The organism is Skermanella aerolata KACC 11604 (assembly GCF_000936425.1).
Taxonomy (GTDB): Bacteria; Pseudomonadota; Alphaproteobacteria; order Azospirillales; family Azospirillaceae; genus Skermanella; species Skermanella aerolata.
The window spans coordinates 1-55455 of record NZ_AVFK01000034.1; the positions used below are offsets into that span (position 1 = coordinate 1).

63 protein-coding genes and 2 pseudogenes (1 of these 65 only partly in view) are annotated in these 55455 nt (G+C 63.2%); 41 read left to right on the forward strand and 24 right to left on the reverse strand.

Annotated elements, in window-relative coordinates; genetic code table 11:
- A partial coding sequence (locus N826_RS29085) for an IS256 family transposase (RefSeq protein WP_044434683.1) occupies positions 1-817 on the reverse strand: 817 nt, incomplete at its 3' end.
- Positions 818-919: 102 nt separating this feature from the next.
- A pseudogene (locus N826_RS29090) lies at positions 920-1072 on the reverse strand (transposase); the annotation flags it as partial.
- Between the two features lie 734 nt (positions 1073-1806).
- Between N826_RS29090 and N826_RS29095 the strand changes: the two are divergent.
- Positions 1807-2706 (forward strand): hypothetical protein, encoded by a 900-nt coding sequence (locus N826_RS29095; RefSeq protein ID WP_147041046.1) that lies wholly within the window; start codon positions 1807-1809, stop codon positions 2704-2706.
- 94 nt (positions 2707-2800) lie between these two features.
- Here the strand turns inward: N826_RS29095 and N826_RS40625 are convergent, their stop codons facing one another.
- Together N826_RS40625 and N826_RS29105 are read right to left on the reverse strand one after the other, a co-directional pair.
- Positions 2801-3364, reverse strand: coding sequence for a dual specificity protein phosphatase family protein (locus N826_RS40625; RefSeq protein ID WP_052832245.1), 564 nt, complete (start codon positions 3362-3364; stop codon positions 2801-2803).
- A 674-nt stretch (positions 3365-4038) separates the two neighbouring features.
- Complete coding sequence (locus N826_RS29105) at positions 4039-4365, reverse strand: hypothetical protein (protein ID WP_044434689.1); 327 nt, start codon at positions 4363-4365, stop codon at positions 4039-4041.
- A 321-nt stretch (positions 4366-4686) separates the two neighbouring features.
- Here N826_RS29105 and N826_RS29110 point away from each other — a divergent pair, with 321 nt between their 5' ends.
- Positions 4687-5076, forward strand: a complete 390-nt coding sequence (locus tag N826_RS29110) for a hypothetical protein (protein ID WP_044434691.1) — start codon at positions 4687-4689, stop codon at positions 5074-5076.
- On the opposite strand, the gene N826_RS29115 is transcribed toward N826_RS29110, so the two are convergent.
- Positions 5073-5390, reverse strand: coding sequence for a hypothetical protein (locus tag N826_RS29115; protein WP_044434693.1), 318 nt, complete (start codon positions 5388-5390; stop codon positions 5073-5075). The two genes, N826_RS29110 and N826_RS29115, sit on opposite strands and share 4 nt — an antisense overlap.
- Positions 5391-5718: 328 nt before the next feature.
- On the opposite strand from N826_RS29115, the gene N826_RS29120 reads away from it, so the two are divergent.
- Complete coding sequence (locus N826_RS29120) at positions 5719-6258, forward strand: hypothetical protein (RefSeq protein WP_147041044.1); 540 nt, start codon at positions 5719-5721, stop codon at positions 6256-6258.
- Positions 6259-6282: 24 nt separating this feature from the next.
- Here the strand turns inward: N826_RS29120 and N826_RS29125 are convergent, their stop codons facing one another.
- Both N826_RS29125 and N826_RS29130 read right to left on the reverse strand, forming a co-directional pair.
- On the reverse strand, positions 6283-6534 hold the full coding sequence (locus N826_RS29125) for a hypothetical protein (RefSeq protein WP_044434697.1): 252 nt from the start codon (positions 6532-6534) through the stop codon (positions 6283-6285).
- The gene (locus tag N826_RS29130) at positions 6531-6806 is read right to left on the reverse strand and encodes a hypothetical protein (protein ID WP_044434699.1); all 276 of its coding nucleotides are present in this window, start codon (positions 6804-6806) and stop codon (positions 6531-6533) included. Before N826_RS29130 ends, N826_RS29125 begins: the two co-directional genes overlap by 4 nt.
- A 291-nt stretch (positions 6807-7097) precedes the next feature.
- Between N826_RS29130 and N826_RS40630 the strand changes: the two genes are divergently transcribed.
- The 8 genes from N826_RS40630 (at position 7098) to N826_RS29175 (ending at position 15302) form a co-directional block, all read left to right on the forward strand.
- Positions 7098-9548: an AAA family ATPase gene (locus tag N826_RS40630; RefSeq protein WP_169789431.1), complete on the forward strand. Its 2451-nt coding sequence runs from the start codon at positions 7098-7100 to the stop codon at positions 9546-9548.
- Between the two features lie 32 nt (positions 9549-9580).
- Positions 9581-10060 carry a hypothetical protein gene (locus tag N826_RS29140; RefSeq protein WP_044434701.1) on the forward strand — a complete coding sequence of 160 codons (480 nt, stop codon included), beginning with the start codon at positions 9581-9583 and terminating at the stop codon, positions 10058-10060.
- A 250-nt stretch (positions 10061-10310) separates the two neighbouring features.
- Positions 10311-10919: a hypothetical protein gene (locus N826_RS29145; RefSeq protein ID WP_147041040.1), complete on the forward strand. Its 609-nt coding sequence runs from the start codon at positions 10311-10313 to the stop codon at positions 10917-10919.
- Complete coding sequence (locus tag N826_RS29150) at positions 10912-11778, forward strand: hypothetical protein (RefSeq protein ID WP_044434705.1); 867 nt, start codon at positions 10912-10914, stop codon at positions 11776-11778. The genes N826_RS29145 and N826_RS29150 overlap by 8 nt, the downstream gene beginning before the upstream one ends.
- A gap of 354 nt (positions 11779-12132) precedes the next feature.
- Complete coding sequence (locus tag N826_RS29160) at positions 12133-12729, forward strand: hypothetical protein (RefSeq protein WP_044434709.1); 597 nt, start codon at positions 12133-12135, stop codon at positions 12727-12729.
- Between the two features lie 26 nt (positions 12730-12755).
- Positions 12756-13454, forward strand: a complete 699-nt coding sequence (locus tag N826_RS29165; RefSeq protein WP_147041038.1) for a hypothetical protein — start codon at positions 12756-12758, stop codon at positions 13452-13454.
- Positions 13455-14318: 864 nt separating this feature from the next.
- A complete protein-coding gene (locus tag N826_RS29170; protein WP_147041036.1) occupies positions 14319-14597 on the forward strand; it encodes a hypothetical protein in 279 nt (92 codons plus the stop codon).
- Between the two features lie 255 nt (positions 14598-14852).
- Entirely contained in the window at positions 14853-15302 is a 450-nt protein-coding gene (locus N826_RS29175; RefSeq protein WP_044434715.1) for a hypothetical protein, read from the forward strand.
- 49 nt (positions 15303-15351) lie between these two features.
- Here N826_RS29175 and N826_RS43455 read toward each other — a convergent pair whose 3' ends face one another.
- Positions 15352-15540 (reverse strand): hypothetical protein, encoded by a 189-nt coding sequence (locus N826_RS43455; protein ID WP_147041034.1) that lies wholly within the window; start codon positions 15538-15540, stop codon positions 15352-15354.
- Positions 15541-15639: 99 nt separating this feature from the next.
- On the opposite strand from N826_RS43455, the gene N826_RS29185 reads away from it, so the two are divergent.
- From N826_RS29185 to N826_RS29230, 9 genes and pseudogenes are all read left to right on the forward strand, one after another.
- The gene (locus N826_RS29185) at positions 15640-16080 is read left to right on the forward strand and encodes a hypothetical protein (RefSeq protein WP_044434719.1); all 441 of its coding nucleotides are present in this window, start codon (positions 15640-15642) and stop codon (positions 16078-16080) included.
- 153 nt (positions 16081-16233) lie between these two features.
- Positions 16234-16824 carry a hypothetical protein gene (locus tag N826_RS29190; RefSeq protein WP_044434721.1) on the forward strand — a complete coding sequence of 197 codons (591 nt, stop codon included), beginning with the start codon at positions 16234-16236 and terminating at the stop codon, positions 16822-16824.
- Positions 16821-17492, forward strand: a complete 672-nt coding sequence (locus N826_RS29195) for a hypothetical protein (RefSeq protein WP_044434723.1) — start codon at positions 16821-16823, stop codon at positions 17490-17492. Before N826_RS29190 ends, N826_RS29195 begins: the two co-directional genes overlap by 4 nt.
- A 443-nt stretch (positions 17493-17935) precedes the next feature.
- Positions 17936-19587: pseudogene (locus N826_RS41315) on the forward strand (ISL3 family transposase).
- A 246-nt stretch (positions 19588-19833) separates the two neighbouring features.
- Positions 19834-20127 carry a hypothetical protein gene (locus N826_RS29210; RefSeq protein ID WP_044434727.1) on the forward strand — a complete coding sequence of 98 codons (294 nt, stop codon included), beginning with the start codon at positions 19834-19836 and terminating at the stop codon, positions 20125-20127.
- A gap of 83 nt (positions 20128-20210) precedes the next feature.
- The gene (locus N826_RS29215; RefSeq protein WP_044434728.1) at positions 20211-20540 is read left to right on the forward strand and encodes a hypothetical protein; all 330 of its coding nucleotides are present in this window, start codon (positions 20211-20213) and stop codon (positions 20538-20540) included.
- Positions 20541-20644: 104 nt separating this feature from the next.
- Positions 20645-21166 (forward strand): nuclease-related domain-containing protein, encoded by a 522-nt coding sequence (locus tag N826_RS29220; RefSeq protein WP_044434730.1) that lies wholly within the window; start codon positions 20645-20647, stop codon positions 21164-21166.
- 69 nt (positions 21167-21235) lie between these two features.
- Positions 21236-21493, forward strand: coding sequence for a hypothetical protein (locus N826_RS29225; RefSeq protein ID WP_147041032.1), 258 nt, complete (start codon positions 21236-21238; stop codon positions 21491-21493).
- Between the two features lie 141 nt (positions 21494-21634).
- On the forward strand, positions 21635-22327 hold the full coding sequence (locus tag N826_RS29230; protein WP_044434735.1) for a hypothetical protein: 693 nt from the start codon (positions 21635-21637) through the stop codon (positions 22325-22327).
- A gap of 558 nt (positions 22328-22885) precedes the next feature.
- On the opposite strand, the gene N826_RS29235 is transcribed toward N826_RS29230, so the two are convergent.
- Positions 22886-23104 (reverse strand): hypothetical protein, encoded by a 219-nt coding sequence (locus tag N826_RS29235; protein ID WP_044434737.1) that lies wholly within the window; start codon positions 23102-23104, stop codon positions 22886-22888.
- Between the two features lie 33 nt (positions 23105-23137).
- Between N826_RS29235 and N826_RS29240 the strand changes: the two genes are divergently transcribed.
- The 3 genes from N826_RS29240 (at position 23138) to N826_RS29250 (ending at position 24754) form a co-directional block, all read left to right on the forward strand.
- Entirely contained in the window at positions 23138-23407 is a 270-nt protein-coding gene (locus N826_RS29240; RefSeq protein WP_044434740.1) for a hypothetical protein, read from the forward strand.
- A gap of 77 nt (positions 23408-23484) precedes the next feature.
- Entirely contained in the window at positions 23485-23874 is a 390-nt protein-coding gene (locus N826_RS29245; protein WP_044434742.1) for a hypothetical protein, read from the forward strand.
- A 211-nt stretch (positions 23875-24085) separates the two neighbouring features.
- Positions 24086-24754 (forward strand): hypothetical protein, encoded by a 669-nt coding sequence (locus N826_RS29250; protein ID WP_044434744.1) that lies wholly within the window; start codon positions 24086-24088, stop codon positions 24752-24754.
- Positions 24755-24763: 9 nt separating this feature from the next.
- On the opposite strand, the gene N826_RS44440 is transcribed toward N826_RS29250, so the two are convergent.
- Complete coding sequence (locus N826_RS44440) at positions 24764-24937, reverse strand: hypothetical protein (RefSeq protein ID WP_169789432.1); 174 nt, start codon at positions 24935-24937, stop codon at positions 24764-24766.
- Between the two features lie 138 nt (positions 24938-25075).
- Here N826_RS44440 and N826_RS29255 point away from each other — a divergent pair, with 138 nt between their 5' ends.
- From N826_RS29255 to N826_RS29275, 5 genes are all read left to right on the forward strand, one after another.
- Positions 25076-25774, forward strand: coding sequence for a UvrD-helicase domain-containing protein (locus tag N826_RS29255; protein ID WP_044434747.1), 699 nt, complete (start codon positions 25076-25078; stop codon positions 25772-25774).
- Between the two features lie 97 nt (positions 25775-25871).
- Complete coding sequence (locus N826_RS29260) at positions 25872-26519, forward strand: 3'-5' exonuclease (protein ID WP_147041026.1); 648 nt, start codon at positions 25872-25874, stop codon at positions 26517-26519.
- 286 nt (positions 26520-26805) lie between these two features.
- Positions 26806-27078, forward strand: a complete 273-nt coding sequence (locus tag N826_RS29265; protein WP_044434751.1) for a hypothetical protein — start codon at positions 26806-26808, stop codon at positions 27076-27078.
- 77 nt (positions 27079-27155) lie between these two features.
- Positions 27156-28118: a hypothetical protein gene (locus N826_RS40645; protein WP_147041025.1), complete on the forward strand. Its 963-nt coding sequence runs from the start codon at positions 27156-27158 to the stop codon at positions 28116-28118.
- Between the two features lie 3 nt (positions 28119-28121).
- The gene (locus N826_RS29275) at positions 28122-29300 is read left to right on the forward strand and encodes a hypothetical protein (RefSeq protein ID WP_044434753.1); all 1179 of its coding nucleotides are present in this window, start codon (positions 28122-28124) and stop codon (positions 29298-29300) included.
- Between the two features lie 156 nt (positions 29301-29456).
- Here the strand turns inward: N826_RS29275 and N826_RS43460 are convergent, their stop codons facing one another.
- The 4 genes from N826_RS43460 to N826_RS29290 all read right to left on the reverse strand — a co-directional run bounded on the left by N826_RS43460 (position 29457) and on the right by N826_RS29290 (position 31465).
- Positions 29457-29723: a hypothetical protein gene (locus N826_RS43460; RefSeq protein ID WP_147041023.1), complete on the reverse strand. Its 267-nt coding sequence runs from the start codon at positions 29721-29723 to the stop codon at positions 29457-29459.
- The gene (locus N826_RS29280) at positions 29723-30463 is read right to left on the reverse strand and encodes a hypothetical protein (protein ID WP_044434756.1); all 741 of its coding nucleotides are present in this window, start codon (positions 30461-30463) and stop codon (positions 29723-29725) included. The genes N826_RS43460 and N826_RS29280 overlap by 1 nt, the downstream gene beginning before the upstream one ends.
- A gap of 234 nt (positions 30464-30697) precedes the next feature.
- A complete protein-coding gene (locus N826_RS29285) occupies positions 30698-31003 on the reverse strand; it encodes a hypothetical protein (RefSeq protein WP_044434760.1) in 306 nt (101 codons plus the stop codon).
- A gap of 93 nt (positions 31004-31096) precedes the next feature.
- Positions 31097-31465 carry a hypothetical protein gene (locus N826_RS29290; RefSeq protein WP_044434762.1) on the reverse strand — a complete coding sequence of 123 codons (369 nt, stop codon included), beginning with the start codon at positions 31463-31465 and terminating at the stop codon, positions 31097-31099.
- A gap of 204 nt (positions 31466-31669) precedes the next feature.
- On the opposite strand from N826_RS29290, the gene N826_RS29295 reads away from it, so the two are divergent.
- Entirely contained in the window at positions 31670-31978 is a 309-nt protein-coding gene (locus tag N826_RS29295) for a hypothetical protein (RefSeq protein ID WP_044434764.1), read from the forward strand.
- Positions 31979-31983: 5 nt separating this feature from the next.
- Positions 31984-32445: a hypothetical protein gene (locus N826_RS29300; RefSeq protein ID WP_044434766.1), complete on the forward strand. Its 462-nt coding sequence runs from the start codon at positions 31984-31986 to the stop codon at positions 32443-32445.
- A 36-nt stretch (positions 32446-32481) separates the two neighbouring features.
- Here the strand turns inward: N826_RS29300 and N826_RS29305 are convergent, their stop codons facing one another.
- Positions 32482-34374, reverse strand: a complete 1893-nt coding sequence (locus tag N826_RS29305) for an ISL3 family transposase (protein WP_052832256.1) — start codon at positions 34372-34374, stop codon at positions 32482-32484.
- A gap of 54 nt (positions 34375-34428) precedes the next feature.
- The gene (locus tag N826_RS43465; protein WP_147041021.1) at positions 34429-34848 is read right to left on the reverse strand and encodes a hypothetical protein; all 420 of its coding nucleotides are present in this window, start codon (positions 34846-34848) and stop codon (positions 34429-34431) included.
- Between the two features lie 2998 nt (positions 34849-37846).
- Between N826_RS43465 and N826_RS29320 the strand changes: the two genes are divergently transcribed.
- From N826_RS29320 to N826_RS29340, 5 genes are all read left to right on the forward strand, one after another.
- Entirely contained in the window at positions 37847-38572 is a 726-nt protein-coding gene (locus N826_RS29320; RefSeq protein ID WP_044434772.1) for a ParA family protein, read from the forward strand.
- Between the two features lie 1040 nt (positions 38573-39612).
- Complete coding sequence (locus tag N826_RS29325) at positions 39613-39987, forward strand: hypothetical protein (RefSeq protein ID WP_044434774.1); 375 nt, start codon at positions 39613-39615, stop codon at positions 39985-39987.
- 149 nt (positions 39988-40136) lie between these two features.
- Complete coding sequence (locus N826_RS29330; protein ID WP_044434775.1) at positions 40137-40940, forward strand: PDDEXK family nuclease; 804 nt, start codon at positions 40137-40139, stop codon at positions 40938-40940.
- Positions 40941-42283: 1343 nt separating this feature from the next.
- On the forward strand, positions 42284-43306 hold the full coding sequence (locus N826_RS29335) for a replication initiator protein A (protein WP_052832258.1): 1023 nt from the start codon (positions 42284-42286) through the stop codon (positions 43304-43306).
- Between the two features lie 519 nt (positions 43307-43825).
- Entirely contained in the window at positions 43826-44740 is a 915-nt protein-coding gene (locus N826_RS29340) for a hypothetical protein (RefSeq protein WP_044434776.1), read from the forward strand.
- Here N826_RS29340 and N826_RS43470 read toward each other — a convergent pair.
- The 4 genes from N826_RS43470 to N826_RS29360 all read right to left on the reverse strand — a co-directional run bounded on the left by N826_RS43470 (position 44694) and on the right by N826_RS29360 (position 48773).
- Positions 44694-45113 carry a hypothetical protein gene (locus N826_RS43470; RefSeq protein ID WP_147041019.1) on the reverse strand — a complete coding sequence of 140 codons (420 nt, stop codon included), beginning with the start codon at positions 45111-45113 and terminating at the stop codon, positions 44694-44696. The genes N826_RS29340 and N826_RS43470 overlap by 47 nt on opposite strands.
- Before the next feature lie 108 nt (positions 45114-45221).
- Entirely contained in the window at positions 45222-46835 is a 1614-nt protein-coding gene (locus N826_RS29350) for a DUF4214 domain-containing protein (protein WP_044434779.1), read from the reverse strand.
- A gap of 21 nt (positions 46836-46856) precedes the next feature.
- The gene (locus N826_RS29355) at positions 46857-47393 is read right to left on the reverse strand and encodes a matrixin family metalloprotease (protein ID WP_044434781.1); all 537 of its coding nucleotides are present in this window, start codon (positions 47391-47393) and stop codon (positions 46857-46859) included.
- 207 nt (positions 47394-47600) lie between these two features.
- The gene (locus N826_RS29360) at positions 47601-48773 is read right to left on the reverse strand and encodes a DUF4214 domain-containing protein (RefSeq protein WP_044434782.1); all 1173 of its coding nucleotides are present in this window, start codon (positions 48771-48773) and stop codon (positions 47601-47603) included.
- A 96-nt stretch (positions 48774-48869) separates the two neighbouring features.
- Here N826_RS29360 and N826_RS43475 point away from each other — a divergent pair, with 96 nt between their 5' ends.
- Complete coding sequence (locus N826_RS43475) at positions 48870-49433, forward strand: hypothetical protein (RefSeq protein WP_147041017.1); 564 nt, start codon at positions 48870-48872, stop codon at positions 49431-49433.
- Between the two features lie 441 nt (positions 49434-49874).
- Here N826_RS43475 and N826_RS43480 read toward each other — a convergent pair whose 3' ends face one another.
- The gene (locus N826_RS43480; protein WP_147041015.1) at positions 49875-50057 is read right to left on the reverse strand and encodes a hypothetical protein; all 183 of its coding nucleotides are present in this window, start codon (positions 50055-50057) and stop codon (positions 49875-49877) included.
- A gap of 8 nt (positions 50058-50065) precedes the next feature.
- Here N826_RS43480 and N826_RS43485 point away from each other — a divergent pair, with 8 nt between their 5' ends.
- Both N826_RS43485 and N826_RS29370 read left to right on the forward strand, forming a co-directional pair.
- Positions 50066-50398 (forward strand): hypothetical protein, encoded by a 333-nt coding sequence (locus N826_RS43485; RefSeq protein WP_147041013.1) that lies wholly within the window; start codon positions 50066-50068, stop codon positions 50396-50398.
- A gap of 517 nt (positions 50399-50915) precedes the next feature.
- Positions 50916-51218 (forward strand): hypothetical protein, encoded by a 303-nt coding sequence (locus N826_RS29370; protein ID WP_044434785.1) that lies wholly within the window; start codon positions 50916-50918, stop codon positions 51216-51218.
- A 25-nt stretch (positions 51219-51243) separates the two neighbouring features.
- Here the strand turns inward: N826_RS29370 and N826_RS45800 are convergent, their stop codons facing one another.
- On the reverse strand, positions 51244-51366 hold the full coding sequence (locus N826_RS45800; RefSeq protein WP_280178494.1) for a hypothetical protein: 123 nt from the start codon (positions 51364-51366) through the stop codon (positions 51244-51246).
- A 433-nt stretch (positions 51367-51799) separates the two neighbouring features.
- On the opposite strand from N826_RS45800, the gene N826_RS29375 reads away from it, so the two are divergent.
- On the forward strand, positions 51800-51997 hold the full coding sequence (locus N826_RS29375) for a hypothetical protein (RefSeq protein WP_044434786.1): 198 nt from the start codon (positions 51800-51802) through the stop codon (positions 51995-51997).
- Positions 51998-52003: 6 nt separating this feature from the next.
- On the opposite strand, the gene N826_RS29380 is transcribed toward N826_RS29375, so the two are convergent.
- Both N826_RS29380 and N826_RS29385 read right to left on the reverse strand, forming a co-directional pair.
- Positions 52004-52207: a hypothetical protein gene (locus N826_RS29380; protein ID WP_044434788.1), complete on the reverse strand. Its 204-nt coding sequence runs from the start codon at positions 52205-52207 to the stop codon at positions 52004-52006.
- A 41-nt stretch (positions 52208-52248) separates the two neighbouring features.
- Entirely contained in the window at positions 52249-52920 is a 672-nt protein-coding gene (locus tag N826_RS29385; RefSeq protein ID WP_044434790.1) for a hypothetical protein, read from the reverse strand.
- 574 nt (positions 52921-53494) lie between these two features.
- Between N826_RS29385 and N826_RS29390 the strand changes: the two genes are divergently transcribed.
- Together N826_RS29390 and N826_RS29395 are read left to right on the forward strand one after the other, a co-directional pair.
- On the forward strand, positions 53495-54469 hold the full coding sequence (locus N826_RS29390) for a recombinase family protein (protein ID WP_063772339.1): 975 nt from the start codon (positions 53495-53497) through the stop codon (positions 54467-54469).
- Between the two features lie 222 nt (positions 54470-54691).
- Positions 54692-55455, forward strand: the 5' portion of a protein-coding gene (locus N826_RS29395) for a mandelate racemase/muconate lactonizing enzyme family protein (RefSeq protein ID WP_044434835.1). Its footprint extends 454 nt past the window's final position; 764 of the gene's 1218 nt are visible here — the first part of the coding sequence; the start codon lies at positions 54692-54694; the stop codon falls past the right edge of the window.

Below are 55455 nucleotides of genomic sequence, written 5' to 3' on the forward strand. Positions count from 1 at the left end.
TTCGGATGGTGTGAAACCAGCACCGCTGGTGCCGTGTTCCGGGAAAGACCTCGTCGAGCGCCTTCCAGAAGCCCAATGCACCATCGGCGACCGCCAGTTCAGGAGCGATCGTGAGCCCGCGCGCCTTCAGGTCGATCAGCAGTTCGCGCCAGCTCTGGGCGCTTTCACGGACACCGACCTGGAAGCCGAGCAGTTCCTTTTTGCCCTCCGGCGTGGCGCCGATCATCACCAGCATGCACTCGGCAGTGGGCTCCATACGGGCCTGGAGGTAGACGCCGTCGGCCCAGACATAAACATAGCGCCGGGCCGACAGGTCCCGCCGCTGCCAGCGCGTATAGTCTTCCGCCCAGCTCTCTTTCAGCCGCGCGATGACCGCGGGCGACAGGTTGGGCGCATCCTTGCCAAGCAGAACGCCTAGCGCCTCTTGGAAATTACCGGCCGAGACACCGCGCAGGTACAGGATCGGCAGCAAAGCATCCAAGCTCGTCGTCCGCCGTGCCCAGCGCGGCAGCAGCGCCGAACTGAACCGGATCCGCTCGGCAGCCGGACCGGGAGCCCGGTCACGGACCTTGATCCGCTGGACCTCGACCGGCCCGATCCCGGTCTGGATCACGCGCTCCGGTCCATGGCCATGCCGGACCAACCGGTCCCGGCCGTCGGCCAGCTTCAGGTCTTTGCTGGCAGCCAGGAATGCCGCCACCTCGGCTTCGATGGCCTGCTCCAACAATTGGCGTGCTCCCGATCGGAGAAGGGCCGTCAGCGGATCATCGATTTCTTCGGGCTGGCGAAGCCGGACAATGCTGGTATCTTCGTTCATGGCGTAGCGCTCCCTCGTGGAGGTTCTGGCAGGCGTCAAGCACCTACCTCGTTACGCCACCTTCCTCACCTCGTCATCACCCAGTTTCCGCCATAGCTCCCGGTCGAGAAGCTGCGCCTTCCACTGCGTGATCTGGTTGGGATGAATGTCGAATTGCTGAGCCAGCTCGGCCAGCGTCTTCTCGTCCTTGACGGCAGCTAAGGCCACCTTCGCCTTGAAGGCTGGCCTGTGATTCCGACGTGGTCGTCTTGTCATCGTTTCTCCTGTGCGGCACGCATACTGGCCGCTTTCAGGCAGAAACTCCACTTATCCCGTTGCCCAGAATTCCCGAGCCAGCTCAAACCTCTTGAGCAATTACAAGCCTGCCATAGCATCCGGCTAAACTTCGGAACGGCGCCGCCAAGCTCATGGACGCAAATAACCGTCATGCTGAAAGCTGACCGAAGATACCAGAAAAGCTATCGGCGAGGGATAACGTTACATGCTGCGTTACATTGACCGTTACATCCCAACAAGCCCCCTAAGCCCTTATTATACATAAATATCTATGAAAGAGATGTATTGTATGTAACGCCCTAACGCTCTCTCCTGAGTATCGTGATTCAAAAATCTGAAATTCAGAAATGATCTCCTGGGGGTTTGAGTCCGCCGCGATATTTTTTGTTTTTCTATGCATCCCGGAACAGCGTTAGGAGCGTTACACAGTTAGGTCCCAACAAAAACAAGGACTTGCCAGGCAGGGCGATGTTAGGTCGTGCGTTGGGTCCGCCCAGCCCGCGTTAGGTCTTGATCGCCGCCGTGTGCTTCATCCTTGCGCCCCAAGAAGACGGGGCGGACGGATGACAGGGGACCGATATGACGTATCGGCAGTCCAGGTATTTCATCGGACACTGCGCAATCTGGCTCGCTATGGGCCTGGCACTCTCGCCAGTGTCGGCATCAAGTGGGTAATCTTCTTCATGCCGTAGACCTCGGAGAACGGCTCGCTCATGGCGGCGATCATGTTTGTCTCGATCGGCCCGCATAATATCGAAAGTATCGGCTTATCGATAAATCCCACCCCAATTATTTGCACTTCCCACCGATGCGCGCCGCGTTCAGCATCTTATCCGGCCTTAATGTTTTGGGCTAATGGAGCAGAGCGACGTATGTCTTGGAAATCCCTGACGTCTGAGGAATTCAGATTCTGCCTTGAGGTCCGGGACTGGCTCGAGGATCTGCTGGGCATCGACATCCGCGGCGACATGCCGGCATCTGCCCTGCCTCCAGATGAGGAAATCATCTACGCCGAATTTCGGCTGGGCCGGCAGCTAACTGAGGCTGAAGAGCTGCTCGGATCGCGCATGTTGCGCTGGCTGCGGATCCGGCGCACTTGGGGCGGAGGTCGTGTTCCGCTGCTGCCGAACGAAGCAGACCTTCGTAAGTCCGCCCTGTTCGAGCGCCTTCGCAATGCGCTTGAGCCGTTGGACTATCCACCGCCGCTGGGACTGGATTGCCCATGGTACGCACTGGTCGAGGATCCAGGGCCCCACAGAGCCGATAGTTGGGAGATCGACTTCGGGGACGCTCCGGGCAAGCACTTCTGGGCCGGGCCTGGGGATGTCTGCTTCTTCAAGAACATCTATGAAATCCTAGAACGCACACCGGAGGAATCGGCAACACCGAAAAACCCGACCGATCAGGTGTTCATTGTGCGCAGCAAAGGGCTTCTCCGGGGGCGGCAATCGCCATACCGGTTCAGGCTGTGGTTCGAGGCGAAGGAGGATATCCGCCGCAGGCCGAACCCTCCCAGCCTGAACACAGGTGGCAACTCGATCATTCTGCCGGTCCCTTTCGATACCGGCTCATCGGCTTGGCTAGTCTGCAATGCAAAGTTTTGGAGGAGGTGAAACTGAATGGCCTTCAAGCCAAAAAGGTCATAGCCCAACCTTGGACGCCGACCCACACACCACAAGCCGGTAAGTCCCGCCTGCAAACAGCTTCTTAACGCAAACCGCTGTAAGGCTTGGGCGAGATCAGATCGTACAACTCCAACTCGGCTACGCGCTGCTGCGCGCGTTCAATTTCCTGTGATTTCCACCGGGCGATCGCTTGGTTGATTCTGCCCTGGCTCCCTAGGATGTCGTCGGCATATCTGAGGACCAGCGCGTTTGGCCACATCTCCTCACCACGCAGGGCAGACACACGCTCGACGCGGGCGATAGCCTCTACTGGAGCATCTCCATGCTGGACGAGCACAGCGATGGCCATGGCCGGGGAGCGGCTGACCCCTGCATGGCAATGGCACAGAAAACGATCTCCCTGCTTCAATCCGGCGGTAAACTCAAGCGCCGCGGCGATTTGGTCCCTCGTAGGAGCATCGGGCAGGACCTCATTCTCTAAATCGTCGAAGTAGACCACCTTGTTGTTGTTAACGCCCAACGGGAAGTTCCTATAGACTGAGATTCGGTCGATTAGAGACAGCGTGCTTGTCGCCCAGGCGTCATGCAGCCCAGGAGCCTCATCAATGGTGCAGATCTTCAGATCGAACACAGGCTTCTTCTCCATAGACTGAACTTCCGCAACTAACGCCATCCGGATGAAACATAGAGCGGAACGGTCCGGGTGTCACCTGACTGTCCGTTTTGAAAGTGCAGCCAGTGCCATTTGAGCGAGGGTGAACGGTCACGTCCGGGGCTATTTGGAGGGTCAGAAATGCCCTTGCTGGAGGCTTGGATGTGGACGCCCGAGCCGGTGCCGCCTGACGGCACCGGTGCGCTGTCGTACCACCCCTGGATCATGCCGATCATGTCGGCATAGCTGCGTGGCCCGCCCCTAGCGAAGAACAGGCGCCGGTTCTCCCACGCCGCCCTAGAATGGCTGCGAGCCGACGGCTCCACCGGATTCCGTACGATGGCGCAGATCTGTTCCGCGGTGAATGTCGGCGGCATCCCCGGACGCAGCGCATCGGCCAGCCGGTCAGCCAGCGCCAGATCGGGCTCGTCGTCCCAACGCCGTCGCCAGCACCGGACTGTCTGAACGTAAACCAGCGACGAAGGCACCTTTTCCGCCGGTCCGCCCCGGTGAGATGGCTCAGCGCATCCAGGCCGCAGGGGTCGAGCAGCCGGCAGTATTCGCCCATCGGGCCGTATCCGAGATTGACCGGGACCAGGGCCAGATGGTCGAGGTCGAGGGCGTCGCGGCCATCAGGTCCGGAGCCTTCGTTTCCTGTCGCGTCAAGATCATCCGTCCAGCGCATGTGCGTCTCCTTCCTGACGGCGTTCCAGTGAAGCCGAGGGTGTGGCCGTCGCTTCGGCCTCGACCCATCCGACGCCGTCAAGTCCCAGGATCTGGCCGGCGGTGCGGCGCGGACAGGTGCAGCGTATCGCCCCGGTTACGGCGTAGGCGCCATCGACGTCGGCGCCAAGGTCCCGATGGCCCTGTACAAGGGTATCGAGATCGGCCCGGCCATCGTCGCACAGAATGACGATCCAGGGAGTGCTTTTCCCCTCTGGATTTCGTTTCTCCGTTTCGCCGGTGCTGAGAGCCGCGTCATCGTCCAGAGACATGCCGCCATCCTGCAAGGGTGAATGACTTTAAGCTTTGCCAGAAGGTAACGTAGAACGCGCCGGCGCGCCAGGGGTTCTTCAATCGGAGACGATTGTTCAACTTCTTTTCGGTTTTCGCAATATTCGGTTGCCGATGTCGTCTACATTCAGGAGAAGGTCAGTTGACACGCTACTGTTCCGATGGTCTAAAAACTTATGGTTTTAGATCGTGATGCTTCCGAATATCCAGCTTTCCTGGATCATGGGCGAGGGGGCTATCTGATCGGCACGGACGATCAAGTAGCACGGGCAAGGCAAATCAGGAAGTCGGTCGTCCGCGACATGTATGCTGCCGTCCCCCTGTTATCCAGGGCCTGCCCGTCATCGGCCGGCTGGCTCGACGACTTGGTCCGCGAGATCGCGGAAAAGCCGGAAGCCTCGTGGTGGCTGACGTCCGCCGGTCGGCGCCATGTCAGCGTCAATCGGGCCCTGCCCTTCGAGCTGAGGGTCGCCGCCGCCCTTCCGGCGACGCTCTTTGATCGATGGCTCGATCGCCTCGGGCACGACGACCTGCTCCGGCTGCTGAGCGGTGCCGCTCCGCGCAGCATCACGGCCGACGTCCACCAGCTTCCGCTCGACAAGCTGCTGGAACGGGCTGATGTTCGGCGCCAGGCGGTTGAGGGTGTGTTCGAGGCTTGTTTCGCCCCGGCCGCCGCCTCGGACGGCGACTAGCCGCGGAAAAAGCGCGAGAAGCCCGGGGCCGTGAGCCGCGGCATCCGGCCGAGCAGAGGCCGCAGTGCTACGCCCTGCGTGGCCCGAAAATCGGTCCATCGCCGCCACAGCCTGAGCACCGTCGGCTCCGACCGGTCAACGATGATCTCCGACCAGGCGACCGGATTGCACATCACGATCAGGCCGGCGAAGGTCGGGATCCAGTCCCAGCCCGGCATGTACATCACGACCGTCCACAGCGTTACCAAAAAAGCAAAAGACAGCCGGAGCGCCCTCACGGCCGGGTGGTCGGCGTAAATCGTATAATCGAACATCGGAGACTCCGGTAGGTTTGCCGCCTGCGCGGCGCGGCGCGGCGTTCGTGGAAAAGAAGATAATCGTTCTCTGGCGCTCGTGCCATAACCCCGAATGGCTAGAAAGTCTGCTAAAAATGGGTGTTTTCGGTTTTTTCTCTCTTTTGCTCCCGCGGGTGGAATCGGCGCCCGTAACCGGAAAACATCGAATATCCGGTTGCCCATTTCGATGCGGCATATCAGATAGTTCCGGGTGGACGGCACGCCGGCTCAACCGTGGCGGCTGATATTGTAAAAAGACGGAGCGCGTGGGGAACGGCGGCGCGCCCGGCAGATGGAGTGGTGCGACATGACCGCAGAAACGAGCGTCCGGCGCGACGATACGGCGCCAAGTCAGCAGGGAACGGAGAAACCGGTCTTCGTTTCCCGGTTCCTGGCGCAGCCCGAGCTGGCGCTCGGCGACAGCGCCGTGGCCGAGGCCGTGGCGCGGCTGAACACATATCTCGAGCAGGTCGAGTACAAGCAGGAATTCATTTCTGAAGCGATCGCGGTCACCGTCGGCGAGCGCCGCATCCGGAGCGGCAGCGACCTGGTCCGGCGGTTGACCTTCGGCCGGGCCGCCCTTGGGCAGTATCTCTTCGAGGCGACCCGCGGCCGATCCCTTGACCTGATCTCGAGTGCCCAGACCCTGGTCAACGCGGTCCGCGATCTCGTCCGCAGGGAGCGCGCCGGCGAACTCAGGCCCTTCGTGCCGGCACGGGTCCGCAAGAGCATCGAGGACGAGGCTCCCGGCATGCCGACCAGGGCCGAGCAGGCTCGCAAATCCTGGGAGCGGATCAAGCCGGCGCCGCAAGGCTTCGGCATCTCGACCAGCAGGCTGAACTTCTAGGGTCTGATGCCTATGCGATCCAGCTTACGGCTGGACGCCGAGCCAATCCAGGACCTCGTCGAGCGAGGCCGACAACCGGATCGGCCGCGACGAGATGATCAGCATCGTCTCGTCGCCGATCTCGTCGATCTCAGACACCAGCGAGACGGAGTTGATGCGCGCGAGATGACGCAGGCCGGACTGGTCGCGCAGCAGCAGGTAAGGACCGATGCGCGTTCCTGTCATGCTGCCGGTCAGGGCATCCGGCGCGCCGCCGGTGTCGGCCTCGCCGCTCATGATCGGTCCGTCTTCCTGCCCAGTAGGGCCGCGAAGGCTGGTGCGATCGGTCTTTCCGTGACCGAGTCAGGGTCGATCGAGGCCCTGACGCCGCGCCGGCCGCACGCCCTGCAGATCCCCTTGAGACCCGTCACGTCCCGCCCCGACGAGCCGATCATGCCGATGATGTCCCGTGGGGCGTAGCGCGCCTCGTGGCCGCAGGGGCACTTGAAAAGGACCAGCAGACCCTGCCTCGCGACGTCGCCCAGCGTGTCCAGCCTGCGCGATCCCATCTAATCCCCTTCCCCACCCGGCCTATCCTTTCAATAACTTGGAACGAAACAGGAACAGAGTCTATTCTAAGTCCAGGGCGGGGCAAGCTATTGGAAGGATTAGCCGCGGTGGTCCGGATCGTCGGAAGAAGACGGGAAGGCGGTGCTTCCCTGGTCCGTGTTATTTCCGATTTTCCCAAATATCGGGGCGCGAAAGTCATAATCCTGGCGCGGCTGGGCAGGTTGATTGACAAGATGGCCGCCCTGCCAATACCATTATCGGGACAGGGCAAGGGCCGGCGGTCTTTCATCATGAATTCTGATTTGGGCGAACCCATGAACGGGCTGGCGATCTGGCGCAAGCATCCATACGGAAAAATCAAGGCGCTGTACCGCGACAGGGTGGCGACGGTGGCCGCCGGCCTGCTCGACCGCTACGAGAGAAAGAACACCTACGCCGAAGGATCCGTCATAGAATTCGCGCGGAACAATCTCCGGCTCGCCCGCTCCAGTGACGGCGAGGCCTGGCTCCGGATCACGGAGTGCATCCCCGACCTGATCGCATCGGAGACGACGGATCTCGAGCTGCGGGATCGGATCACGCCGGATGCGATCGGCACATGCCTGCTCGCGGCGGCGCTCAGCGGTTCGGATTGGGCTCGCTTCCGCCTGAGCTGGCATCTCGGCCTGCACGGCCACGCCGAGCTTTCCCGCGCGGCGGTCGATGCGTACGAGCTGGCGCAGTTCAGGGCATTCTCGATGATCACCGCCCTCGGCGCGCACGACGCGGTGCTGCCGGACATCGTGGCCGTCAACATCGGCGAGGTCAAGCGGATGGTCGAGGACATAGAGGGAAGCGACGCGGCCAGGACCGGGATAAAGAAGAAACAGGAACAGGGAAGCCCTGCTAACAGGACCCGCGATGCAGCCGGACAGGAAGGGGACATGAAGTACAAGGGAATCCATCGTCTCGGTGAATTCCTCGGTCGAACTGCAACGGAACCGTCCGCGAGCGATGACGATTTCATGCCCGGTCTCAAGGTTATCGATAACGCCTATCCTTCGCCGCCCCAGCTAAGAGACACATCGAGGCCGGACGAGGTCTCGCCCCCGCGGGACATGACACGCGGAAGCAGTGGAATAAAGATCATGAATTGGCTTTCTCTCTGGCGATCCGAGCCCTTCAGCGATATTCTGGTAAATCACAAGAACGCCCTGAGCGGGATATCCGACGGACTGCTCGAACTCGCCGAGTTGAAATTCAGCGCATCCGGATCCCCGTTTTTGCCTAGCGCCCTGCTGCGGGACTCGATGGGTGCGGCGCGACTGCTGGATGCCCATGCATGGCTGCAGCTCGCCGAAGCGCTGCCCGACCATCTGGCTGGACTGATCGACCAGAACGCGCCCGCGTCGCTGGCGGGTGTCCTTGAGGCGAAGAAGACCGATATCGAGGGAACCTGCCTGCTGCTCGCGAGCGCCTACGGCAACCGCTGGGCCCGGTACATGCTGTCGTATCACCTGGCGATCCATGGTCACGCCGACCTCGCCCGGCAGGCGGTCAACCTCTCGGAGATCGAGAGGTGCTTCACACCCTATTTCGTGCTCAGGGTCAACGGCGGAGAGGCGTCCATCTTGGCCGAGTACGTGACGGAAAACCGGGCTGAGATCGCGGCTCACATCCGCAGGATCGAGGAACAGGGGAAGGCGCCGCCGACGATCGACTGGGACAAGGTGCAGCCCCAGGAAACCGGGCGCGGGAGATCCAAGGCCCCCAACGCCGCCGATGACCGGGAAGCATCACGGCCCAAGCTGGCCTGGGAGAGAACGAACTCGGAGACGGCGGCGGGCGAGTCCTCGAAAGCGGCTTCCGGCCCGATCGCCTTCGTCCTGCGCAGCTCGATCCCCCTGCCCCATGACCGCGACTATCGCAAGCTTGTCGAGGATGCCAACCGGATCCTGCCAAGGGTGCCGCTGCGGGAAGCGCCGGATCCCGACGAAGTCGCGGCTTCGCTCGGCGAGGAATTCCCCTGGATGACGCCTGCGATCGAGACGGTCCGGTCCCACCTGGTGCTGGCTGGCCGACTGGGCGGCACCACGATCCTTCCACCATTGGTCCTCGTCGGCCCGCCCGGATGCGGCAAGAGCAGATTCGCCCGACGGCTGGCCGAGACGCTCAACCTGCCCCATGTGCGGCTGTCCTGCGGCGGCATCACCGACAACCGCATCCTTGCCGGCACGGCGCGCGGCTGGGCGAGCCAGTCGCCCTCTCTGCCGGTGACGGTGATGATGAGATACCGGGTCGCGAACGCCGCCATCGTCCTCGACGAGATCGAGAAGGCCGGCGGCGGATCCAGGTCGGGCCGCATCGATCTGACGCTGCTCGGCATGGTCGAGAGGGAGACCGCGCGGGACTACTTCGACGAGGGTTTGTCGGCGGAAGTCGATATATCGAGGATAAACTGGATCTTCACGTCGAACGACAGGTCCAGGATTTCGCCACTGCTGCGCTCCCGCCTCGACTTCATCGAAATCGGCCAGCCGGGGCCGCGGGATTTCGACGCGATCCTGGCTGGCGTGCTGTGGGATATCGCGAAGTCTTTCGACGTGCTGATCGAGGAATTGCCGGACCTCGATCCTGTGGTCGTGGCCGAGATGAGGCGCGGTTTCGCCGAGGGCAGGCTGACCGCCCGGCAGACGGGCAAGCTCGTGTGGGCGGCGCTGGTGGCGGCGGCGGATGCCGATCGCTATCGGTCGCGTCACTGACGGGCAAGGCGGCGATGCGAGGAAGGATTGGGATGGAGATGGAGAACACGAAGGGCCTGGAATTCCGGGACGGCGAGATCGACAGCCTGCGCCACCTGACCGGAACCGATGAGGGCGGTCGTCCGGACGACAGTGACTTCGTCCTGCTTCACAAAATCCTGGTGCCTGACAGGAAGCCTTTCGAGATACTGATCTGCCGCATTCGCGGACAGCAGGATATCTTCAGCGATGAACTGGAGTATTTCGAGCGGCTGCGGCCCGATCACCTCGAGTGGCTACGCCAGGCCCGCTACGGCTACGCGCTTCGGAAGCTGGATTGGCAACGCCGGGTCGAGCAGGCCCGTCTCGATGCCGTCAAACGGGCTGAGATATTGCTCGGCCAGGAAGCACTAAAGGACAGGCTTGCCGCCGCCCAGCGTATCGAGAGCGGCGGGTCTTCTGATTTTCACCGGCCGGCCGCCGAGGCGCTGGTTGAAGAGAAGCGCTCCGTCTCAGGAAGGGGCTCGGACTGACCGTTTCGGAGTTCGCCGAGGTATTCCACCTGCCTGAGGAAAAAATCATCGCCTGGGAAAAGGGCGAGCCGCCCGATGCGGTGACGCTGGCGCTGCTGGCAGCGATCGCGGCGGACCCTGGAACGTCGCCAGGCTGATCGACGACACCTTCTCGGGACGCTCGGACAAGCATTCGGTGGATGATGGTCGGCAAGCCTGAATCAGCCCGCGTATCTTCCAGCGCGTCCTGGCTCCAAAAAGGAAAAGATCCGTGACATCCATGAATGAACAGAATCCGGTCTGGATCGAGGGTGAGCCGGACCAGGTCCGCGCATCCCTGCTCGCGGTAAACGGCAGGCCGCCCGAGACCGTCGATCTGCTGCACCGGGTCCCTGTTCCGGACGGCCCCGGCTACGATCTGCTGATCCTGCGCGCAGACGGCGAGCTCGCGATGACGACCAATGAGAGCGGCGTCCAGGCCGTCATGAGCTACGACCGGTTCCTGGAGATGACGGAAGTCCAGCTTCCTGATGAGCTGGTTGAACTCGATCGGCGCTACCGCGCCCGAAAGTCTGTTTTCAAGGTTCTGGCAAGGGCCGGCCGGCTCTACGATGTCGAGCTCGGCATCCGGGACAGCGCAGACTATCTGCCGGATCCAGGGCCATCTCCGGTCAGCTACGATGTCGATCGCGACGAGCTCGAAGTCCGGGTGCGCGACGGGCACGTCCAGTGCACCTCGGCGCTCGACATCGCCGGCACCTGGACGTATCACGACGCCGACATGAATGATCTAGGCTACACGATTCAGCACGCGAGCCGGAACAGCGACCTGATCGTCGAGGCCCTCAAGAGAGTCAGGAAGGAACGGGGCTATGAGTGACCTTGCCTGGAAGCCGAAGGAACGGGAGCAGGTCCGCTGGGCGGCCCGGCGCGACGACGGCTCCTACCCTCGGGACATCGAGCTGCTGCACCGGATCTTCGTGCCGCACGACTACCAGTACAATGAGAAGTCCGGCGACCTGCCCGATGACGGGAGCTACGACCTGCTGATCTGCCGCGCCGACGGTCATGTCATCCTGACGACGGGGATCAGCGGTGTGCAGGTCAGGGCGACCCGCGACTGGCTGATGACGATGTATTCCGAATATGTACCGGGGGTCCAGCAGGCCCATCATCGGCGGCTCCGGGTTCTTTCCATGTGCATCAGTGCCTTCCGGCACGCCGAGGCGCTCTATGAGCGTGAACTTGGCCTGCCCGACCGGGGGGATGGAAAAAGATCCGGCCTCGGTCTGTTCGACGCCCATGACGAAGCCGACATGGAGACCCTGACCAGGCTGATCAATGTCCTGCCGACCGATCTCCTGCGAAACTTCCGGCGTCTCGAGCGAGACGCGACGCCGGAGCAGACCGAGATCGTGATGCGCCACGTTTGCCGCGTCCTCACCGTGGCCGGCATGGAAATAACGCGGATGGCGATCCGGAGCCGGGCGGATCCGGATGCCGACAGGATGACGGAAGAGGAGATCGCCGAGTGGTCAATCAAAGCGGTCGATGAGGTCGATCGAGAGAGGCGCGAACGGGCCGATGCCGTCAGGCGTCTCGAGCGCCTGGCGGTGATGCGGGACGGACTGGACCAGCTGCGCGACGAGCTTGACGCCGCGGATCAGGATAGGGACGATGAGCGTCGGGGCGACCGTCACGGCTTTGATCAGCGCGGGCCCGACGGGGATGGGATCTGACCGATGATGACTGGGAGAGATGCCACCCCGGCACCGGAGACAACAGCGATCGACCCGCGCCGGCTGCGCCGGCGCCTGGGTCTGACAATCGCGGATTTCTGCGAGATCTACCGCTTTGGTCCCGGCGACCTGGCGGCCTGGGAGAGCGGTTCAGCCGTGCCCGACAGGGCCGCCAGGCGGCGTCTCGCGGAAATCGCCGACGATCCCGCGGCCGCGATGACCTCTTGCATCGAGAAATTGAACAAAACAGCGTCTTGTAAACCGAATATACATTTGTGACAAATTAAAGCCTCTGGTCCTATCGGATCATGCCGTTGTTTTCCGTAAGGTGCCGCTCACAAGGAGAAGAGATAGATGTCGATATTTGATTTCATGATACCTAAGGTCGTTCATGCAAAGGCGATCGAGGCCAAATCCATGGAAGCGAAGGGGTCCGAAGTCAGTGTGGCCGCATATAAAGCGAAGCTTGCTGCGCATGGTCATTCGGCCGACCACTCCATCATTGGCGAGGCGAAGGGGGCTGTTATCCCCAAAATGGTCGAGAAGATGACCGTTTCGACTATGGTGCCTAAAATGACACTGTCCAAACTCGACGCCGGTATTGGGATCGGCAAAGCCGCTACGGCTTCTGAAAAGCACCATGTCGCGGCGAAGGCGACCGGCACGACCGGTTATTCGCATCAAGTTGGGTCAAAGATGGTCCACCGCTTCTCGGCCAAGGCGGCAACCGCTGAAACCGCTACCAAATCCGGAAACGAGAGCGGCGGCAAAACCGAGCAGACCACGACCGAACACTCCCATCAGCACACCGAGAAGAGCAGCGACAATTCGATATCCGTCGAGGCCGGAAAGACAAGCGATCCCGTAAAGGCAGGCTCGCCGGCCAACGAAAAGACCACAACGACCACGGATGTCGATAAAACGACAACCACGACAAGGACGACGAAATAGCGTCATTTTCCTGAGGCGGGTGGGTTGTGCCGCAGAAGGTGGGAAAAACCCATCCGCCTCAGGAAACGGAGCCGCAGAATGCATCAGAAACCATCCCGTCAAGGATCATAGCAATGGTACACATAAGCGCCGCGTGCCTGTTTCAGAAAATGCTGGAAACATTCGGCACAGCCGTAGCGCTTCGCGGCGTCTGGATGGGTACCGAGTACATGGCCGCGAAAATCAACCCAAAGTTACTCGATGAGGAAAGGGTTTTCTATTGCATAGGAACCGAGTGCCTGTGCGTTCTCCTCTGGATCCATGAATGCCGTCAATACGGCAATGTCCCGAGATCGGATGATGTGCGCCAATATCTCAAAACGCTGCAGATGGAGAATTGCATCGACTTCGCCATGGCGGCTTCGGAAACACAGAGGATAAGCCACTTCTATATCGGTTTCGCGCACATGATGGCGAGCCAAGTCGATACCGTCAGGGACGCCATCAGCAACGATGCGGCAATCGACTGGAAAGCTTTCGATCGAGTGCTCGATGGTGCCAGAACGGCTATCGAGAAAGGCTTTCTCAACAAGGACAAGATGTTCAGGGTTATGGAAGAGGAGTCGATCAGGCGCCCGGATCTCAAGAAAGAAAAAGATCGCCTTTCCGGCTTCATCGGTTCCTCGAGGAGCCGTTTCAGGACATCCCTGATTCATTCGATTGAAGTTATACTTATTCCGCCCTGAATTGATCGAACGGGCTGGATCGCTGGTTGATTTTAATCTGCCGACACGCTCGGAATCAGCATCGTCGCACCCCAGGCGACCGTCGCCGGACCAGCCGGTCGGGAACTGGAGCGCAGGATACCGGATCCGGCGCTGGTCTTGCCGATGTAAAGCCGGTATCCTGTGGGGAAGAAAATCGCTCAAGAGGGGGTGCGGCTATCGCCGCACCCCCTCTTGCTCAACCGGACACATGTAGAGGATATACTGTGAGCGGACGCGAACGGGACGATGCAGAAGATCCGGATCTGACCGACTTCGATTTCCTCGGCGGCGGGCCGGTGCCGTGGATCTATACAGAGGACGGTGTCGCGTGGCATAAGCCGGGCTCGGGATAGGACCGACGTCCCTGACGACAGGCATTTCACCAACAGGGTCTATCAGCAAATCCGGGCGCTCTGCGGCCCCTTCACCGACCAGGAACTGCTTGATCTTTTCGCCCGCGGCGGTTTCACGGCGACCCGCAACCAACTCAACGCCTGAAAACGTCCGCTGGGACACAAGAACTACGGGGTCGTGCCGGAAAAAGGCATCCTTGCTGTTCGCATCATTCTTTGATGAGAGTAAAAGCATAGCCTGATGAATAATTTAGCCAAGCATGGATCGATGATAGGCTGCATTGATTCATGATAGTGGGGTTTGCTGTACATGGATTGACGATAATGGCAACCGTAAAAGACCTGTCCCAACAGTGCCAGGATCCGACCTCGGAGCAGTGGGAGCAGGCGTGTCGCCGCGAAGTCGTCATCCGCAGTCTTCTGAGAGAGGCTAACGGCGTCGTCACACAAGCGGCTTGCCGGCCGAGCAGCAACAAACCTCGGCATCAGCGTGCCGACCTTGTATCGCTTGGTCGCCCGATGCTTTATTCTCTCAGCGCTACTGGTTTACATCTTTGTCGATCTGAATGAGGCGAAGGAATATGCTCTTCATAAGGAACTGTCCAAGATCAAGGAAGAGGTTCAAAAGAGAAATGCGCTGCCTGTCGAGATAGCGGAATTCAAGCAGTCCATCGACAAGCTGGTCAGCGACCCGAAGATGACCGATGCCGAGCGCGCTAGGGTTCTAGAGATCGGAAAGGCTCTCCTGGAGTACAAGACGGACCAGTGACGACGAGGCCGGAATGCGAGAAAAGGCCGGGGATTTTCCCGGTTTTTTCTATTTTTCAGCCCAACCCCTTGCACAATCCGAAAACCCTTCTCATTTATCCAATTATCAGGCCACTATCCCGGCCTTGCCGCCCACACCGGCGCAGCTTCATGGAAGCGGGGATTTTCATCATTCATCAGCGGTCGATCGTTCTCGATGATACGTCTGGCTCTGTGGGCAAGTCTATCCGGAAAACGCGAGAAGGAACCGCCCGAAATGCGCCTTTATTTCCCCAATACTGCCCTGCCGAAGAAGTCCGCGAAGTCTTTCCACGACATCTCCGGATCTTCCCTGTCCGCATCCCAAGCGATCGTAGCAAAGCTGTGCGGCTACGCCAGCTGGCACGATCTGGAAAAGTGCCACGCCGAGCGGGCCCCCTCGCCGCTCAACCGCGACCTGCCGTCCGAACAGGCGGCCGAGCGCCGGAGCATCCTGGCGAAGCGCCTGGCCGTGCTCGCCGGCGTTTCAGAGGGCCGTGCGGCCGACATGCTCGCCGTGATGCGCCTTACGGGTTCTCCGCCGGCGAAGCCGGTCTCCGACAGGATGGACGTCGGATCGCCGGCGAAGCCGCTGTCCGAGACCATGATGGCCGATCTGTATCCCTACATGGATCAGGCGATGATCGGGACGCCCGGCAGCCAAGTTCGCGAAAGAATTGATCCGTAATGCCCTGGCCACCGGTGCTGATCTTATCCCCATCAGGTGCACGGCTGCTTCAACGGAGATCCGGATCGTCAGGGGCGGTGAAGTTCTGGAAACCGCCGTGATCGGCGAGAATGACGCACGGTCTCTCCGAAGGGTGCTGCCGATATTCGAGGATACCAATCGGGCCCGCGTGATCTTTCCGGAACTCCAGCTGATCCGCATCAGCGGCAACGAGACCTGAGACGGCATCGAGATTCAAGTCCATCTCCACCGGCGCGTCGAGCCCGAGAAGATCCTGGGCACTATTGCGAAGGACTGGACGACGGCCGCTTTCGCCCGCCCGGGCCTCAGCCTGCTGGTGGCGCCGCCGGGTCACGGTGCGGGAACGGCTCTGGCCGGGATCTGCGAGCGCGTTTTCGCCGAACGCGGTCTCAAATCCGGAAACCTGTCCGACCGCGATGGCCTGGTCGGCGATTATCCCGGCAAGCGGTTCGGCGACCGGCCGGACTACTACGTGCAGGAACAGTTCCGGGGCGAGCGGGACGCCCGGGTGGCGCTCGGGATGGCGGCGCAGGGCTTCACCGTGCTTGGCGTCGTCCAAGCACACACCATCCGGTCGGCGATCGAATGGCTGCTCGAGGACGGCATTTCGAAGGACGACCTGGCGAAACATCTCAACGCGCTGGTCGCGATGGAGCACTCTTGGACGCGCGTTCAGCCAGAGTGGCGCATGGTCACGATCGGCGGCATCGACGACATCGAGCGACATCTGGAAGAGGGCGAACCCAGGTCCACGTGAGGACCATCCTGTCTGCCCGTTCATGACTTGCTCGCCACCCTGCACCTTGGCGAGCAAGTCAATTGTCGCATCCAACTCCGATCCACCCTGCCGAAACGAAGTTCGTTCTGCTACAGTCCGGTCGGTTGAGGATGGGGTGCTGGGAGTTTGGGTATGGCGGACACGGACACTTTGACCAGGGACATCTCCTGGGCAGCGCAGGGACTGCAGGACGTTGCCCACAGGCGCCTTCTTCTGGCGCACGACATGCTCGACCGGATTCATCCCGATCTTCCGATCGATCCCCAGATTCATGTCCATGTCGATCAGCACATGGCCATCATGGCCCTTTATCCCAAGTCGGAAGAGGCTGCCTTTGCGGAGAGAATGGAGCGGTACGCCACTCCTTTTCCCGGACTCTACTCGATTCACGGGGTATCTGCCGACAGGGATCCTTCCAGCTACGAAATCAAGCACCAGAACATCTATGTCATCGGTCCGCCCGAGAAGATGCACATTTCGGGAAGGATTGTTTTCGACATATTCCCCGACAGCAGCTTCACGCTCGAGAGAATAAGCATCACTGCCGGCACTCCCGACGGCGGCACGCTCAGCTATCCGATTCACCTGGCGATCCTGATGCGCTTCGGCGAACGCCTGTCTCTCCTCAATGTGATCCGCGAGATGGATGATCTGGCGGCCCTGCATGTCGGGGCATCCCGCGAGGCGGCGGAGCACTATGCCAGAAAATTGGCGACGCAATGACCGGCGCTACTCCGGAAAGCTATGAGGATTTCGAGAAGCTTGTCTACAACGAGGATGGCGCCAGGACTGAGAAACAGTGCCAGCCGTACCTTCTCGACATATCGGAGACGCTGTGTCACGAGACGGGGGAGATCGTAAGAGCAAAAAGAGAAGAGACCAGCCGCTTCGGTTTCGCTGACCTCGTCGTATCATCCAGGATCGAGACCACGGATGGATTGTACAGGACCACGGCTTATGTATGGGAAGTCAAAGCTCCGCAATGTTTTCTCTACGAACCCGATGATCATAGTGTCCGCCTGAGGCCGACGATCGATCTTGTGAAGGCGGAGAACCAGCTGCTTCATTACGCCTGGGAATTCAACGAATCCCGATCTATGAAGGATTTCTACGGCCTGGGACTGTACGGCAAATTCGTACCGGCTGGAGTTTTGATCGGCCGTCGAGATAGGCTGGTGAAACCCAGAAGGGAATTCCCTCTTGAAGAGGACCCGGGCGCCTTGTTCGAGGCAACCCAGAACATCAGGGATCATTATCTCTATGGGCCGGCACGCATCCACATCAGGACGTGGGATTGGGCCCTGGGTGTTTACAGGAAAAAGATGGCCCGCAGCGGTTCCATCGTTACCGGCGACACGCTGGACCGGAGCAAGCTCGAGCCCGGCGCCTGACGGCTTCAAGCAACCGCCCTTTTCTTCTAATGCGACCCCGATATCTTCGTTGCGCGGATTGCCGCGGGACAATTCCTCAAGCCTACCCTTCACCTGCGCCAGGCCCTCTGGGGAAACAGATCCCTATCCTGATTTGTAAAAACCCGATGCCACCACGACGGGCGTCATCGAGGTTGGGACACATTCCCGATTTTCTATTTTCAGTCCAACCCCTTGCATAATCCGTAAACCCTGCTCATTTATCCCTTTATAAGGCCGTATCCCGGTCGCGCCGCCCACACCGGCGAAGCCCGCAAGGCAGGGATTATCCAAAATGTTATTCGGCGTGCAAAGTTGGGTTCTTCCAAGTTTAGTGTGACCAACCGGTGGTAGCGGTGCCATCGGAATGCAGCCCGGTGCCGACGACAAGTGGGATTGCCATATGAGAGACATCCTCCACCATCCTGAGTTCGTGCTTGCACATTTCTCTGCATTCAATCGGCTTTCCTGACACTCTTGAGGTCCTTGAACAAATCGACCATGGCTTTTGCCGGATCACGTTGCGAGCGCAGCCAACAGCAAAGTCAGCTCGCTGCACCGCATGCCGAATTCCGTCGCGGCGGGTTCACGGCTTCTACTGGCGCAGCCTCGGCGACGTCGCCTGCTTCGGCCGCCCGATACTTCTGCTCATCCGGATCCGTCGCTTCCGCTGCACCATTCCCGAATGTCCACGGCGAACCTTCGCCGAGACCCTGCCCGGCGTTGCCCGCCTGCCGGCACGCCAGACGGACCGTCTGCGCTCTGTGCATCGGGCAATCGGCCTGGCGCTGAGCGGCAACCCCGGCGCCCGCCACGCCGCCACCCTGGGCGTGCCGATCAGCCGCTCGACGTTGCTGCACCGTGTCTGTTCCAGTGATGCCGACCCGATCCCACCGGTCAGGGTGCTCAGCGTCGATGATTGGGCCTGGCTCAAGGGCAGTAGCTACGGCACGATCCTGTGCGATCTCGAGCGTCGCCGGGTTATCGACCTGCTGCCTGACCGCAGTGCCGACCTCTGGCGGCGTGGCTGAAGGAGCATCCCACTGTCTCGGCGGTTGTCCGCGACCGCGCCGGCGCCTATGCCGACGGCGCCAGCCGGGGCGCTCCAAACGCCATACAAATTCTCGATCGCTGGCATCTGCTGCGCAACGGCAGCGACGCCCTGCGGAGCCCCCTCGATCAGCATCACCGCGAGTTGCGCGAGGCCGCCCGGGCGGCAGCACAACCAGCGGCTCCGGCAGCGATTGCGGAGGATCCGAAACCGGCTTCATCAGCAGAACGGTCGATGCGCACAACCGAGCGGCGGTCGCGGGCGGCGCAGGAACGCCGCGATGCCCGCTTCGCTGAAGTCGCCCGTCTGCGCGAGCAGGGTTTGTCGCTGAAAGCGATCGCCCAGACAATCGGCATCGAGCGCAGGACGGTACGCCGTTGGCTGAAAGCTGGTCATGCCCCGACATGGCGCCATGCCGATCGCGGTACCAGCATCCTCGATCCGTACAAAGCCTGGCTGGAAGAACGCTGGCAGAGCGGTTGCAACAACGCTGCAGCACTCTGGCGGGAACTCCGCGACCGGGGCTTTCCCGGGCAGTACACGGTTGTGCGGGATTGGGCGACACAGCGGCGACGCCAGGATCCACCTGCCGAACCAAAGCAGGGCCCCGGAAAACCGGCTTTAGGCAGGACCTCCGAGCCGCCGACACCGCGCCGGGCGGTTCGTCTTCTGACCAGCGAACCCGACAAACTCGGCGACGACGACCGCCGGTTCGTCACGGCCCTGCTGGAGCGCTCGCCCACCATCGCCACCGCCGTCGATCTCACCCGCCGCTTTGCAGCGATGGTGAAGGAGCAGGTGGCCAGTGCACTTAATTGTTGGTTGCAGCAGGCGGAAACCAGTGCCCTGGCATCGTTCGCAGCAGGCTTGCGCCGTGACGAGGACGCGCTCCGTGCTGCGCTGACCGAGCCCTGGAGCAATGGACAAGTCGAGGGTCAAGTCAACAGGCTCAAGGTCATCAAACGCGAAATGTACGGACGCGCCGGCTTTGAAGTCCTTCGCTGCAGGGTCCTCGCACATGCTTGACGCGAATGCTGTCTTGAATGGACACGCCTTGGTCATCCACACAAAACTTGGAAGAACCCAGATTCCGAAGCCGATTGACAGCCTAGAAGCGAGAGTCGAGCCTGGGCCTGCCGGTGGATGCGCCGGCCTCGGGCAGACTCTCAATTTTTCCAAGCAGCGGATATTCCCGAAATTCCAGGGGCTTGGTGGTTACGCCGTCCCGACTCACCTGATGTCGTAACGGTCACTCATTCAGGAGTTCGCGACATGTCCCGCCTTCTCACCCCGCTCTTCCCGCATCGTCGGGCGGAGATGGACAAACACATCCTCGCCACCGGCCTCAAGCCGGTTGCCGCCGACCTGGCCCGCGAACTGGAAGGCATGGTCGCCGATCAGCAAAGGATGTTCCTGGCCCTCAGCGCGCTCGAAGCCGTCCTCGGCGGTCTCTACGTCCGGATAGACCGCCTCGAGGCCGAACTTTCGGCCCTGGCGGCGGAAACCCGGTCCTTGAAGGTTGAGGATTCCGGCGAACCCGAAGACCTGGCGATCGACCAAACCTAGTAGCCGGCGCGGCGCCCGTCGCCGTCCACTGGCCGCTCCCGAACAGCTGCATCCGGCATATGCCGGCATGGGGGAGAACAGTCATGGAGTTATTCAGACCGTACGCACACTTGTCCAGAAGCGACCTTTCGCCGGTTTTCGACGAGCTCGACACGGACTGGCCTGACACCCGCGTCCCGACCACCGAGGGCGAGGCTGTCCTGTTCGGGATGCAGCGCCAGCGATCCCGCATGGGCCGCCTTATGGCGAGGATGTACCTGATCGAGCACGCCTGCGAGCGGTGGGTCGAGAAGCTGCTCGAGCGCGGGATACTCAGGCAGGGCGAGGTCAGGAGCGGCGGCGAGCTTGACCGCATCGCGGCGGCGCTAGAGCGGTTCCTGCGCACGCTGAAAAGCCGGAACGTCGGAGACTGACGCGCGGCACCGGAGACGGCGCCCGGCGCGGCGTCGGTCGAATTTGGGTATTTTCGCCGGTCGGACACACATGACCGGCGGATACCTTGATTCGGAGAAAAACAATGGACCCGCGCGCGATGCAGTCCTGGCTGCCCGATCCGGCCGCCACGATCGCGAGGATCGTCGATGCCGCTTCCGGCCTGCTGCCGGAAACCGGACGGTTTACCGGTTATCCGGCCTGGATTACGGGTTGCCCTGCGGTCCTGGGCGGCCTTGCCTGCCTGGCGGTCCTGGCGCTGGTCTTTCGGCAAAAATCTTCCCCGTCCGACGGAAAATGCGTCAGCGCCGCCTCGGCCGCCGATGCCGCCGGCGAGATCAGGGTTCTGAAGGCCCTACGGAAGCACGGTCTGAGCGTGATCCACGACTACTTCGCGCCGTTCAGGAGCGGCCAGAGCACCCAGATCGACCTGCTGATCAACCTGGGCGACCGCGTCTGCGTCGTCGAGGTCAAGAGCTGGGCCGGCACGATCACGACCTTCGGCCAGACACAGGGGCGCTGGGACGTGCGCTCGAAGAACGGCAGGACCAGCAGCTACGGCAACCCGATCCGCCAGAACGACACCCATGGCAATGGCACGGGGTAACAATCTCAATGAGGCAACAGCGACTATCGGGTAGCAATTTTAGTGAGGCAATGCGTCCGGCCATGCCAATTGTCGTTGCACAGCCCCCTGTCGGAGCGGTTTCCCGGGGTCGCCTTCGAGAGCGTCGTCTGCATGGCCGGCGGCGCGCGCTTCTCCGGCCCCGTTCCGCCGCGCGTCATGACGATCGCGCAGCTGGTCGAGCACGCGCGGCGAAGCGCCAAAACCGGCAGCCGGGCGGTCGATCTGGCCTGGGCGGTGATCGGGAAGGAACCCCGGAATGGCCATAAGGCGGAGCGTCGGGAGCACAGGACGCGCTACGGCTATTGAATTATCGGGTTATCGCCATTATCTATCCGTTGAGACGGGAAATTCGATGCCGGGACGAGGACCATGCTAAAAATATCTGAAAACAAGTCTCGGCGTTCACGCGACACCGCACTATGTCCTGGGGGCATCACTCACACAGCCTTGACGGCGGCGCTCCGGATCCGCCGTCATTTTTTTCGCCCTGGTCCCGAAAAACCGGCACTGGCCGCGGCGCTCCTGGCGTTCCTGCTGGGTGTAGCGCCGTGGGCCGGCCCGGCGTGGGCGGACTACGAGAAACTCTGCCTGGTGGGATCCGCCGAGGGCGGGCGCCTGGTCCTCAGCCTTCACGACCGCGTGGCGCCGGAAACGGTCGAGTCGGTGATCAGGGAGATCCGCCAGGCGGCCCTCGAGGGGCGCGACCTGACGCTGTCGCTCGACAGCGGCGGCGGCGACATCCTGGCGGCCCTCTTTCTCGAGAGCGAACTCCGCGCCGCGAGCGGCCGTATCCGGATCGAGACCCTTGTTCCGGCGGGCGGGCGCTGCATGAGCTCGTGCCTGATCGTCCTCTCGGCGGGGACGGAGCGGGTGGCCGCACCCGATGCCAGGCTGATGGCCCACGCGGCCCGGTCGAAAATCCTGATGCCGGACGGCCGGACCGTCAAGGGGTTGGCGATCCCGGCCTTCGACGCCGCCATGGAAACCTCGATCGGGCGGGCCGACCCCGCCTTCGCGGCCTGGCTCCGCGATACCGGCGTGCTCGCCGGCGACGACACCGAGTACCGGGCGACGGCCGCCGAGTTCGACCGCGCCTTCCCGGCCTTCCTTGATCTCTCGACCGACCGTCCGGCTGACTGAGTGGCTGGCTGGTCCGGCGGATGAAATCCGGATCAGTGCGGGTGGCGCGCCGCGCCGCCCCGCCCCGGACCGTGTTGGCGAACATCCAGTCGCCGACCATCTCGGAGAGCAGACTGAGCGCTTCCCCCGGCGGCGGATCGCGCAGCGGCCGGCCCAGCCTGAGGGTCCCGACGTCCGTCCGGACGAAATCGTCGCCGTCGAGCACGCCGCTCCGCCAGGCCCGGGTTTCGGACCGCCCCATTCCCTCACCTGCCCGATCACGGCGCGGGATCCCGACGGCATCTCGACGACCAGGAAATCCTCGAAGGTTTCCTGACCGGCCTGGAAGTTCTCACGGCCGGACCGTTCGGTCCTTTCCATATTTTCTTCTCCATAGCGGATCGGCTTCGGTTGAATTGGGTCCTGTCCGGGCTTTGCGTTCACCGCCGCTCGCGGCATCTGTTTTCGGGATGAAACCCGATCCACAGGGCCCGGTCGGCCCGTCCGCGATTTAATTGCGTATCATCTCAATAAAAAAGGATAAACTCTCTTGGTTCAGGCGAGATTAACTCATATCTGTTATTCCATAAGGATAGACCCCTCAAGCGCGCCCGCGCCCAGCCAGGAGAAGATGATGAATTCCCCCGTCCGTCCCAACTTCTTCGCGAAACCGTCCGCGGCGACGCCATCGACACCGATCTCCTGCTGTCGCGCATCAGCGCCGGCCGGCGCGCCTATCCGAGCCACCGCAACGGCGCCCACGCCGTCAAGCGGGTCGGCGACCACTACCGCGTCCATTTCGACGCCATCGACTACCGCCGCTGCTGCGACATGATCAGGGACCTGCTGCGCGACATCGATGGCCCGATGCGCCACGTCGTCGATTTCTACGGGCTCCAGGCGACCGGCCGCAGCCTGTTCCGGATTTTCTACTGCGGCATGTTCCTCGACGCCGTCTACGACATGGGCGTCGGCGTGATCGTGACGTTCCTGCCGCCCGACACCTTCCGCTGGACCGATCGATCCCGGAGCAACGTCGTGAGGCTGCGCCGCCCGTCGCCGGACGTTCGGCGGAGCACCGGGATCGCCCTGGCGGCCTGACCGCGACACCCCGATCGAGCGGCATCTCAAGTCTCGGAACCCCAATATCCAATCAGCCCGAAAAAGGAAAACCCAGGATGTCCACTTCCCTCACGACTGGCCTGTTCCAGTCAGCGGCATCCCTGGCGATCCTCGAGGAGTTCCTGGAACCGTCGGCGAGTCCCCGGAAGGTTCCCGTCAATGCCCGCGCCATCGTGGCGCTATCCGCCGACCGGCTGATCGGGTTCTGCCGCCGCGTAGCGGGCGGCGCCCACCGGGATACCGTCGTGGCGGGCGACGACTGTTACGCCGTCTGGACCGCCACCGACGTCGCAGGCTGGAGCCTGGTCGTGATCGGCCATGTCGGGTTCCGGGGTGGCCGTCCCGAACTCCGTCACGCCGAGTATCACCTGCCCGGCGCCGCCGCCAACCGGCTGTACCGGATGGGCAAGCGTCTCGACCGCGTGCGGGAAATCTGCGGGGTTTGAGTATGCCGAACCCAAGTATTCCGGCGCACGGCCTCATGGAGCGGAATGGCCGGATCAAATAATTGAAGGAGAGAGCGTCCAGTTCTGTTTTATTTCGTGATCTCATATCACGAAACTCCGATTTGCGAAATATTTTGCCCGGCCCGTTACGCGATCCGTGATCGCCAATCACCTTACCGGTATTCAAAATCGGAACCGATGAGGCCAGGACATGCACGGCGATTTAACCCTGAAAACCAAAAACCTGGAACTGATCGGCCGGAGCGGCCGAATCGATTGGAACGGACGTCCCGCCTTTCTCTGCCTGGGCCTCGCGTTCGCGGCCATTCTCGGCCTGGTTATGGCGGCGACACGCGACTTGCGGCCGTTCGACGTCGAGGCGCTCAGCATCCTACTCTTCCCTTCGGCTGCAATCACCGGGCTGTTCTTCTCGGTAATGGCGGTCCTGCTGTTCCTGCGCCTTGACAATACCGGACGGGGCGCCGTCCTGCCCGCGCTGGCCCTTGCCACCACCACTCTCGGCCTCACCCTTATCTTCAACGCCGGGGATCTCGGCTGGGGCTGGGGCTGGGGCTGTCTCTGCGCGTCTCAGTCCTGGCTTGTCACGAAGACGGTCACGCTGGCCCTGGCGCTGGCCTGCCTGCTGATGACGGCTGGATTTTTCATCCTGGCGGCGGTACTGCCGGCCGCGTCCAGATCATCTGCGGGGCACGGCGCCGAAACCGTCCGCCCGCGCTGGATGCCGGTCCTCGTCGCCCTGATGTGCGCCGGGTCGATCGCCGCCGGCGCCGCCGAGGGATACCGCCGTCATACGATCATTACCGGGTACAACGCCCCATCCCAGGACGGCGCGACCTTCCAGGGCGTCGAAATCCCCTGAGCGGCTCCCTCAGGACCCGCAGCCGGGATGACGGGCGCCGCACCGCGTCCGCTTCATCCGGCGCCACTCGCGCGCCAGCCTCGCGTAGCCGATCGCGTAGTAGGAGCAGCCGATGGCGCCGAGGACCGTCATCAGTATCCCGATGATCCCGAGCGGTATCGCCAGTACGTCACCGAGCAGCATGACGGTCTCCGCAGGTTATTCGACGCCCCGATCATGGGGCCGGCCGGCGGAACGATCAAGTCCTCTTCGCCGTTTTCGCGGACCGGCCCCATATCCCGCCTGAAGCCCGGCCAATCTAGCCGGCCCGGAGCGACAGCCATGGCCCTGACCCCCACCTATTCCCACGGGATGCCCGCGCCCGGCGGCGAGGCCGCTGGCCTGATCGCCGGCCCCGGCACCGCGATCGTCGTCTACGGCGATCCCGACCTCGACCGGATGAGGAGCGTGATACGGCGCGGCGAGGCCGTGTCCGCGCTGATCGACGGCCTGGTCAGGCCGATCGGATCCTTCGCCCGGGGAACCCTGAACCGGCTGTCCGGGTCCGACCGCGTCCTGGCCGTCCGCTTCGAGGACGGCATGCCCGTGTCGCTGAGGGACGTTCCGGTGGCGGGGCGCTCGCCCTTCGCCGCGAGACCGGCCGGAGCGGCGGAACTCGACCGCGCCGTGATGGACATGGCCGACTACCGCGCCAATGGGACAAAAACCTCCCACGATTTCTATCTTAAGCTCTTCGAACTCGACACCGGGGCGATCCGCCAGGCGCTGGTGGGCGTCGATTACATGCTGCTCGACGAGGCTCAGGACCTGAATCCGGTGATGAGATCGATCGCGGTCAAGTCCAGCAAAAAGGTCATCGCGGTCGGCGACAGTTTTCAGCAGATCTACAGCTTTCGTGGAGCCGAGGACGCGCTCAACCTGCTGCCGGGCAAGTGCTATCCTCTCAGCAAATACTTCGTTTCGGCCAGCAGATCGCCGACATCGCCTGGAGGATACTGGAGACCAGGCCGGGCAGCCTGAACGGCATGCCGAAGATCCTGGGCACCGACCGGGCGTTCACGGTGGTCAAGGTGGGACCCGTCCCGGCCAAGACCATGATCTGCAGACCAACGCCGGCGTGTTGAAGGTCGCGTCCGAGGCCGCCGGCCGGGGCAAAAAGGTCTTCGTGATCGGCGGCTTCGACGGTGTTTCGACCGAGATCGAATCGGCGCTCGCCCTCAAGCGCGGCATGGCGCACGAGGTCAAGTCGGACAATCTCAAGCGGTTCCAATCCTGGTCTGACCTCGTCGAGGAAGCAAAGATCGACAGTTCGCTGAAGCGGCTGGTCGAGGCGGTTTCCGATGGCGGCGCACTGTCGGATATCAATGCGGTCCGCCGCCGGATCGTCACATCCGAAGCCTCGGCCGACGTCATCTTCTCGACGGTGCACAAGGCTAAGGGCATGGAGTGGCCCAAGGTCGAGCTCGGCGACGATTTCAGCGATCCGGCCGTCCTCTACGCCGTCGCGAAGCGGTCCGGCATCGACCCGACGGAATTCCGGGAAGAGTGGCACATCCTGTACGTCGCGGCGACGCGCGCGATCTCCCAGCTGCGCCTGCCGGACGCTCTGTACAAGGCATTCGTCACCGGCAAGAAGCCGCCGATCGTCGAGGTCCGGCGCGGATCGGCGCGGGAAGACGCAGAAAGCCCCGCCACTTCGGACGAGGGCTTCGACATCTTCGGCGAGGTGCCGAGATCCGTCCAGGTCTTCCGCCGCCCCCGGTAGCGCGGCGCCCGCGGCGCCTGGAATGCAGTACCGCTCCGCACCACGATGACTTGGCAAGTCATCATAGGGCCAGCCATGAACCTGTGCCTTACCGCATAAGTACACAGATGTGTGTACTTCTTGCCGGTTTTCAGATTATTGACCGCTATCCCGCCGAATAGTCGTAAAAACCTTGGGTCATGTTCCCCTGCCGTCGGGTCAACCGCTCTTTCACATGGGATTCGGCGCATCCATTTATCCGTCCAGCGCGATGCCTGCGCCGAATATGCGTGATAAGGCCCTTCTAATGACCAGCACTCTCTTGTTTTACGGAGAATTTCCAGAGAAGACCGCCGGACTTACCGTCTGGCTGTCCGACGGCATCAAGGATGTGCCGGTCACGCTGAAGGGATCCGCCGCCGGCCGCGCGCCCGCCGCGGGGAAAATCGCAATTGAATCCGGGAACTTCCCGGTCGATCCGGGAAAATCCCGGGAGGTAGAGCCGCTGCGGCCGCTTCCCTGGCCGCCGGCGTCAATTGATGAAAACATTTTCACTATTATTTTCATCATACCGCTCTAAATCGGTATTGCGCGCGCCCCTGGTCGGTATAACATGACGGTCAACGAATTGATCGTCAGGGACCAGGATCGGCCAAAATGGCAACAGCGACCGCGAGAAATCAGGAAACCACCGCCCGCATGCGTCCGAAGGGGCGGCCCAGGAACGACGGCCTGCCGCCGGGAACGGTGCCCATGGTTGTGTTCATCTCGCCCGAGACCGGAGAGATCGTGCCGCGGCCCCGCGGCAGGCCCAGCAATTTTTTCCTGAACGCGCACCGCCAGATCGAGGTGCCGCCCGGCAAGGATCCCGAAACCCATGTCCGCGAGATACTGAGCGGCGAGAAGGCTCCGGCCCGGGGGAAGAAGGCTTCCAAGCCGGCCGCTCCGGCACCGGTACTGCCGGCACCTGTTCCGACGCCCGCGCCGGCGGCGGCCGAGGCTGCGCCCAAGTCTGAGAAGAAGCTGTTCGGCGCCGCCCTGGCGTCGCGTCAGCGCGCCGAGGCCAAGGCCGCGGCCGAGGCGGCGCAGGCGGCAACCCCGGTCCGGGCCGAGACCGCGCAGGAACTCCCGGCACCCCGGGAAGCCGCTCCCCCGCCGGCGCCCGTCCAGTCAGAGCCCGTCCAGGCTTCCCCCGTCAAGGCCGCGCCCGAGACGAAGGCGCCGGTCGCTCCGGCACCCGAGCGGAGCGCCGCCGTCAAAAGCGCCGCCGATCTGGCGCGCGAGGCGATCGCGAAGGTGCCGAGCTTCATCTCGACCTCGGTCGGCCGGTTTGCCGAGGAAGCGGCGCAGAACGTCCAGGGGGCCGCGGCGCAGCTGATGGCCGAGAGCTCGGCGAGCGAGGGCGAGACGCACGACCAGCACATCGCGTTTCTGCGCGCACGGGTCGAGGACCTCGCCCGCCAGCGCGACGCCTGGCGCCACGCCTATATCGAGGAATGCGCGCTCCACCAGCAGGAAACCGACCGCCTGAGCGCCGCCTTCGAGGCGCTGTTCGAGAATTCCGAGCGCGACCGCCGGGCTTTCCGCGACGAGCTGGCGCTCGCGTTCAGAAAGGACTGACCGATGCGCCGCAGGGGACAGCCAGAGTTCGAGGTCGTGCGCGTCAGGACGCGCCGGCCGATCCTGACGCTTCAGGGTCTTTCCGGGGAAAGGGCGCCTTCCTCTGAGACGCCGGACGCCGCGCGGGGGCGGAACCAGGACAAACCGGAAACCGGTGCCGCGGCGCCGAGCCGTACCGCCCAGGGCGCATCCGTCCAGGATCGCGGCGTTGCATCACCGGAGCGCCGGTCGGCAATGGATGTCGAGTCCGGCGCTTCCGCCAAATCCACCCTGTGGGGATCGTTCGATCTCGGCCGTTTGATGGCCGAGGCGGAAGAGCATTACGCGACCGTGGCTCCGCCCGCACCGGCAGCGCCGGCACCGCGCGCCGGGTACGGCCAAGCCGGAAGATCGGCGGCACCGCGTCCCGTTCCGGCGAGGATCGTTCCGGACGAAGCCATTACAGAAGCGGCCGCGCCGGCGGCACCGGAGATCACGGTGCCGGACCTTTCGGTCCCGGATACTCCGGTACCGGTCCTGCCCGAGCCCGAGCAGCCCGCTCCGGGCGCGATCGGCCTGGACGAGAGCGATCGGGCCCGGACCGAAGCACAGGGGATGGAACCTGTCGCCGCGGAAACCGAGAGGACCGACACGGAACGATCCGCGGCAACTCCGGCGATCGATGCCGAGCGTCCGTCGGACGCCGAGCTGATGGAAGCCTCGAGACGCCGCAGGGCCGGCAGGGGACGGCCGTCCCAGAAGTCCGCGTCCCGTCCGCCACCGACGAAGCGCGCGAAGCCGGCATCGTCCCGACGCCAGGCCCAGGGCCATTCCGTGGCCAAACGGAACGCCGGTGCCGATACCCACGCGCGGGATCCCCTGACGCTGGAGCTCCCCTTCCCAGCGCCGGCCACCCCGTCCGCCCAGGGTCCGTCGGCGTCCGAAGCAGCGATGCGGCCGGTCTCGTCCGCCGCTCCCAAAAACCCCTCGACCTCACCGGAAAAGGCCCGGTCGAAGGACATTACGTCCGAGCAGGCGGCCGAGATCGAGCGGCTGATGCGCGAGATCGCCTGGGCCGAAGCCGAGCGCGAGGCGGCGGTCCGGCTGGTGGTCGAGGTCAGGAAAGCCAATGCCCGCATGCGGCGGGGCATGATCTTCTCGATCGTCCGGGCGGCGGGAAGCCTGGGTGTTCCGCATTCCTGACCGGCCGTCCCGGGCGAGGCCCCTGCCATATACCGAAGCATGTATGGTCCCGGCTGGGCCCGGACCTAAATGCTGTGCCGGGTCTTTTCCCGGTTTCCATGATTTCCGGGGTTTAAGGTAAACTGAAAAGGGCTGCGGCGTCATGCTGCGGCCCTTTTACTTTTCCGTCCCGATAACCTTTCGCCGCGATGGCGTCGTCAGGGATGCCGGGGCGGCAATTCCAGATCGGTTGGATTTTCTTGGATCACTTGGCAGAACCGCAGGTGATCGTCCGCCGTGCCCTGGGGAAAACATCAGCGCCAGACGCTCCAGATAAGCCACCGTGGCGGCGTCCGAGCCCGCCAGCAGGCCGAGAGGGTCTCCCGGGACGCGGGCGCCCAGGATGTTGGGGTCCCGGTCGGGAAAGGAGTCGGTATCGTCCATCAGTCAGCGCCTTCCCGCTCCCGAGGCGCGCACCCCGGCCCCTCGACGCCCATCCGGGCCAGAGAGAAGCTCTTGCCAGAGCCGGCCGAGCCGGACAGGACGACGACGCCCTTCTTCCGGGATCCCGTGGCGGGGGACGGAGAATCCGCGACTGCGAAGCCGGACCCTTTTTCGATGATGCCGGTCATTTTGGCATCCTTTTCCTCGATGAGCGGCAGATGGATCACGTGTTCGGATCTTTGGAAGGTCAGTCGGATGGCGTCGCCGACCCAGAAGCCCGCCTGGCGGAAAGCGGCCCCGAGGCCGAACAGGACGGTCGGACGGGCGAAGGCGTCGCCGAACCGGACGGGCCAGGCGCCGGCCATTGCGGGATCCCGGATCGCCGCCGGGATGTTCACGACGCTGTTCTCGAGGGTCGAGCGATTGAGCTTGGAGGCGGCCCACGGAATGCCCTGGAAGACACCGGAAGACAGCGTCACCTTGGCCTGCGCCTTGGGAGATGCCGGTTCGGGATCCGCCGGGACGTCCGCGCCGGCGGGGCGGCCGATCAGCGCGATATACCTGACGGAGCCCCGGTCCTTGCCGGCGCGGTCGATGACTGGCGAGTAGCTGAGCAGGACCGACACCGTGCCGTATGCCATGCCGCCGGACACCAGGGTCTCGATCAGGGCGTTGCGCTCGACCGGTGCGCCGGCGCGGCCCAGCACGCGGTACAGGGCCAGCTCGGTGTCGGACAGCATCTCCTCGGCGGTAAGACCGTCGCGGGCGCGGACGGTGTCGCCCTCGATCTCGAGATGATCGCGCAGGTGGTGGACGATCTACCGCGTCAGCGCCGCCGTCAGGCCGATGCGCGCGTATTTCGACAGGCCGGTGACGGCGGCGGTGAGATCGCCGAGCACCAGCTCGCGCGCGACCGACATGATCTTCAGGATCGTGGAGCCGAGATGATTGCGGCGGCCGTTCAGCGGATTAATCTAGAAATACCGGCACTCGGAGCCGGCGCCGAGCGAGGCGTCGCCGGTCAGGAGCGCCATTTTACCGCCATCCAGGTCCTGGCGGCTGGCCATGCGGGCGATGACGCCGGACGCAAGCGATTCGATGTCCCGGACGGTGGGACTCGTCACGGTCCGGTCCGATTTGTAGGCTGCGATCACGGCGTCGATCGAGGTCAGCCCGTGCCTGGAGACCAGGTCGGTCGCGATCCTGGCGATCTCGATCGCCCCGAGAACCTCGGAGCGCTTACCGACGAGCGTGAAGCCGTTCGGACCCTCGACCGGCATGTGGACGATCTGGTGGGGGAGCGCGAACAGGTCGGTGGCGTCCAGGATGCCCTGGACCGTGAAGTCCTTCTCGGTCAGGCCGGATATCTCGAGCTAGAAACAGGCCTCGCCGAACGTCATCGGATTTTCCCGCTCGAGCGATTCGAGCGCCTGGACCAGTCCGGCCGGGCGGCGGCCCGAGGCCTGGCAGTTCCGGGATATCCTGACCCAGAGCTGGCGCACGCGCTCGTCCGTCAGCCCCTCGGCGCGGGCGACTTCCGTCAGCGACGGCCTGGGGCAGCGCAGCATGGCGCCGACGATCCGCAGGTCGCGCTCGAGATTTTGGGTTTTCCCGGCCGCGCCATCGACCAGGGCGGCGCCGACGGCGCCCATCAAGCTGGCCGGAAGCGGCTCCTGGTCCTCGCAGTCCCGGATCTCCTGATCGGGGGTGTCGATCTCGTCAGCGGCGGGTGAACGGGGCATGATTGATCTTTCCGACATGTTTTTCCGATTTTCAGGCTCGGCCGACATTCTATCATATCGGATTAGCCAATTAGATTTATAGATGAGTCGCGAATTTGATTATTAAATAGCGCCGCCCAATTTTTCCCGGTTGGCCTGGATTTATCGATTTACCGGGCTCATCTATGAAGGGAATTCCCAGAGATATCCGTAAGGAATATTCACATGCACGACATGATCGTCAACCCCGCCACCGGCCTTCGCCTGGTCTACGACACCCCGGACCTTGACCGCGTCGAGGCCGTCAGCGTCTGCGCCGACACCGGCAGCGTCCTGGCCCGCATGAGCGGCGGCATGACCCGCATCCTGGGATCGCTGGAAAAATCGCTCCTCAACGTCCTGATCCGGTCGCGCTCGACCGAGGTCGAGATGACCCGGATGGACGGCTTCTCGGTCGCGTATTACGGATTTTCGCCACTGGTGCTGCGCGACCGCACGGCGCCGCACATGCCGCTCGCCAAGTTCAGGGCCTGACCGCCGTGCCGGCCGCCCCTGGCGACTGGCGGTCCGCCTGCGCCGACGCGTTCGACGTCCATGCCCGCCTGTTCGGGTCGGGCCCGTTCGACCCCTATGCCGCCGCTGACTGGCGCGCCCAGCTCCGCGCCGTCCGGGAAAAACTAAAGAATTCGGTCCTGCCGTCCAGCGCCGACCTGCCGGAAGATCCTTCTTCGTTCCAGCCGGCGTCCGCCGACGTCTGCCATGTAAGGGAGTGCGGTCCCGCCGCCGATGCGGACGGCCGGACCCTGCGGCCCTGGCAGCGCCTGATCTGCCTGACCTATCCCCGGACCTTCGCCGCCGTCGGATCGCTCCGCGGGAGCCGAGGCATTCCCGAGGCCCTGGCCGAGGTCATGAGGATCTCCGGCAGGACCACGCGGATCGACCTCGTCCGCCTTGGCGAGATCGAGGAAACGGTGGCCGAGCACGACTGCGGCCGGATCTGACGAGCTTGACGAGGAAAACACCCGGCATGGACAGGATCATCGAGCTGCGCGTCGGCGGCGTCGCCGCCGATATCGGATCGCCGGCGGCCGGGTCCTGATCCGCCGCGGCACCGTCGGCGTATCGATCACCGGCGTCTCGGTGCATGGCCACGCGATCGACGGCCTCGAGCGGCTGATCGTCCCGCGGTCGCGCTCCTTCGACCGGGACATCGCGCCGCCCAGGACCGGCGGGCGGGGACGATCGGTTTCCCTGGACGGGCATCTCCGCCCCCTGCTGGATGCCGAGCTCTCGGGCGACCCGAACCGCAATACCGTCTCGTACACCTTCCAGTCCAGGCCCGGCGACTGGCTGCTGATCCGGGCGAACGAGATATCCATCCTCGTCGAGGCGGAACTGACCCGGCTGACGCTCCACCCCGGTGACGCCAGTGGATCGGGGGCGATGGAACCCCTGATCGTCCAATCTGATTTCATGAGGTCCGGCCTCTGGCTCCCGACGCCCGACGAGGACGAAACGGTGGTCAGGTTGTTCTGGCGCGCCGCCGCAATCCAGGGATCAAGGGCGTCAACCTCCTGCTGGCGGATCATGGCGGCGAAGGCCCGGACCAGGGTCACCGCTTCGGTGATCGCCGGCGCGGCGGTGATCAGCGTCGCCACCAGGCCGCGTTCTGCCTCATCGAGTTTGGCCTGATCCGCCAGAACCAGCCGGGTGGCTTGTCGGCTGGTCGGCACCGGAACAGCCGGAAAGCGCAAGGCGGCCGAGCCGGGAGCGCGATCACGGCGTTGCCGGGTTGCCCACAGGCGAACGGCGCCCGACTTGCCGGTAAAACCCTGATCGCACAGCTCTCGCCACAACTGAGCGGCGTTGTGACATCCTTCCCTCCAGCGTCGCTCCAGGTACTCCCGGTAGCGATCGATCAACTTCGGACGTGGCGGTTTACGCCAAGTCGGAGCATGTCCTGCCCGCAGCCAGCGCTTCACGGTCTTGTGACCCAGGCCAAGTTCGCGGGCAATGCGCTTGAGCGGCATTCCAGCCTGCCGCAGACGGGCGACCTCGTCATAGCGGGCTTGGCGGTCATCGAACCGGTCGCGGGCACGGTCCTCGGCTCTCGACCCCGGTTCCGGCCGGGATACCAGGGAAGGTGTCGGCGCTGTCGCCTGGATCGCCTTGCGGATCTCTTGATGGTGACGGTCGAATACCGGCTTGAGGGCGTCGGAGGCGTTGCACAGCAGATGAAAACGATCGGCGACCTGGATTGCCTCGGGAGCGCCCTGGCGAATGCCGTCGGCAAAGGCGCCCGCCCGGTCGCGGGCGACGATTTCGGCACCGGGATGCTCTTTGAGCCATGTCGCCAATGTTTCGCCCTGCCGGTCGGGCAGCAGGTCGATCGCGCATCTGCGTTCGAGATCGCAGAGGATCGTGCCGTAATGCTGGCCACGACGGAAGGCGAAGTCATCGACGCCGAGCACCCGCGGCGCTTCGGCGGGCTTCAGGACGATCGCCCGGATCAGGCGCAGCACGGTGTCGGGGCTGAGCGGCATTGCCAGCCGGCGGGACAGGCGGGAGCCACCTTCACCGCCCAGCGCCAGGCCGAGGTCCTGTTGCGTCTCGCGCAGGCGAAGGGTGCGGCGGGCCATCGGCACGGTGACCTCCGGCAACCGCTCGGCGAAAACCCGCCTCGGACAAGCGTCATTGACGCAGCGGAAGCGGCGGACGCGCAGGTGCAGTTCGACCCGACGGCCCTGCCACGGCAGATCCGCCAGCCGGCGACCATAGCTGCTGTGCCGGCGGACAGAGGGATAGTCGCACAAAGGGCACGTCGCCGAAGGACTGGTTGAATGCGTCTCGAGGACGAGATGATCGTCGGCAGGTCGCAGACGATCGACCGCCAGGTTCGGCGGCAGCAGGCAGAATTCGGTGCTGTACAAGGATAAAGATCACGTTGGAAGCGAAGCCACCTCCTGAATATAATCACTCAGTCTCTACCCGCCATCCGTGTGCATCGAAAACGCGGGAGAACCCAGATTTCCGAAGCCGATTGACACTTCGGTGGCTCGCCAATGGGCAACCCGGCGCTGAAGAGATCGCAGAAGATGATCGGGGAATTGACCGGGATGAAGTCGCTGAAGTTCCTCAAGCAAGGTCGTAGCCTGAATACCTGGAACTTGACGGAGCAGCGGCAGCAGATCCTGATGCCAGACCTCTTCGAAGGGATCGCGGCGCGTTCGGTATTGGCGAGGTGAAGCCCGCGCCTGACTGGGCACGATCGGAGACTCATCGATCCGCCGAGCCGTGCGCTCGCTGAAACCGGCCTGCGCGGCCGATGTCGCCTGGGTCTCGCCTTCTTTGCGTGATGACATGTATCGCCTGAACTGCCGGTCGTTGATGTGTTTGGCTGGCATCAGCCTCTCTCCCGCGATCGCGAGAGAGAGGCTGATGCCAGCACCGAAAACCGGCCATCACAATCGTCGTCAGGCGGCCATCCTAATTGTCGTTACACAGCTGGTATCTCGATAACCGGCATCGGCCTGTCCCCCATCCCCGTCCTCGGCATGGCTTCACGCTGGCGCCTATCGGGCCGGACGTCAAGGCCGCATGCGACAAGCGGGCACCGGCCGGCATAACGCATTTTTGGGACGATCCTTCGCGTCCCAACACGGCTAGTACTGGGTTTTTTCAGGTGCCGTTCCGGTGTCGCCCGGCGGCAGGTCCGCCCGGTCAGGCCGCTTGCCACCCGGTCTGGCCGCGTTTCGGGGTGAAAATCCTTCTCCAGTTTCGCCTGACCGGGCGCCGAGCCCCTGCCCCTTCGAAGGAAGGCCCCGCTCGGGCCGGTTAGTCTTGCCGTCCGGTCCCATGTTCGGCCGATCCCTGCCGGGGGTGTCGCTCCCCTGCCCTCATGTCCGGCCGATCCGCCGTCCTGCCCGGACCTGCCCGCCTCATGGCGCGGTCCGTCATATCTTTTTCAGGTTGGCCGGTCTGCTGCCCTCGGCATCCTCGACCGGGTCCGGTCAGGCGTCCCCTGGGGCGTTAATTTTTCCTCGGACTGAGGGGATCGATCTGTATTCGCCCGATACAGGTCTATTGTACCCATTACCCTTACGCAGAAAGTGCCATAAGGGAAAACGTCAATTCAGCCAGATTCAATGTTGTATTGGATGCCAGTTTGGCGAGGGGTAAACGCCTTTCCGGGCCCCGAAATGCGCCGCGTCCCAGGATTTTCATGAAATCCGGCTGTATTCGGCGACGTTGGAGCCGGCCAAGGATCCGCATAACGTGGACAATCCCCAAACAGAGCTCCGCTCATCCCCCGCCCCCAAGCGGCAAATCCGCCCCATCCCCGCGTTATCTCCGTCCCGATCAGCTGTCCCCAGCCCGCAGCCAAGCCGTTCATCCCAGGCGGTCGATCGAAGTTCCCCTGCCCCACCGTACACAGCCGCGAAAAATGTTATACAGCATTTTGACACGCCCTTTCGAGACCAGGTCCAGCCACCAGCACCAGGGCCCAGCCGCTTCATTCCCCGAGCCATTCACGGAGCCAGTCCCCAGGCCATTCCCCAGCAACCAGGCCGAACCGATGTCGGGGGGAGGTGAAACCGAGCCCGACACGGAGCCTGTCGCGTAAGGATACCCGGTCAATCCGCCATCCTACCACAGGACAGGCCGTTCCATCACGGAGACCATCCCCGCCGGCAGATCAGCCGACCTTCCCAGGAGCCTATCAGGACCCGATGTGGATAGTCTCCCGCCCTGCCCTGCCGCCCTGCCCTTCCAGGCCCGTAGAACCGCTCCAGAACGGCCAATCCGGCCACTCCCCGGCGACACCTGGGCGCCCGGCCCATCCTGGCGGCCATTCATCACCTCGAAGGCCTGTCGATCACTCGTCCCGTACAGATCGGAACATGCCGGAACATCCGTCCGAACGCCACATTACAGCAAATTAACAAGCGATATCATCGCGTTTGAAATGGTAACTCACCATGAGCTATCACGGAAATTCATTACTTATCATAAGTTATCCGTGCATATCGGCGCTTATGGTGATTCGCCATGGTTTAAGGGGCACGCCGACACCTTCGAAAGCCGTGCCGTTGCTGGGATCGCGGACGCGATCCCAGGCCAGGTTCATCCCCGCAGGTTGGAGCAAGGCGGCATTCCGCCATGCCGGTCCGCCTTCCAGCCAGGTTTCCCCGTTCCAGGGCGCCGATCCGCCGAAACCCAGTGGCCATGGGGGTTTGGGGTATTCTTGTGCTTTCCTGGAATATCATGGAATAAGATGGAATTTCATGTATACATAAAATAGCCAAGCCCTTGCAATCGCTCGATGTCATGCCGGGCTGGATGGACCGGCTCTGGATCGTGCCGGATGAACTCGTCGGGGGCACGGATTGTCCCGGTACGTCCTTCGGCTTAACGTTCGGGCATCCTTCGGCTTAACATGGACACCGCGCTGTTTGATCGGCCATGGTCGTCGCGGATCATCGGGCCGGCGAAGGGAAGTGGTTCATCCCGGGGTTGGAGTGGATCGGTCTGATGAGGGAGCGGGTGGTCCGCTTCAGGGTACAGGGATCGGCTGGTGTTGGGGTCGGACTGGCAAGGGATGGGGAGCGGCTGGGCAAAGGGTTTGGGCAGATAATACCACTTGGGACGCGGCTGATAACGCTCTTGGGCGGCCTGTCAGAACCGGCTTTTGATTGACCCTGTTATGGGGACGCAAGCTTTTTATGGTGTCATCGGACCTGTCCGGAAACCGGCCGAACCGTTATCAAACCACGGCGATCGTCGGCAAAACCAGCGCTTTTTCGCTTCACCGACCCCGCCCGGCGGAGCCTTCGACGGGCTGGTCGGCGCACAATTCATGAGGAACCGCCCGAAGTTTTTCTGTAAATCGCCCCCTGCCCCACCCGCTCCGCTCCTGTTCCGCTCCCGGTTCCTGGCGGAACCTACTGGTGGCGCTATTCGGGACGCCTTTGCCACGGATCAGGGCCACTTCCGTGGGCGCGACATCTTCGGAATGCCTCACCTGGAGACATCAGCCACTCACCCGGTGACCATAGTTAGTGAAGATATCTCATTAAGTTTTATAGTGAGATACCACAGGGCCGAGATACAGGGTCCCGACAACGCTTGGTGTCGTCCCTGGCGCTGATCCTGCCCGCGTTTGGCGTTGGATTGGCGGTGATCCCGGACGGATCTGCCATGCCTGACCACCATAATTCCCTGCGAGACGTCTCTTGGATACATGTGGACGATTGATCATGAAGAGTTGAATGACGGTGAAACCAATTCGACAGGCATCTTTCCTGTTGCGCGCGCGATCGTCCTTGAGGCACCTTCGCCGGCCAGGGCGGCGTCCCCGGGCGGGTCGTCGAAACGCATCCTCGATCCGACGGGAGATCCTTCATGACGTTCGTGACAACCTACGCTTCCAGCAAGGGCGGTGCCGGCAAGACGACAACCCTGCTCGCGACCTGCACCGAGCTGCGGGCGCGCGGCCTGACCACGCTGCTGATCGACGCCGATCCGAACCGCCACCTGGCGGAATGGTCCAAACTGCGCGGCGACGCCGGCGTCGAGGTGATCGACGGTGTCACAGAGGCGAACATCCGGCAGGAGATCAAGGGCAACGCCGATCGTTTCGACCACGTCCTGGTCGATCTCGCGGGCTTCAACAACATGAGCATGGTCTATGCGTTCAGCGTGTCGGACCTCGTGATCATCCCTGCCCTGCGCTCGCGCTGGGACATCAAGGAGACCATCAGGACGCACAGGAACGTGCTCGACAGCATGGCCGAGATGCGGCACCAGCCCGAGGTAAGAATCATCCTGACACGCGGCAAGCAGGCGATCCGCTCGCGCGTCTCCAAGCATGCCGAGACCCAACTGACCAGCCGGGAGCTTCCGATGTTCCGCACCGAGCTGTTCGACTGGGCGCTGCTCGAGGAGCTGAGCTACTCGGGTCACGGGCCGATCGAGAACCAGCCGGACGGCAACGCGGCGGGCAATGTCCGGGCCGTCGTGTCGGAGATGATCGCCATCCTGGAAGGACTGACGCTGAACCCGAGCGTTCCGCGCAAGGCGGCGCCGGCCCGGGACGGCACGGTCAAGCGTCTCAAGGCGAAGGCCTGAGACCGAACCTTCGAAAAGGCGGGGCAGGGGTTCGGCGCCTTGCGGCGCCTCACCCGCGTCCAGCCTGCGGGTTTGATCGGTACCGGTCGGTCCATTATGGTGAGGTGGTTTCACGACGATATATAGTGAAGATATTTATGGAAGTTATGCATCGAAGCGTTCCAGGGAAGCTGTTCGTCTTCATCAGGCATCTCCGCGATCCCGTGCCATGACATGACGGCGCGACAACTCCACCACGGATATCCAACCTGGATCGACAGGAGTTCTGATGGCCTGGTCTATCTCGCTGGCTTCGCCGGTTTAGGCGGTGCCAGTGTTCGAGGAAATCTCAGACACGACACTTCATGATCACTCTTCACTGGGATGCTTCATGAGGATACTCGGACAGGTCGCGGCGAGACAATCTCGGCTGTGTCGGAGCCTGCGTGTCTGCTCCGCAGACCGTGAAGACTCCAAGACATATATCTTGCTCACATGTCTTCACCACGATGTGAAACCTGGTCGGTACCGGTCCATGCCGCCTGGATTACCGACAGCTCCGGCGCGGACGATGTTCGCCAATGCTTGTTCATCACCTGTCTTCGACAGGTATCTTCATCATGTCACCGAGAGGAGCATCTCCACCTTAGCCTGGTCATGACCCACCGCCGGCCGGCACCACGCGTCGGACGTTCCGCTTCGGGACCGAGAGGGCAAGGGTGGGGCAGGGCGGAGATACCAGGAACCGGTCAGTCGCTCGATAGGTCGGAACCTCTTCACCACATCTCTCCACCATCCAGCTTCATCACGATACATCACCACGACGCCGCCGTAAGTTCTATCAGGCATCGCGGCGGTCCGGCGCCGGCATCAAGCCGCACCCTTCCCGGCACCGTCCGGCACCCTCTCGCGACGGGGCTGACATATCTTCCACACGAAGCGTCATGATGTGGCCAAGGCATGACACTTGTAGAGATATCTTAAACATCCCTGTGCTACAGCATTGACAGGCACGTCTCACGGCTGCTTGATGCGGCACGCACGGAACAGGAGCTTCAGGAATGGCAAAGACCGATCAGCGCGCACCTCTCGCGAACTTCGATGACGAGGACGAGCGGAAGCTGCAGCGTTTCGGCAGGGAGCGCGACATGATCCCCGTCGGCACGCCCCAGCCGTCGGCCGTTCAGCCGAGCGCGCCGCCGCCCGCACAGGCGACGCCGGCCCCAGCCTTCCAGGCGCCGTTCACGCCGCCGTCATATCCGCGGCCCGCCAAGACCCGCAGCTGGCAGAGCGTCTTTCCGGAATACCTTCTCGACGAGCTGGCGGAGCGCGCCGCGGCGCAGAAGACGACACAGAAGGTCATCGTCATGCAGGCCCTGCGGCTGCTCGGCTGCCGCGTCGAGGACATCGACATGCAGGACCTGCGCAAGCGTTAATCCTGGAGCAAGGCAGAGCAGGGTGGGGTGCTGATCACCAGCCCCGTTCGGCTCCGTTTCTCCAATCCCGTCCGGCATGGTAGGGTGGAACGGAGAGGACCCTGGAGCGGCCGAGCCCATTCGGGACGGTGATGGGTGGGGATGCTGGAATGAACACGGGATCACCTACGCGCTACTACGAGCGCTACGAGATAGAGGACGTGGTGCCGCCGGAGTCGCCGATCGAGAAGCGGATGTACGATCTGCTGGCGACCGACATCGTCCCTTACGCGAAGTCGGTCTTCGGCGCTGCGGACGGTTGGCTCGACGCTGCCAGGATGATCGAGGACGACGCGGCACTCCTGTCCCGGCGACGAGTCGTGATATTCCCGCAAACGAAGGTGGGCGACTATCGCGCCGATTTCCTGGTCGCGGTGACGGATCGCCACTTCGATCGATCCGACGCGTTCGACGATTTCGATCTTTTCTTCATCGAGTGCGACGGCGCCGAGCATCACGGCGGGACGAACATGCGGGGCGTATCCGGTGATACCGACATCGAAGCCTATGTCGAGATGATCAGAAAGGACCGCAAACGCGACAAGCACATCAAGTCGCTGACCGGCCTGGACATCCTGCGTTTCGGGGGAGCGGAGATCAACTTCTCCAGCCGGCACGTCAGAGCCGTGCTCGAGGCATATATCGAGGCCCACCTGGCTCACAGGCTGGTCTGCCGGATGCGCCTCGACAAGCTCACGGACCAAGGCTATGGGCGCGACGAGATCCAGAATTGCCTGCCCGACAAACTCGACGAGATCTCCCGCGTCATCGCCTTCGCCCGCGACATGGCGTCGATGCCGGTCCTGCGCAACTCGATCGCGACCGAGAAGACGAACTCGGGCGGCATGGCGACGCTCCTGAAGCTGGTCGATGAGATGCGCCGCGCGATCGAGAAACGGCGCGACGATCCTTGATCTGGGGCAGGGGAGCGCAGGGGAGAGAAGGGTAGGGAAGGGCACAACTAACGTCAGTGCAGGGGAGATCCGCTGACGATTGGCCATTCATCGTCGCGCGTCGAGGGGGCGGGGTCATGCCCTTCAACCCCGCCCCCTCTGTGCTCGTACTCGCGGTATGTCGGAGCTTTGCGGTCACTCCATCGCCATCCAGGAGACAGGCTCAGGATGCCGCCGGTGGATCCGGGTGTTGGCGGACAAGGGGACCGAGCCAGGTGGACGGGCTCCCGCAAAAGGTAGCCGTAGTTCCGCTGATGTCGAGCCAAGCCATTGTTCCATCTCGATAATGCATCACGAAACACCCATGGCAGCGGAACTACGGCTACCTCAGCGTTGCCAGAGGTAGCCGTAGTTCCGTTCGTTGGCAAAACCTCTTCGTGGCCGGGAAACGGTCCGCCGCAATCTCTCAACGTATTGATATTGCTCAGCTTTATAGCGCATATGTGGTTTGCAAAGAGGTTTTGCCGACCTTTCCAGCGCGGCGAAAGCGGCAGGGCTTTCATCCTTTAGGGCATGACCCGTACCATGGTTCAAGTCCGGTAAATAAAGCTTACGTCCTTGTTTTGACTGGAAATTCCAATCCAATGCCCGACATCGGCCGAATGGGGCGCCGTTACACCCGTCCGTATCCGCGCAATCGGCCGAGGGTGCGGAATGTGGGAAAAACCTCTCCGCGACGGGGACATCGTCCATAACCCCCTGTTCTAAATGAAAAAATCCAAGCCACCGCGCCGCTCCGCCCAAGGTCGCGAGAGACTGTCCATCGGCGATGTGGGTAAAACCTCTTCCATGCCTGTCCATCGCCCCGCAAATCAGGTCCAACTCACTGAAAATACTACATATTTCTCCATCCCACGATGCTGAAAAGAGGTTTTGCCCACATAAAAAAACCGGCCTGACACACATATCGGGACTCGGCGGATTCACTGGTTGATTCGCGTCCGGGGAAGAAGCCTTCCAACCTATCGAGAAGAGGTTTTACCAACGTTCTGCCCGGTTTGAAGAGGTTTTGCCCACAAAAACACCCCTCCCTAAGAGGTTTTGCCCACGTCCGAGCGGTTTATTGGCCCTTTTAGCGGAAAGTTCTTCACAACTGGCTTCTTTACCATGAACATCCCGCAACCGGAATTGACGATGCGGGGGAGTTATTCATGGCGGCAAGACGGAAGGTTCAGGAGATGCCTGTCGCGGAAGAGAAAGGAGCTCGAACGCTCCGGTCCCGACCCGCCGGTGGCGCTTCCGGAAACTCGCCTGCCGTCCAATCACCTGCCGTCCAATCACCTTCCGTCCAATCTTCTTTCGGAATGAAAGGAGATGCTCCGGAAACGGCGAAGCCGGCGCCGAAGCCGAAGCCCAAGGCGCCCGTCCGCCGTGGCGGAACGGCACCGAAACCCGCGCAGCACCAGCTGGCCCTGCCGATGCTCGACCGTCCGCTGACCGGGGACGTCCACAACGGGCGGCCGCTGATGCTGCACTGCTACTTCGCCCACAAGACGAACAAGTCCAACCCGATAACGGAGCTGCCCACCTACGATGACGGGAAGATCCGGATCGAGGTCCGATCGACCAAGAGCGGGTGCGCCACCGTCGATGACGCCGAGATACTGCTCTACTGCATGAGCATCGCCGCCGAGAAGCTCGCCCGCGGCGAGCCGGTGAAGCAGGACTTCACCTTCACGCTGAAGGACTTCACCAGGGTCGCCGGACTGTCCCAAAGCGGTTCCGTGAGCAAGAGGCTGGGCGAGGCGCTCGAGAGGCTCAAAGAGACCAACGTCAAGACAAACGTCGAGTCGGGGCGAAAAATCTACGTCGAGGGATTCAGCTGGGTCGAGAACTACTCGTTTGACAAGGGCAAGGAGATGATGGTTAAAGGCCGGAAGCGGGCCGGCAAGATCAACAGCGTCACGGTCCGCTTCTGCGACTTCCTGTGGCGCACGGTTGTCATCGACAAGAACTTGCTGTCCTACAACCGCGACTTCTTCGAGCTTTCGCCCCTGAAGCGCCGCCTCTATGAACTCGCCAGGCTCCACTGCGATAACAGGCCCGCGTTCCGCATCAGTCTCGAGGCGCTACGCGACCGCGTCGGCACGGTGCAGGAACTTCGCTTCTTCAAGTCCGACCTGGAAGCGATCCTGAACGAAAACAGGCAGAACCCGCTGTTGGGATACACCTTCGTGATCGATCTCGGGGACCGGCGCGGCAAGAAGGCCGTGCTGGCCAACGTCGTCGTCGAGTTCAGGGATGCGTCATACCCGGCCACCGGGATAGAGGGCGACGTGCCCCTGATCGATGAGACTTATCTCCATGACATGAAGGCATCCCCGTAGTGGGACGGCTTCCCGCATGCCTTTTCGGCGCCTTACGCGCTGGAAACGCCCCGCTCTCCATCGGCGCAGGCTTCACGCGGCGCCGTGGAAACGCCGATGCCGACATCGCCGTGCGCGATTTACAATCGGCATCACCGCAATCACTGGCAGGAGACCGGCCATGAGGACCTAGAAACACCGCGCCGCCTCTCGAGCTGCCAATCCGTTTGCGGCGGATTGAACAGCCCGATCGGGCGGTATGCGATAGACAGAATGTGCGCCAGGAGATAGCCAACAACCAGCTATCTCATGGTTCTAACCAAGCCAAAGGCTATCTCCTGGCGCACCGGACTGGCAAGCGGAATTTTATATTTTTCGCAACGCCGAAGCCTTGTCTGTCGCAGCTGAAATAATTCAGTAATTCAAGCGACGGAGTTCGCCATGGGAGAGCCATGTGCCCCTGATCCCCACGCGTCTGCACGCTGGGGTATAGTTTCCAGTCGGATCGTCCATGATCCGCATCTCTCGATTTGCGCCAGGATGGTCTACACATCCCTGAGCACACATCGGACCGCCGATGGACACTTCGAATGCTGCCAGGCGACGGTGGCGGCGAACCTGAAACGGTCGCGCGGCTGGGTCCATGCCGGCGCCAGCGAGCTCGAGCGCAGGGGCTTCATCAGCATCGAACGGGTCTTCATGGACGGCCTGCAGCGCCCGAGTCGCTACCGCCTGCTCGATGGGATGGGCCGATCCCACTCGGTGAGCGATGCCGATTCGCCGGTCCATCCGGTGGGTCAAACCCCTGCGGACGATGGAAAAGTCCCCGGCGCCACCGACGAGGATGATCGACGTATCGAAGAGGATGGCCGGTGTCAGCCCGCTGCGGCCAGCCGTCAGCCCGCTGCAGCCCGCTGTCAGCCCGCTGACACGAGTCAGGAATCACAGATTCAGGATTCTCTCTCTCAAGGTCGTGCGGGAGAGGCTCATTATCCGGGGACCGAGAGATCCAGGGAAACCGAAGCCGATCCGGTGATACCGCCGGACTGGCGGCCAAACCCCGACGACGTCGCCTGGGCCCTGGAATTGAACCACCGCCTCGACATCGAGGCGTTCACGGCGCGGTTCGTGCTCGCCTGCCGGGCTGGGAATTACCGCTACGCGGACTTCCGAGCCGCCTGGCGCCTGTGGCTCATCGACCCCAGGAAACCGCTTCCGCTGATCAACCAGACGTCCCGCTCCGGAGATACCGCCCATGCCGACTTCATTCGCGTCACCGGAGTGTCCGGCGCCGGCAACCGCGACAAGGAACGCGTTCGTCCCCGGGAAAACAGGACCTTCGAAAGGCGGGGACGTGTCGGCCTGGCTGCCGACAACGCCACTCGGGCGCGTGACTGTCTGGGCCGAATCATGGCACGCCGACCCGCTGGTGCACCTGCCGGATATCCCGGCTGAGGTCGAGGCGGCCCTGCCGGCGGCGCTCGAGCGGGCCAGGCTGGACCTGGAGCCGGGTGATCCGGCCGAGGTGCTGTCGGCGCTCGAATGCCTGGCCAGCCGGCGCGGTTTCGCGCTGCCCGAGCCGATGGCGCTCGACCTCGACGTCGCCGCCCTGTCGGCCTGGCCGCGGGACATCTTCCATCAGGCTTTCCGGGCGATATGGGACGGCTTCGCCTACCGGCGGCTGCCCGAGGTGGCCGACTTCAGGAAACACGTCGAGGCCGATCTCGCCGAGCGACGCGATCGCCTGGAGCGGATACGGTCGATGGCGCTGAAACTGGAAACACTTCGTCTGCGCGAGAAGTGGGACTGCGACTCTAGAGAGCGCCACGCCGCCATGAGGGAAAGACGACGGACCGGAACCGATATGCCTTCGGATGCGGGGAGAGGGGGCGGCCTCGCGGCCGCCTCCTGCCGGACTCGGTCCGCGGGGTCCTTCTCAGATGAAGTGGATCCCGTCGTCGGTCAGGCCGGCCAGCTTGACCATGTGCTCGTTCGACTCCGAGAAGCCGACCACGATGTCGCTGCGGGACATGCCGCCCTTCAACCCGCCTTCGCGGTCGAGGACGTTGCGGTAGAGCTGGCGGACGAAGGAGACGTCGTCGAGCGCGCCGTACTTCCCCTGGAACTCGGCAGATCCCGTGAAGCCGTCGGCCGTTGTCTTGAGGGTCATGCCGCCCTTGATGGCGCCCAGCCAGCCCTTGATCCCGGGAGCGTCGCCCTGGCGGTCGAGGGTCGTGTCGTACATGCGGGCGACCTGGGCCGCGCGTTCGTCTCCGATCCAGAGCCCTTTCTGGACATTGGCCGCCGTCTTGGCGATGTTCTCGGCCGATTCGGAGAAGCCGAGGACGACCTGCGATCTGGAAACGCCGCTGTTGAGGCCGCCGACCCAGGCGTTGAGGCCACCGGCGTCGGCCTCGCGGTCGAGCACGTTGTTGTAGAGCAGCTTGACGAAGCCGGTGTTGTCGAGGGAGCCGTATTTCGCCTGGAACTCGGCCGAACCGGTAAAGCCGTCGGTCGCCTGGGCCAGCGTCAGGGCCTTGTTCTCGACGGCGTTGGTCCACGAGCGCAGCCCGCCGAGGTCGGGTGCGCGGCCCAGCGTGGCGCCGTAGAGCCGGAAGACCTGCGCCGCGGTGTCGGCGGTGTCGGTGACGAGGGTGCCGTCGGCGAAGACGAACTTCTCGACATTGCCCGTGGCCTGGCCGCCGACGGTGACGTTGTTGCCGCCGAACGAGAACGCGGAATACTCGTGACGCAGGCCGAAGCCCGTCGCGGTGTCGCGGCCTGTGCCGCCATCGAACCAGTCGGCGCCGCCGTTGTAGACGACCGTGTCGTCGCCCTGGCCGCCGAAGAAATGGTTGTTCCCGCCGGTGCCGATGAAGACGTCATTCCCGCCCGTTCCGGCGGCACCCTCGACCGAGACAAGCGTGTCGCGGCCGCCCCAGGCCGATACCACGTATCCGGACGAGAGATCGACGGTCACGGCGTCGGGGCTGTCGCCGAACATCGCGATGTCGAATCCGTTTCCGCCGTCCAGCGTGTCGTCGCCCTGGCCGCCGATCAGGTAGTCGTCGCCGTCCAGCCCGTGGAGACGGTCCGCGCCGGCGTTGCCGGTCAGGGTGTTGCAAACGGCGTTGCCGGTGATGGTGTCGTTGCCGGAGCCGCCGACGGCGTTCTCGATGATCGTGCCGTAGGCGATCGAGACGTTGTCCAGGGCCTGGCTGTACTGGTATCCGTCCACGGCCCAGGCGCCGTTCTTGAAGGGTGTCGAGATCGTGCTGAAGGAGCCGGGGTTCAGGTTGATGGTCACCGCGTTGGCGTGGCGCGAGGCGTCGAAGGTGTCGGATCCGGCGGCGTCCCAGAAGCTCCTGAACTGGACGCTGAAAGAATCGAAGACATAGGTGTCGTTGCCGGTGGCGGCGGCCGTGTTGGCGCCGTAGAGATGCTGGACTGCCTTAATGTCGTACAGCATCGGCGTCGAGGCGGTCATGGAACCCTCGCGGTCGTCGTCGGGGTCGGTCCCGATATAGCTGGGCTCGCGCGTGTAGCTCATCACCGTGTACTGGTCGCTGTCCTAGTCCTTCGGCAGCGTCACGCCGGTGTCGAAGGGGTGGCTCATGCCGAGCGCGTGGCCGATCTCGTGCATCACGGCCTGGAAGTAGTAGTTTCCGGGCGACAGCGCCTTGATATTGTAGAAGATGTTGTTCGACAGCCAGACGTTGCCGGAACGTTCGAACGTCGTGCTGGGTGTCGTGGCCCGGCCGGCGATGCCGAGGCGGTCGATCTCGGAGCTGGTCCCGAAGCGGAGCACGCCAGAGGTCGAGCCGGTGTCGGCGACCTCGACGAAGGTGAGGTTCGCGACTTTCGTCCACTCGGCCAGCGATGCCCGGATCGCCGTCTTGAGGACCTCGTTGGGAGCGCCCGTGTTCGAGAACGGATCAGCGGTGCCGTAGGTCGCCTGCGTGCCGTAGGTCGAGGCGGCGTTGTGGAACGAGTAGGTCAACGTGGCTCCGGTGCCGCGCGCTCCGCCCCATTTGGTGTCGTAGGTCAGGGCGTCGAGCACGGTGTCGCCCGTGAGGGCGTAGTTCGTGGTGGTCTGGTACGTGGCCATCGTTCGGCTCCAGTAGGGGGTCTCTCAAGGGCCCCGGATATCGGATCGGGTCTGAAGGGTGTTGTTCGCGGGGCCGGAGGGGGAAAATCCGGTTTTCCGCCATATGTCCGGATAAGGCGAAAACACCAAGCGGGGCGGGAGGTCTGCGATAAATCGGAAAATGGAAGGACATTCCGGAGAAGCGCTCCCCGCCCCGGCCGGGCCGCCTCAGGTGTAGAGATGGACGCCGTCGTCGGTCAGCCCGGCCAGCTCGACGATGTGCTCGTTGGATTCGGAAAAACCGACGACGATGGCGCTCCTGGTCAATCCGCCCTTCAGGCCGCCGACCCAGGCCTTGACGCCCGATTCCTCTCCGTCGCGGTCAAGCACGTTGCGGTAGAGCTGGCGGACGAAGGACGTGTTGTCCAGCGACCCGTATTTCCCCTGGAATTCCGCCGAACCGGTGAAGCCGTCGGCCATGGCCTTGAGGGTCGTGCCGGACCTGAGCGCGCCGATCCATCCCTTAATACCTGGCGCGTCGCCCATGCGGTCGAGCGTCGTGTCGTATATGCGGGCCACCTTCATCGCGAGATCGTCGCTGATCCACAGGCCCTTCAAAATGTCCGGAGCCGTCCTGGCGACATTTTCGGCGCTCTCGGAGAAGCCGAGGACGACCTGCGACCGCGTCATTCCGCCGTTGAGGCCGCCGGTCCAGGCCGCCAGCCCGCCGGCGTCGGCCTCGCGGCCCAGCACGTTGCCGTAGAGGAGCTTGACGAAGCCGGCCTTGTCGAGGGAGCCGTACTTCGCCTGGAATTCGGCGGATCCGGTGAGGCCATCGACGGTCTGGCCGAGCGTCATCGCCTTGCTCTCCACGGCGCCAGTCCAGGCGCGCAGGCCACCCAGATCGGGAGCGCGGCCCAGCGTGGCGCCGTAGAGCCGGTGGATCTGGGCGGCGGCGTCCGCGGTGTCGGTGACGAGCGTGCCATCGGCGAAGACGAACCTCTCGACGCCCGAGGTGGATTGTCCGCCGACCGCGCCGTTGCCGCCGCCGTAGACGACCGTGTCGTCGCCGTCGCCGTCGCCGTCGAAGAACTGATTGTAATTGCCGGTGCCGATGAAGAGATCGTGTCCGGATCCGCTGCCGGCGCCCTCAATCGAGACCAGGGTGTCGTGCCCGACAGCGCCGATGTCGCCAACACCGGCCGGCGATACAGCAAATCGATGAGTGCTGCCGGGTCGGTCCGCTCGCGCTCGCCGGCCGCCGCCGCCTCGGCCATGGTTCCGTTGAGGGCAACCTCGTCCAGGTGCCGGAGCGACGACGACAGGCCGCCGAGGCAGGCCTCGGGGAACAGCCAGTCCCAGGTGCCCGCATCGGCGAAGGCGGTCTCGATCCCGGACCACAGGGATGCCAAGCCGGACAGAAGGAAGGGCAGGGGTGTCGTGCCGGTGGCATTGGCAACCAGAACAGCCGCCAGGCAGAGCGACAGAGCGAAGCCGTTGGGCGGAAAGATTTTCGACAGGAGCAGTCCGCGCAGACGGCGCCCCGCCCCCCAGCAATCCCGGCTCGTCCGGACCGATCAGGTCGAGGACGCACTCGGCCTCGGCGAAAGACCAGCCCGGCGGCTCCCAGTCCTCGATGGTCTCGCCGGCCAGGCTGTCCGGATCGACCGGCACGTAGCGGACCAGCTGATAGAGGTCGAGGTGGTTGGGCTCGGCCGGGAGACGGAAAGCCCGATCCGGAAAGCCCGGTCCAGGGCCCGCCAGAGGGCCATGGCGTGCCAGTCGGACTGGCGGTCGTCCGGCCTGCGGCCGTGCGTCCAGGCGAGGTCGGGATCGGCCAGCCGGGCGACCCGCTCGGGATCGCAGGCGCGGCCCATCAGCCGGAGCGCCCCCAACGTCTCCCGGCGCAGCCGCCAGGCGCGCCAGCGCGACGCCACCCGCTGCTGGCGTTCGTCCCTGATCCCGGCCAGGGCGTCGAGCCGCCGGAGGAGCCGCTCGGCCCAGGAGAGGGTCTGCTGGGTGGTGTTGGCGGTTCCGGGCTCCGGAGCCGGGAGTGTCTAGGCGGCCGGCGGCGTCCTGAACTCGATGATGCCCAGGCGGGGCGCCCTGACGACGGCGCCGCCGGCTGGACCGGCGATGACGTCGCCGGATGGACCGTTCAGCGGCGCCAGCGCCGGCGCTTCGCCCGGCTACTCCAGGGGTTCCGGGCTTCGCTCCAGGAACAGCCGCGTCTCCGCCTCGAGGCCCGTGGTGAAGCCGTCAAGATCCTCGATGAGCCGCTTGGTGTCCCTCTTCGTCATTGCCGGGGACGATATCACCGATACCCGGCAAAGTCTCGCCAAACCCGCGGCGGACGGTTGAGACCATCGAAGTAAACCGGGTCGTAACACGAAAATTACACTCGGTTGTAGGGTATTGCATGGAAACATCGGCGGGCAGCGCGGCGGTCATGCCGAGTTCCGCTCGGCAGGCTAACCGAGGGGCAAATTCGATGCCGGGCGGCTACGCGGCCATCGCGTCGCCGGCTGTCCCAGGGACGGCACGGGGCCGGTTCGATGCGTGACGCTCCGACAGACGCTCCAGCCGGCCGACCAAGGCGGTGTAGGGTCCGAGGCGGCGCTGGCGGTGAGGCTCAGGCAGGGAAGATGCCGAGGCTTCCACGGAAAGGCGCAGGGTGCGGGCCATCGTCGAGCATGGCGCCAAGTCGGTGCAGCACGGCCGACCTGTCATCCGCGATGTCGGCCGCCGCCGCCTGGACGGCTGAGGCCGTCGAGGCGCATGACCGCGTAGCAGGGTGCCGCACCCACGAGGAACGCCTCGAGATCGGCCAGGCTGATCTCGACGACGACGTCGGCCGGACCCGATCTGGCGGCAAATGTCAGGCTGCCGAGCACGAAGGGGTCGGCGGCACCTGTATTCGCCCCGCCCGTAAGATCAACCGAAAGGGATTAGGGGCCGTTCGTCCACATGGCGATTGTCCGATGGATGAGGTGACGCTGGTCTATCATCCGGCAGATACGCAATAGTCCTGAAACCGTCAATGCCGGTAGCGGCGATTATTTGTATTTATCTTTGGCCTGGTCGAATTTTGCCGACAAGGCCAGGTCCAGGACGGAACGACCTGCGATGAATCGAAAAAACCTATCGGTCCGGAGCAGCGTTACATGGAGCGTTACATGGACCGTTACATGCCCAACAGACCCCTAAGCCCTTATTATATATACATATTCATGAAGTAGATGTATAGTATGTAACGATCCTAACGCTATCCCTTAGGAGTCGTGTATAAAAAATATGAATTTATGGGTCTCCCTTATGGCCGTCTGAATCCGGCTTCTCATATTTTTTATTTTCTATAGGTTTTTGGGTGCGTTAGGTGCGTTAGGTGCGTTAGGTGCGTTAGGACCCCGGAGAACCAAGGGGTCCGATGTTAGGTCAGGCGCTGGGACGGCGCCCGGGGGATAGGTGGCGATAGGCCTTAATCGGCGCTCCCGATCGGATCATCCTGGGTGCGGGACCAACCGGGTGAGGGAAAGGACCGGAATGACGGATCAGCAATATGTCGAGTTCATGAAGCGCCACGCCATTCCGCTGGCGGTGGTGCTGGGCGTGCTCGAAAATGTCGGCATCTTATCGACATTCCTCTTTGTCCCCATAGTCCTGGGCAACGAGCCGCTGGTGGCGGCGCTCCTAACCGGTTCGTTCGGTCCGCTGGTCGTCTTCTTCGGCTGGTACGTCTATCATTCCGAGCGGATCTGGTGGCGCTACCAAGCCTGGCTCCGGCGGCGGCACGAGCGGCGGATCGCCGACTGCGGCTGGGAAGAGGGCGGCGACACGAGGATCTGACCGGCCGGGTTCCTGAATCCCCGTATCAGTCGCCGGACCGGACCAGCCGCAGGGCAGGGCGCGAGCGCCTGAGATGGCCGAAATCGCCGAAGTTCTCCTGGCCGGCCTCGACGTGCCGGGGAATGCGCCCGTCGTCGATGGCTTCCAAGGCCGCCGCCGGTCTCGTCGCTGATCCAGATGATGCAGCCGCCGGTGCCGGGACGCTCCCAAACCGGAAAGCGGCCGGCCTGGCAGGTTATGCGGAATCCCGGGTAGCGCAGGATCCGGTCGGGAGTCTCTTAATCGTCAAGGTTGGTGCCGGCCATGACAGTTCCCTCGTGTATCGCCCGAGAAGAGTGGCTTGGCAAAACCGAAAAGGAAACGCGGCCTGGATTGATACCATGATTTCAATGGCTTGGTCGGATGGACAGGCGACTGGTACCGGCTTGCATCTTCCCATTCGGGCGCGACTCGGATCCGGTATACTTTAGGCTGATTCGATCGGGGTCCTGGGCCTTTCCTGGAAAACGGAAAGCATTTTTTCTTGCCTTATTTCAAAAATCCTTGAAAATGTCGAAAAGCTTGAGCATCTGGGGTGTAGGGTGGCGTTTCAACCAGTCGGGCAGGGTGACATCATGGGGTCGATCAATTGGGAAATGACGAACACGCGTCCCGCTTCGAGCGCCGAGCGGTCGCAGGACCGCAATGCGGCTCTAAGGTTCGACGTCAAAGAATGGCGCCACGACATGAATTTCATGACCCAGGGCGCGTTCGAGCGCAAGCACGCATCGCTCCGCTGATGCCGGTCACGGCTTCGGCGTATCGCAGCGGCCCCGGGGCGGAGCCGGCCTGATCCTCGGCAGGATCGGCGATGGGCTGTAGCCCAGAAGCTCGACGATCTCCGCTTCCGTGTGGCCGCGCTTCCGCATCCTGCTCGCGACAGCGCGGTCGTCGATCGGCTCTTCCACCGGCCCGATCAGGGCGTCGCGCTCCTCGATATACGAGAGCATTTCCTCGGCAAGATCGATGTATCACGTCGGCGTTTTCCGCATCATATCGGCGCTCCGGCCCGCTCGCTCCGGTAGATCGACCCGATATCGAGATCCAGGCCGATGCTGCTGAGATTCAGGATTCCCGTCCCGAATTCCGGATGATCGGCCGGGCCACCCAGCATCGAATGGCGCGTTCCGGTCCGCCAGAACGCGGCCAACGGCAGGTCGGCGTGCAGGACGACGAATTCCTTCAATGAGCTGACATGGAGCAGCCGGCGGCCGATCGCCATTGAATCCTCGCCGGGCTCGCCGCTCAGGACCTCGATCGCCAGGACCAGCGGGGGCTGGGTGGTGTGAAACCAGTCCGGATCGGTTGTGACCGCGAGATCGACGATGAGGCAGGTGTTTTCGGCGTAGGGCCGGGCAGTGACCGAGACGCCGAGGCGGTGCGGCCCATCGATCTCTTTTAGGCAGCGGCTGATCAGCCCGCAGACCCTGGCGATCATCCGCGCTTGGAAGGCGCTGAGGGGCCACAGCGGGAACAGATGACCGTCCTGCAGCTCGAAGCCTTCCCGCTGGTCGCGCAGGTAGTCCCAGAGGTCGTGGGTTCCGCCGATATGCGGTGGCGGCGCATGGATCCAGATGTTGGGACGTTTCGCCGAAGTCTGTATCTTGTTGAGAAGCTCAACTGCTCGGTCCTCCGACGGCTGCCGGGATAGCACCTGGCCCAAAGATTGGTAAAATTTCTAAGATTTCAATAGCTTGGCCGATTAATTCAAACTATATGCGGAATAATATGAAAGCTCGGTATTTAAGATGCGTCGTGTTACAAGTTCCGATAACGAGCGATCACAGGAACCTGCCGGGTGTCGTTGCCGGGTAGTTCGTGTGAAAAGGCAGATTCTGGTGGGTTGAGCACCCTGTCACGCCCCATTTTGAAGCCCGGATCATGCGAAATCTTTGGGCCGTTCATACGAAAAGCTCGCCATCCGGATGTGGGGCATCACCGCACGTTGTTGGAAAACAAGCTTTTTTTTCAAGAAGAGAGCCTCAGGACGTGGCCCAGCCAGGGACCTGACCGTTGCCCGACATTCCGCCGCGTCCTGACGCCGAAACGCCCTCGCGGTTCATCTCGTCCCAATCGGCCAGTCCCCACCGGCAGCAGGGGTACACCCGCCATCACCACCGCCGTGACGCTTAGGTATTTTACCAAACAGCCATTTGCTGACAGCTGCCAGTTTGGTAAAATAGCCTGACAGGGGGCTTTTCCTGTTCGAAAAGCTCACATCACCGGAGACTTCCATCATGGCGCTGATCGGTTACGCCCGCGTGTCCACCGACGAGCAGACGACCGACCCGCAGATCGACGCACTGAGGACCGCCGGCTGCGCTGTCATTCACCGCGAACACGGTTCCGGCGGCGACCGGTCGCGCCCGGAGCTGAAGCGCGCCATCGAGCGCTGCGTTGGAGGCGATGTCCTGGTCGTGGTCCGCATCGACCGGCTGGCCCGCTCGCTCGCCCACCTGCTCGAGATCATCGAGACGCTCGATGCCCGGGGGGCGGGGTTCCGTTCGCTCGGCGACCCGATCGACACCACCAGCCCGCAAGGCCGCTTCACCTTGCAGATCCTCGGTGCCGTCGCCGAGTTCGAGCGCGCACTGATCCGGGAACGCACCAGGGCTGGCCTGAAGGCCGCCCGGGAGCGTGGCCGCATCGGCGGCAACCCAGGCCTCCGGCTTCGCTTGGACGCGGCCGTGCGTGCTGTTCATAGCGCCCGCGATGCCCGGCGCGACGCCGACGTGCTGCGGGTCGCCGACGACATCCTCCGTCACGTTCGGGAAATGCGTCCGGCCTATCCCTGGGAAACCGTGGCCCGCAGCCTCGACAGGGCAGGGGCGCGCCGCCCGGATGGTGGTCGCTGGACCGGTCCGGCCCTGGCGCGTGCCGTGCGCCGACTGGTCCGCGACGGCTTCGTGGACGGGAACGTTCTGGAACGCACCCCGCGCCGCCGCGACACCGACGACCTGGTAACACTGGTCGCCATGGCGGTCAGGACGCTGAAGCCACCAACCCTGGCCAACATCGCCCGCCACCTCGAAGGGCTGCACTGCCGCACGCCACGCGGCGAAACCCAGTGGTCGGCGTCCTCGGTGCAGAATCTGCTGGCCCAGGCTGTCGCGCAGGGCCTTCTGGACGACCGGCCCCTTCCCGCACCGGATGCTCCGCGCCGGCGCGGCCGCCCGCCCAAATCGCTCAAATCCAGTATGACGCAAGGCTGACTCATTGCCGGGCGGGAAGCCCTCAGCGCTCCATACTGCGGTCGCTTAGAAATCCGGGCGCTGGCAGCGGTTATGTCCCGTCACGCCCCCTGGTTCAGACCTTTGATAGCGGTTGCCGAGGGTATGCGACGCTGCGTGAGGATCGTCCAAAATTCAGAGTCTTTGCGCGCCGGCCCAGTTCCCCTGACAATGCCCTGACACCATTGAAAGCGAATGACCGGAATGTCGAAGGTGCAATGCGTCCGTACGATCCGCATCGCGGAGCGACCGAACCTCATCTGGGTAGAGATCGAGACGGATGAAAGACTGATCGGGCTGGGAGAGTCCTTTCGCGGTGTCCAGGCTGTCGAAGCGGTGATCCACGAGCAGATTGCACCCTGGCTGATCGGCCGCGTCTCCCGTCGCATCGAAGCAGTATCGCGCTACCTGATGACGCCATATCTGGGATTTCACTGCACTGGAGCCGAGATGCGCGCCGCAAGCGCCATCGATCTGGCGCTCTGGGATCTCGCGGGAAAGCGTCACGGGATCCCGGTGCATGAGGCTCTGGGAGGAGCGATGCGCACGGAGATCCGCGCCTACAACACCTGCGCCGGCTACGCCTATAATACCGGCGGCGTTGGACGGCGGGAGAATTGCGCGACCGACACGGTGGTCGGCCCCTATGACGATCAGGTCGCCTTCATGCGCGATGCGGGCGGCTTGGCCGAGAGCCTTCTGTCGGAGGGCTTCACGGCCATGAAGATCTGGCCGCTCGACATCTACGCCGAAGCCTCGGGCGGTCAGATGATAAGCCTGTCTGATCTGAACGCCGGACTGGAGCCGTTCCGCCGGATCCGCGCCGCGGTCGGCGACCGGATCGACATCATGTGCGAGTTGCACAGCCTGTGGAGCGCCAATGCCGCTCTCCGGATCTGCCAGGCGCTCGAGGATCTCAGCATCTTCTGGGTCGAGGACCCGATCGCAAAGATGAGCGACACCAGGGC

Excerpts from the sequence above, each read along its gene's own strand:
- N826_RS29095 (WP_147041046.1), top strand. The coding sequence starts at position 1,807 with ATGGCGGCGATCATGTTTGTCTCGATCGGCCCGCATAATATCGAAAGT.
- N826_RS40625 (WP_052832245.1), bottom strand. The coding sequence starts at position 3,364 with ATGGAGAAGAAGCCTGTGTTCGATCTGAAGATCTGCACCATTGATGAG.
- N826_RS29105 (WP_044434689.1), bottom strand. The coding sequence starts at position 4,365 with ATGTCTCTGGACGATGACGCGGCTCTCAGCACCGGCGAAACGGAGAAA.
- N826_RS29110 (WP_044434691.1), top strand. The coding sequence starts at position 4,687 with ATGTATGCTGCCGTCCCCCTGTTATCCAGGGCCTGCCCGTCATCGGCC.
- N826_RS29115 (WP_044434693.1), bottom strand. The coding sequence starts at position 5,390 with ATGTTCGATTATACGATTTACGCCGACCACCCGGCCGTGAGGGCGCTC.
- N826_RS29120 (WP_147041044.1), top strand. The coding sequence starts at position 5,719 with ATGACCGCAGAAACGAGCGTCCGGCGCGACGATACGGCGCCAAGTCAG.
- N826_RS29125 (WP_044434697.1), bottom strand. The coding sequence starts at position 6,534 with ATGAGCGGCGAGGCCGACACCGGCGGCGCGCCGGATGCCCTGACCGGC.
- N826_RS29130 (WP_044434699.1), bottom strand. The coding sequence starts at position 6,806 with ATGGGATCGCGCAGGCTGGACACGCTGGGCGACGTCGCGAGGCAGGGT.
- N826_RS40630 (WP_169789431.1), top strand. The coding sequence starts at position 7,098 with ATGAATTCTGATTTGGGCGAACCCATGAACGGGCTGGCGATCTGGCGC.
- N826_RS29140 (WP_044434701.1), top strand. The coding sequence starts at position 9,581 with ATGGAGATGGAGAACACGAAGGGCCTGGAATTCCGGGACGGCGAGATC.
- N826_RS29150 (WP_044434705.1), top strand. The coding sequence starts at position 10,912 with ATGAGTGACCTTGCCTGGAAGCCGAAGGAACGGGAGCAGGTCCGCTGG.
- N826_RS29160 (WP_044434709.1), top strand. The coding sequence starts at position 12,133 with ATGTCGATATTTGATTTCATGATACCTAAGGTCGTTCATGCAAAGGCG.
- N826_RS29175 (WP_044434715.1), top strand. The coding sequence starts at position 14,853 with ATGCGCCTTTATTTCCCCAATACTGCCCTGCCGAAGAAGTCCGCGAAG.
- N826_RS29190 (WP_044434721.1), top strand. The coding sequence starts at position 16,234 with ATGGCGGACACGGACACTTTGACCAGGGACATCTCCTGGGCAGCGCAG.
- N826_RS29195 (WP_044434723.1), top strand. The coding sequence starts at position 16,821 with ATGACCGGCGCTACTCCGGAAAGCTATGAGGATTTCGAGAAGCTTGTC.
- N826_RS29210 (WP_044434727.1), top strand. The coding sequence starts at position 19,834 with ATGTCCCGCCTTCTCACCCCGCTCTTCCCGCATCGTCGGGCGGAGATG.
- N826_RS29215 (WP_044434728.1), top strand. The coding sequence starts at position 20,211 with ATGGAGTTATTCAGACCGTACGCACACTTGTCCAGAAGCGACCTTTCG.
- N826_RS29220 (WP_044434730.1), top strand. The coding sequence starts at position 20,645 with ATGGACCCGCGCGCGATGCAGTCCTGGCTGCCCGATCCGGCCGCCACG.
- N826_RS29235 (WP_044434737.1), bottom strand. The coding sequence starts at position 23,104 with ATGGACGCGGTAGTGGTCGCCGACCCGCTTGACGGCGTGGGCGCCGTT.
- N826_RS29240 (WP_044434740.1), top strand. The coding sequence starts at position 23,138 with ATGATCAGGGACCTGCTGCGCGACATCGATGGCCCGATGCGCCACGTC.
- N826_RS29245 (WP_044434742.1), top strand. The coding sequence starts at position 23,485 with ATGTCCACTTCCCTCACGACTGGCCTGTTCCAGTCAGCGGCATCCCTG.
- N826_RS29250 (WP_044434744.1), top strand. The coding sequence starts at position 24,086 with ATGCACGGCGATTTAACCCTGAAAACCAAAAACCTGGAACTGATCGGC.
- N826_RS44440 (WP_169789432.1), bottom strand. The coding sequence starts at position 24,937 with ATGCTGCTCGGTGACGTACTGGCGATACCGCTCGGGATCATCGGGATA.
- N826_RS29255 (WP_044434747.1), top strand. The coding sequence starts at position 25,076 with ATGGCCCTGACCCCCACCTATTCCCACGGGATGCCCGCGCCCGGCGGC.
- N826_RS29265 (WP_044434751.1), top strand. The coding sequence starts at position 26,806 with ATGACCAGCACTCTCTTGTTTTACGGAGAATTTCCAGAGAAGACCGCC.
- N826_RS40645 (WP_147041025.1), top strand. The coding sequence starts at position 27,156 with ATGGCAACAGCGACCGCGAGAAATCAGGAAACCACCGCCCGCATGCGT.
- N826_RS29275 (WP_044434753.1), top strand. The coding sequence starts at position 28,122 with ATGCGCCGCAGGGGACAGCCAGAGTTCGAGGTCGTGCGCGTCAGGACG.
- N826_RS43460 (WP_147041023.1), bottom strand. The coding sequence starts at position 29,723 with ATGGACGATACCGACTCCTTTCCCGACCGGGACCCCAACATCCTGGGC.
- N826_RS29280 (WP_044434756.1), bottom strand. The coding sequence starts at position 30,463 with ATGCTGTCCGACACCGAGCTGGCCCTGTACCGCGTGCTGGGCCGCGCC.
- N826_RS29285 (WP_044434760.1), bottom strand. The coding sequence starts at position 31,003 with ATGCCGGTCGAGGGTCCGAACGGCTTCACGCTCGTCGGTAAGCGCTCC.
- N826_RS29290 (WP_044434762.1), bottom strand. The coding sequence starts at position 31,465 with ATGCCCCGTTCACCCGCCGCTGACGAGATCGACACCCCCGATCAGGAG.
- N826_RS29295 (WP_044434764.1), top strand. The coding sequence starts at position 31,670 with ATGCACGACATGATCGTCAACCCCGCCACCGGCCTTCGCCTGGTCTAC.
- N826_RS43465 (WP_147041021.1), bottom strand. The coding sequence starts at position 34,848 with ATGCCAGCCAAACACATCAACGACCGGCAGTTCAGGCGATACATGTCA.
- N826_RS29320 (WP_044434772.1), top strand. The coding sequence starts at position 37,847 with ATGACGTTCGTGACAACCTACGCTTCCAGCAAGGGCGGTGCCGGCAAG.
- N826_RS29325 (WP_044434774.1), top strand. The coding sequence starts at position 39,613 with ATGGCAAAGACCGATCAGCGCGCACCTCTCGCGAACTTCGATGACGAG.
- N826_RS29330 (WP_044434775.1), top strand. The coding sequence starts at position 40,137 with ATGAACACGGGATCACCTACGCGCTACTACGAGCGCTACGAGATAGAG.
- N826_RS29335 (WP_052832258.1), top strand. The coding sequence starts at position 42,284 with ATGAAAGGAGATGCTCCGGAAACGGCGAAGCCGGCGCCGAAGCCGAAG.
- N826_RS29340 (WP_044434776.1), top strand. The coding sequence starts at position 43,826 with ATGGTCTACACATCCCTGAGCACACATCGGACCGCCGATGGACACTTC.
- N826_RS29350 (WP_044434779.1), bottom strand. The coding sequence starts at position 46,835 with ATGAGCTACACGCGCGAGCCCAGCTATATCGGGACCGACCCCGACGAC.
- N826_RS29355 (WP_044434781.1), bottom strand. The coding sequence starts at position 47,393 with ATGGCCACGTACCAGACCACCACGAACTACGCCCTCACGGGCGACACC.
- N826_RS43480 (WP_147041015.1), bottom strand. The coding sequence starts at position 50,057 with ATGGCCCGCACCCTGCGCCTTTCCGTGGAAGCCTCGGCATCTTCCCTG.
- N826_RS43485 (WP_147041013.1), top strand. The coding sequence starts at position 50,066 with ATGGCGCCAAGTCGGTGCAGCACGGCCGACCTGTCATCCGCGATGTCG.
- N826_RS29370 (WP_044434785.1), top strand. The coding sequence starts at position 50,916 with ATGACGGATCAGCAATATGTCGAGTTCATGAAGCGCCACGCCATTCCG.
- N826_RS29380 (WP_044434788.1), bottom strand. The coding sequence starts at position 52,207 with ATGCTCTCGTATATCGAGGAGCGCGACGCCCTGATCGGGCCGGTGGAA.
- N826_RS29390 (WP_063772339.1), top strand. The coding sequence starts at position 53,495 with ATGGCGCTGATCGGTTACGCCCGCGTGTCCACCGACGAGCAGACGACC.